Raw genomic sequence first — 55,686 nt, 5'->3', positions numbered from 1 at the left:
GATGTAGTCGAACTTGAAGCCGAGCTCGGCTTCCTGCTGGCGCACCTCCTCGGCGAAGCCGACATAGCCGAGACCGCCGAACTTGTGCACGGAAGCGCCGGCGGGAATGGCGTAAGGCTTGCCGCCCGCCGCCTTCACTTCGTCGATCGCCTGCTCCCAGCTCTTGCGGATGCCGATGTCGAAACCGTCGTCGACCAGGCGCACGTCGGCGCCCATGATGCGCGACAGCATGATGTTGCCGACGCGGTCATAGACGGCATCCTCGTGCGGCACCCAGGCTTCTTGCACCAGGCGGCACTTCATGCCGATCTTGGCCGCAACTGCGGCGATCATACGGGTGTGGTTCGACTGCACGCCGCCGATCGAGACCAGCGTGTCGGCGTTGGAGGCGATCGCGTCGGGGATGATGTATTCGAGCTTGCGCAGCTTGTTACCGCCATAGGCGAGGCCGGAATTGCAGTCCTCGCGCTTGGCATAGATCTCGACTTGGCCGCCGAGATGCTTCGACAGCCGCTCCAGCTTCTCGATGGGCGTCGGGCCGAAGGTCAGCTTGTAGCGCGGAAATTTGTCGAGCTTCATGGGTCATCCCGATTGGCGTTGATCTCGGTGGTTGCCTTAGCATCGCCCAAGCAAAAGGTGCTCTCGAATATTGCGCTCATATTGCGCAACTTCTTGCGCTAATTGCGCCATAGGATAAGAATTCTTCCGAAATATTGGCCTGCTACGGAAGCTTCTTTCATGACCGCCCGGCTTGACCGCACTGACCTTAAGATCTTGAGATTGCTGCAAAATAACGGTCGGCTGAGCAATGCCGAGCTGGCCGAAACCGTCGCCATCAGCCCCGCCACCTGCCATCGCCGCACCCAGCGCCTGTTCGAGGACGGCTTCATCGCTGCCGTCCGCGCCATGATCGCCCCCAAGAAAGTGGCCAAGGGCACGCTGGTGATGGTCGGCGTCGTGCTCGACCGCTCGACGCCGGAGAGCTTTGCCATCTTCGAGCAGGCGATCGCCCGGCTGAAATTCGTGCTCGACTGCCACCTCGTCGCCGGCGACTTCGACTATTTCCTGAAGATCCGCGTCGGCGACATGGAGGATTTCAACCGTATCCACGGCGAGCAGCTTATCGCGCTGCCCGGTGTGCGGCAGACCCGCACCTTCTTCGTGATGAAGGAAGTCGTCGACAACGCGCCGCTGGAGTTTTGAACACGTTCGCGCAAGCGGCCCGTGGTAGATGGACATTTGTTGTTTTGGGAATCACTGGTCATGCCGATCGAGTCGCCTGCCTTCCGCCATTCCAATCCGGTCGTGCCGGCCTATCGGCGCGGCTGGGTCGACGAGGCCGTCGCCGCGATCGAGGCCGACCAGTGCCGCACCGCGGACACGCATCTGATCCGGCTGATCGTGCCGGCGCTGTCAGGCATCGACATCTACCTGAAGGATGAGTCAACCCATCCGACCGGCAGCCTGAAGCATCGCCTGGCGCGCTCCTTGTTTCTCTACGCGCTTTGCAACGGCCACATCCGCAAAGGCACGCCCGTGGTCGAGGCGTCGTCGGGATCGACGGCGGTGTCGGAGGCCTATTTCGCGGAGATGATCGGCGTGCCATTCTATGCCGTGATGCCGCGCACGACCTCGTCGGAGAAGATTGCAGCGATCGAGCATTATGGCGGCAATTGCCATCTGATCGACGACGGCCGCGCGCTCTATGCGGAAGCGGCCGCGCTCGCCGCGCGCCTGAACGGTCACTACATGGACCAGTTCACCTTCGCTGAACGCGCGACGGACTGGCGCGGCAACAACAACATCGCCGAATCGATCTTCACGCAGTTGCAGGGCGAGCGGTGCCCGCTGCCCGACTGGATCGTGATGGGCGCGGGCACCGGCGGCACCTCGGCCACGATCGGGCGGTACCTGCGCTATCGGCAATATCCGACGCGGCTCTGCGTCGCCGATGTCGAGCATTCCGCCTTCTTCGATTGTTTCCGCTCGCAGGACCGTTCGCATGTCTGCGACCGCCCGTCGCTGATCGAGGGTGTCGGCCGGCCACGCTGCGAGCCGTCCTTCGTGCCCGATGTGGTCGACCGCATGATGAAGATCCCGGATGCGGCGACGATCGCGGCGATGAACGTGTTGTCGCGCCGGCTGCGTCGTCCGGTAGGCGGCTCCACCGGCACCAATTTCCTCGCATTATGCCGGCTCGCCTCGGAGATGCGCCAGGCAAACATCGCGGGATCGCTGGTGACGCTGATCTGCGATTCTGGGGAACGCTACCGGCAGACTTATTACGAGCCCGAATGGCTGAAGGGGCGGGGCCTCGATCCGGCGCCTTTCGAAGCCGCGCTGACGTCATTCCTCGCGACCGGCGAGCCGCTCGCGCTCGCCGCCGACGATGTCGCAAATCCCCAGAGCGTACGAAGCCCCGAGACGACATAGTCGAATTTGTCAGAACGCCCGACCGCCGTGCGAGGTCACGGCAACTTCACTTGCGTTGCGTGCGCATGCGGGCAAGCCTCGCCGTCTCAACGAGGAGATCTTCGCCGTGCGCCTTCCCATTCTCGATCCCAAGGATCTGACCGCCGAACAGAAGCCGCTCCATGACGACATGCGAGCCGGCATCACGGACCATTTCAAGGGCTTCGTGAATATGCGCGAGGACGGCGCGCTGCTCGGGCCCTGGAATCCCTGGATCCGCGAGCCGCGTTTCGGCAAGCCGGTGTGGGAGCTGGTGAAGGCGATCGCGTCGAACCCGCTGCTGCCTGGTCCGGTGCGAGAGGTCGCGATTCTCGTCACCGGCTCGCATTTCCGCTCCGGCTACGAGCTCTATGCCCATGTATTGGTCGCCGAGCAGCGCGGCCTGTCCGATGACAAGCTCGCGACCATCGTCGCCGGACAGCGGCCGGCGGATCTCACCAGGCAGGAGGGCGTCGCCTACGACGTCGCCTCAGCGCTGGTCAGTGGCGGCGTGCTGCCGGAATTGACCTGGCGCGCCGCGGTGAAGGAGTTCGGCGAGCACGGCGCCGCCGAGCTGTCCTATCTGGTCGGCGTCTACTGCATGGTCTCGGTCACGCTCAACACGTTCGACGTGCCGGTGCCGGAGTAGATCACTCCGCCGCCTTGTTCAAAGGCGCCGGCGGCACAAAGGCGATGCAGCGATTACGGCCCTCGGCCTTGGCCTGGTAGAGCGCCTGATCGGCCGCGCTCATCAGTGCGTCGATGCCGGACATGCTGACGGCGGCCTCCGCGATGCCGATGCTCACGGTCACGCCGAACTGAATTTTGCCGGCGACGATCTGCGCGCTCATCACGCGCTTGCGGATGCGATCGGCGACGGTCCTCGCGCGCGACAGGCTGGTCTCGGGCAGGAGAACGGCGAACTCCTCGCCGCCGAGGCGGCCGACGATGTCCGATTTGCGCTTGCCGTCGAGGCAGGCGGCGGCAACCGCCCTGATCGCGGCGTCACCGACGGCATGGCCGTAGCGATCGTTGACCGACTTGAAATGGTCGATGTCGAGCATCAGCACCGAGACGGAGCGATAATAGCGCTGGAACCGGCTCCATTCGGCATCGAGGGACTCGAGAAAATGGCGGCGATTGTAGAGACCGGTGAGCGGATCGGTGGTCGCGAGCGTCTCCAGCATTGCGGCTTTTTGCGTCAGGTCGGTGATGTCGACATAGGTCAGCATGCGGCCGCCGTTCGACATCGTGGTGCAATGTGTCCTGATGCGCCGTCCATCCGGCGTCTGCAGGTCGCGCACATGATCGCCGGCCTTGACCTCCGCGACCCGCCTCGCCGGAAATCTCGCCAATTCATTTGCAGGAAGATCCGGCGCGCTCGCGCGGTGGGCCCGCGTCACCAGCGATGCATAGGTCGGTCGGCTCGCTGCCTCCTGCTCGCTCACCTCCCAGAACCGCCGCATCCGTCGGTTCATGAAGCTGGCGTTGAGATCGCGATCCAGCAGCAGCACGCCGTCCTCGACGTTCTCGAGTGCGTCGCGCAGCAATTTGAGCTCGTCGGAGTAGCGCACGATATCGGTGACGGGCGTATAGGTCAGCATGCGCCCGCCGTCGGGCAGCGGCGTGCATTGCATGCGAACGACGTCGCCGCTACTGCGGCGCAGATCGAGCGGCGACGCGTCACCCGCCTGGACGTGACGGACTCGCTCGGCGACATAGGCGTCCAGCTCGGCCTGTGGAATTTCGTAGGCAACCGTATCGCGGCCGTGATGCATCAGCGTCACGAATGACGGATTGCTGTTGGCGACTTCATCCGGCAATTGCCACATCTGCCGGAACGCGCGGTTGATCAGCTTCGCGCGGAGATTTGCATCCAGCAGCACGATGCCGAGCGGAACGAAATCCAGCGCGGCGCGCAGCGCCAGCATCTGGCTGCGCATCAGCGAGTCAGCGCTGCGCTCCTTCGCGTTGTCGATTCCGGGGGTGGCATGCTCATCCGTTCCGAGCGTGACGCCGATCTGGCGATCGGACCGCCAGAGAACGCGACAGGAGCGGACATCCTGGCTTGCGAGCTTGAGCTGGAACTGGTCGGGCACGCCGACGCTGCTTTGGATCTCCAGCGTCGCGCCATCCTCGGACATCCGGCGAACGACGCAATCGATGGTCGATTGCCCGAAATTGAAGATGATCTTGCCGGCCAGGAACGTTCGCTCCGATACCAGACGGGACATTTCCAACCTCCCACGCGAAACCGGTCAAGTCTCCCGCAAGCATCTTGCCGGGAGGTAACGTGGTGAGCGATCTCGCGAAGTGGATTAACAAGCGGTTGATTCGTCGGAAGCCGCGAGGCGGGACGGCTGCAAGGTGAAAAGACCTTCATGATCAACACGAGAGGGCCGCCGCCCGTCGTCCCGTGCTCTTTAAGCCGGATATTTGTTTACCTGACATCCACCATGATCGTGGTCAGTTGCGCACGGCGTAGAGCGGCGTTCGCAACGTCACCTGATATGACGGCTTCGGCATCCAGGCGATCTGCGCCGTGATGCCGAACAGGCGGTTGTCGTTGTCGTCCATGCGATCGAGGTCGAGCCGCAGGATCGGCTGGGTGAACGGCTCCGCCAGCGTCCGGCCAGCGAACTGCGCGCCGCCGAACGACTGCATGCCGAGCCGTCCGGTGAACTTCCAGTTGCTCGGCCATTGGTAATAGCCGCCGGCATAGAGGATCGTGTTGGGCCGGATGCTGGCGAACGGACTGGCGATGGCGGTGGTCGTGTATTGCACGCCGGCAAGCCAGCCCCGCGTCTCGTCTTCGTCCAGCGCGTAGTCGAATTCCAGGATGTTGTTGAACGAATTCGTCATGCCCTGATCGTTCGGCACCGACTGCGTCAGGGTCGATTGCAGCGTGATGGTCGGGATCGTTCCGCCATTTTGCTGGTAGAGGTCGGCCTGCACGCCAATATTCCAGCTCGTGATGTCGAATGTCGACCAGCCGCCGCCGGCGTCGGTCGTCGAGCCCGACACGCCGCCATAGAGCGAGACACGATCGCTGACGTCGACGGTCAGCGGCAGATCCACCGCTATCGATTTTGCCGCCGGCAGGCCGTTCGGCTGCGTTGCGCCCCTGCGCACCGCCAGGGCTTCGAACGCCGCCGACAGCGAAGTGTTGCCGAAACCGAGCCCCAGCGTGCCCGCGGGAATCGTCGCATAGATCGTGCGCAGGTCGAGATAGATGTTGGGGACATCAGGCTTTGCGGGGGCGCCATCCTCCTCATCGGCAGCGAGGGCGGCCGCCGCCGACATCGTCAGACACAGCAGTCCCATCGCGGCGGCACGCATAGCCTGAAGGTGCAATGGGGTGGGAGGGAGCACGTGACAATCCGACGCGTGGCGATTTGATGACGCAGCGGGCGTTAGATGGAACGTGATCGTTCCGATGGTCAAGCGCTATCCGCAAGCGATGGACTGCACGGATGCGCGCGGTTACCCTGCCGTGATCGCACGACACACTCGCCGGCCGGAGTGCGGGCCGGACAATTGAAGGACGACAGTCATGAACACGTCACGCCGCATCCTGCTCACTGGCCTGGCAGGGCTCGCCGTCGCTCCGACCGTCGTGGCGGCTGCGCCGGCGCCAGTGTCCGATGACACGACGGTGGCCGAGGAGCGGTTCGCACGCATGATCGCGGCGGCGCATGCGCCCGACGTCACCTGCGCCCGCCAGGCGGAGCGTTATGCGGACGTGCATTGGCCCGATTATGTGACGGCCGCCCGGGCCGTGCTCGACGCGCGCGCGTGATCCGCGCTATCTCTCCACCGCGCGCCGCACCTGCTCGCCGATCTGCGACAGCACCAGCTGGGCCTGCGGCAGGATCGCGCCCATGGCGTGGAAATTGTGAACCATGCCGTCGTGGCAGACATGCTCGACGGCGACGCCGGCAGTGAGCAGCTTGCGCGCATAGGCATTGCCCTCATCGCGCATCGGGTCGTACTCGGCCGTGTGGATGATCGCGGTCGGCAGGCCGGCCAGCCGTGTTGCGCGCAAGGGAGAGACGCGGGGGTCGGCGGTGGCGATGCCCTCAGGCAGATAGTCGGACAGATCGGCCTCGATCGTGACGCGATCGATCAGATGGCCCTTGGCGAATTCATCCCGCGACGGCGAGGTCTCCTCGAAATCCAGCACCGGGCAGATCAGGCATTGCGCGGCGATGGCGAGGCCGGCGGTCTGCGCGGCCTCCTGGCACACGATCGCAGCGAGCGTCGCACCGGCGGAATCGCCGCCGACGACGAGACGCTCGGCGTCGATGCCGAGCGAGGCGGCTTCGCGCGCAACCCATTCGGTGGCGGCGACGGCGTCCTCGACCGCGGCCGGAAATGGGTGCTCCGGTGCGAGCCGGTAGTCGACCGAGACGAGACGGCAACCGGTGGCATGCGCCAGCGCCGCCGCGATGCGATCATGCGTGGCGATGCTGCCGGCGACGAGGCCGCCGCCATGAAAGAACACGAAACCGGGCGCGCGCTCGCCGGCGCTTGCAGGCGTGTAGAGCCGATAGGGCAGCTCGCCGGCGCGGCCGGGCAGCATGCCGTCGCGCGTCGTCACGTCGGGCGCCTCAGCGCGCACGAATTGCATCAGCTTGGCCAGCGATTGGCGCCGCGCCTCCACGCTCGGCCGGCTTCTCCCCTGCGGCACGGCCGCAGCCATCATGGTCAACAAGCGCTTTGCGAGCGGATCGAGTGGCATGGCACTTCCTTCTCCCCTTGTGGGAGGGTAACTCAGCAGCTCCCCGCAGGGAATCATTTAGAAGTTCCGACCCATAGTGGCGCTATAATGCGGCATCACGCCCATGGGAGGCCTGATATGGCCGAGATCAAGAAGCCGATCGAATATTCGCCGAGCTGGACTTTCTTCGAGGGCAAATGGCACGACGGCAACGTGCCGATCATGGGCCCGCGCACGCATGCGGCCTGGCTCGGCTCGGTGGTGTTCGACGGCGCCCGCGCCTTCGAGGGCGTCGCGCCGGATCTCGACCGTCACGTCGCGCGCGCCAACCAATCCGCGATCAATTTCGGCCTGAAGCCGGTGGTCGATACCGGCACTTGGCTGACGCTGGCGCGTGAGGGCATTGCGCGCTTCGCGGCCAATGCCGAGCTCTACGTCCGTCCGATGTACTGGGCGCAGAACGGCTTGGGCGGCGGCGTGCTGTTCGACCCCGAGACCACGAATTGGTGCCTGTGCATCTACGAGGCGCCGATGCCGAAGCCTGTAGGTAATGCCATCACGCTGTCGCCGTTCCGCAGGCCTACCGCCGAATGCGCGCCGGTCGAAGCCAAGGCGGCCTGTCTCTATCCGAACAATTCGCGCGCGCTGGCGGAAGCTGCCTCGCGCGGCTTCCAGAACGCGCTGATGCTGGACATGCTCGGCAATGTCGCCGAGTTCGGCAATTCCAACGTGTTCATGGCGAGGGACGGCGTGGTCTATACGCCGGTGCCCAACGGCACGTTCCTCAACGGCATCACGCGCCAGCGCGTCATCAGCCTGCTGCGCGGCGACGGCGTCAACGTGGTCGAGAAGATGCTGCGCTATTCCGATTTCCTGGCCGCCGACGAGATCTTCTCAACCGGCAATTTCGCCAAGGTCGCCCCGGTGATCCGCATCGACGAGCGCGAGCTGAAGCCGGGGCCATTCTACGCCAAGGCGCGAAAGCTCTATTGGGACTTTGCGCACGACATGAAGCTCGCCGCTTGAGAGACGTTAACCGCTCCTCCGAAACCGGCTGAACTGAAAGGCCTGCGTCGAGTCCCACGGCGTATGATGCGTCTCGCTGCGAGTCTCGATCAGCGCGAACTCCGGCCCGAGCTCCGCCGCAAGGCTGGCACTGTCATGGCGCTGCACCGGCAGGCCGCTGCATTTCTCGGGACCATCGGGTGCAAACGTCGCAATGATGACGTGGCCGTCAGTTGCAAGCGCCGACCGCAGGCGCTCGACATAAGCGGCCCTGTCGCGAGGATCTGTCAGGAAGTGAAACGCGGCGCGGTCGTGCCAGACGTCATAGGTCTTCGTCGGCTGCCATGACGTGGCGTCGGCAACGATCCAGTCGACCATCGAAGCCGCTCCGCCGATCCGCTTCTTCGCCGCGTCAAGCGCATTGGCAGAAAGATCCAGCACTGCAACGTCGCGATATCCGTCCTGCAGCAACGCATCGACCAGTCTCGATGCTCCGCCGCCGATATCGATGATGGCCGCGTCATGATTGGGATTGGCAGCGCGGATCATCTCAAGCGAGGTCGCCGGGCTGTCCTGGTACCAGCTGACCTCGGCTTCGCCCTTGGTGGCGTAGACATGGTCCCAATGGGTGCTTCGGTCAGACATGGCTCGTCCTCCCGCTCGCTGACGCCGGCGCGAATGGAAAGACTACTCGTCCTTCTTCGACATGCGCTCGAGGCGCTCCTGCATCTCCTTCATCTGCTGGCGCAGATCGTCGATGTTGCTGTCCTTCGGCGCCTCGGCAGTCGCCTCGGACTCCGTCTCGGCAGTGGCCCCCGGGCGCGGCGGGACGAAGGGCTTGAACATCGAGAAGGTCTGCTGGAACAGCTCCATGTTGCGACGGACCTGCTCCTCCAAAGGAGCAAAAGGAGTGCCGGACAGGGTATTGGCGATCTGCTTGCGGAACTTCTCTTGCTCCTGGGTCAGGGTCGCGATCGACTGTTCCAGATATTTCGGCACCACCATCTGCATGCTGTCGCCGTAGAAGCGGATCAGCTGGCGCAGGAAGGTGGTCGGCAGCAGGTTCTGGCCGGCCTTGTTTTCCTGCTCGAAGATGATCTGGGCGAGCACGGAGCGGGTGATGTCGTCGCCGGTCTTGGCGTCATAGACCAGGAAATCCTCGCCATCCTTGACCATCGCGGCGAGGTCTTCCAGCGTCACGTAGGTGCTCGTTCCGGTGTTATAGAGCCGGCGGTTCGCGTATTTCTTGATGGTGGTGGGTTGGTCTGATTTCGCCATGGGCTCTCACTTGCAAGCGCGGAGAACGGGAACCCGACGGGCCATGCCGCAGGGCGGGAAGAGTACGCAACGCAACAAAATAAGCATTTTCAAAGGGGTCACGCTACCGTTTTGTGCGGCACGGTTAATCGCGGAGCAAAATCTTGCTTGCGAAAGCGCCAAGAACGCTATTTTGAATGCGCTGCGGCATGAATTCGGTCGCCGGCCGATTGACATGCCTCAACGACGTTAACAGGATGGCTGACAAGACTGGCGAGCCGTTTTCTCAAAGCCCCGCCTGCCCCCTCTTAAAAAACCTCAAGCCTCAGGAGATGCCCATGTCAGACGATGTCGTCATCGTCAGCGCCGCCCGCACCCCGGTCGGAAGCTTCAACGGAGCCTTCGCGACCCTTCCCGCCCACGATCTCGGCGCCATCGCCATCAAGGCCGCGCTGGAGCGCGGTGGCATCGAGCCCGGCCGGGTCTCGGAAGTCATCATGGGGCAGATTCTGACCGCCGCCCAGGGGCAGAACCCCGCCCGCCAGGCCTCGATCGGCGCCGGCATCCCGGTGGAGAGCCCGGCCTGGGGCGTCAACCAGCTTTGCGGTTCGGGTCTGCGCACGGTCGCACTCGGCTACCAGGCACTCCTCAACGGCGATTCCGAAATCGTGGTCGCAGGCGGCCAGGAATCCATGAGTATGGCCCCGCACGCCCAATATCTGCGTGGCGGCGTCAAGATGGGCCCGGTCGAGTTCGTCGATACCATGATCAAGGACGGCCTGTGGGATGCCTTCAACGGCTACCACATGGGCAACACCGCCGAGAACGTCGCGCGGCAGTGGCAGATCACCCGCGCCCAGCAGGACGAGTTCGCGGTCGCCTCGCAGCAGAAGGCCGAGGCGGCGCAGAAGGCCGGCAAGTTCAACGACGAGATCGTTCCCGTCACCATCAAGACCCGCAAGGGCGACGTCGTGGTCAGCGCCGATGAATATCCGCGTCATGGCGCAACGATCGACGCGATGGCCAAGCTCAAGCCTGCCTTCGAAAAGGAAGGCACGGTCACCGCGGGATCTGCGTCCGGCATCAATGACGGCGCTGCCGCCGTGGTGCTGATGACCGCCAAGCAGGCGGCCAAGGAAGGCAAGAAGCCGCTCGCGCGCATCGTCTCCTGGGCGCAGGCCGGCGTCGATCCGAAGATCATGGGCTCGGGCCCGATCCCGGCCTCGCGCGCCGCGCTGAAGAAGGCCGGCTGGAATGTCGGCGATCTCGATCTGATCGAGGCCAACGAAGCCTTCGCGGCGCAGGCCTGTGCCGTCAACAAGGACCTCGGCTGGGACACCTCCAAGGTCAACGTCAATGGCGGCGCGATCGCGATCGGTCATCCGGTCGGCGCGTCCGGCGCCCGCGTGCTGGTGACGCTGCTGCACGAAATGCAGAAGCGCGATTCGAAGAAGGGCCTCGCCACGCTGTGCATCGGCGGCGGCATGGGCATCGCGATGTGCATCGCGCGCGACTGACGGTGGCTGACGTGTAGCTTACGCGCAGTTTGCGCGTGCGCTGCACACACTGGTTAGTGCGTTGCACGCGACTAAAAAGGCAGCGGTTGCAAATCAAATATTCTTCGCAACCGTGCAGGCCTCGACTAAAGAGAAACGCCCGGCTCAACGCCGGGCGTTTTGTTCTTGATGTCCGTCAAACCAGCCGCATAATCCGCAGTTAAAAAACGACCACGTCAGAAACGTCCGAAGAGTCCAAGGGAAGGAATACGATATGGCACGTGTTGCATTGGTCACGGGTGGTACGCGGGGCATCGGTGCTGCGATCAGCAAGGCACTGAAGGCGGCTGGCTACAAGGTTGCGGCGAGCTATGCCGGCAACGATGCGGCGGCGGAGAAGTTCAAGGCCGAGACCGGCATTGCCGTCTACAAATGGGACGTCAGCAGCTTCGACGCCTGCACCGAAGGCGTGAAGAAGGTCGAGGCCGATCTCGGTCCGGTCGAGGTGCTCGTCAACAATGCCGGTATCACCCGCGACACCGCCTTCCACAAGATGACGCTCGAGCAGTGGAACGCCGTCATCAACACCAATCTCGGCTCACTGTTCAACATGACGCGCCAGGTCATCGAGGGTATGCGTTCGCGCAAGTTCGGCCGCATCATCTCGATCTCGTCGATCAACGGCCAGAAGGGACAGTTCGGTCAGGTCAACTATTCCGCGGCGAAGGCGGGCGATATCGGCTTCACCAAGGCGCTCGCGCTCGAGAATGCCAAGGGCGGCATCACCGTGAATGCGATCTGCCCCGGCTACATCAATACCGAAATGGTGCAGGCGGTGCCGAAGGACGTCCTGGAGAAGAACGTGATCCCGCAGATTCCGGCGAACCGGCTCGGCGAGCCCGAAGAAATCGCGCGCGCGGTCGTGTTCCTCGCCGCCGACGAGTCCGGCTTCATCACCGGCTCGACGCTGACGGTCAACGGCGGCCAGTACATGGTGTGATGCGATCGCATCACGCGGCCTGATATTTCCGACATCGTCGTGCCCGGGCTTGTCCCGGGCATCCACGGCCTTACAACAGCCGTCGCCACGGAAGAACGTGGATGGCCGGGACAAGCCCGGCCATGACGGAAACATTGGGCCGATGACTCCCCGTACCGCCACCCTGATCGGTTTGACTGCAATCCTGATGTGGTCGCTGTTGTCAGTGATGACGGTGGCGACCGGAAAGATCCCGGCGTTCCAGCTCGCCGCGATGACCTTTGCGATCGGCGGTCTGGTCGGCCTGCTCACCTGGATCGGCCGTGGCGACGCCGCGAAAAGCCTGCGTCAGCCGCTGGTCGTCTGGGTCGTCGGCGTCGGCGGGTTGTTCGGCTATCACGCGCTGTATTTTCTCGCGCTGCGCTTCGCGCCGCCGGCCGAAGCCGGTCTTCTGAACTACATGTGGCCGCTCTTGATCGTGCTGTTCTCCTCCTTCCTGCCCGGCGAGCGGCTCGCCCCGCATCATATCATCGGCGCCGTGCTCGGGCTCGTCGGCACCGTGCTGCTGTTCGCCGGCAACACCAGTGGTTTTGCGCCCGGCGCGGTGCCGGGACTGATCGCGGCCTTTATCGCCGCCTTCGTGTGGGCCGCCTATTCGGTACTGTCGCGCCGGTTGAAAGCGGTACCGACCGATGCGGTCGCGGGCTTCTGCCTTGCGACGTCAGTGCTCGCTGCGCTGATGCATGGTTTGCTGGAGACCACCGTGTGGCCGGAAACCACGCTGCAATGGCTTTCCGTCATCGCGCTCGGCATCGGCCCCGTCGGTGCCGCGTTCTATGCCTGGGACATCGGCATGAAGCGCGGGGACATCCGCGTGCTCGGCGCCGCCTCCTACGCGACGCCGCTGCTCTCGACCGGCTTTCTCATCGCCGCCGGTTTTGCCAAAGCCAGCGCCAACATCGCCATCGCCGCGATTCTGATCGCCGGCGGTGGCCTGATCGCGGCGAAGGACATGGTGCTCAGGAAGCGGTGATGCGCTCGATCACGGTCCCGCTGACAATGTTGGTCGGACTCGTCTGCGCGAGCGCTTCGGCGCAAATGGGCGCGACCGCTGAGACCTTTACGGGCATGCATCGGAACGAGAGCATCGGTGGCCGACCCGAGACGGCAACGATAACCGATGGAGAATCCTTCATCCGGCTGACAGAGGAGCAGTATCGGACCGGTCATTATCGGCCGGCCTACGAAACGCTTCCGACCAGTATCGTTCGTCGATTGCCGGTGCGGAAGGACAGCAAGGACTAGGTGTCGAGGGAACGGGAGTGGCGGTCGACGGGGCCGGCTTGACCTACGGCTCCCAGCCCTTCGGTGCGAGCTCGAAGCCGGCGAATTCGAACGCGGGTGCCACGGTGCAGCCGACCAGCGTCCATTCGCCCGTGGTTTCCGCCATCTGCCAGGCCTGTGCCGGCACGATCGCCTGCGGCCGTTCGCCATGGACGAGATCGGCACCGAGCCGCACCTCGTGCTGCGAGCAGCCGTCATGGGCGATGCGCAGCATCAAGGGGCTGCCGGCGTAGTAATGCCAGGTCTCGACCGCATCGACGCGATGCCAGTGCGAACGCTCGCCGCGTGCGAGCAGGAAATAGATCGAGGTCGAGCGCGACCGGCCGTTGGCGTCCGCGGTCTGGTCGCGGAACGTCTCGCGGTAATGTCCGCCTTCAGGGTGCGGGCGGAGCTCGAGGCGCGCGATGATCTCGGCTGCGGTCGGCATCGATCCTCGTCAGGACTTGTGCTTCAAGATTTATTCTTGCGCTCGCGCAACTCGCCGAACACGGCGGCGGGATCGGCGCCCTTCATGTGCAGCCTGGCGGCGACCGACGGCTCGTCGGCGCGCAGGAACACGTTGGCCCGCTTCTCCTCGCCAAGCAGCGTGGGAATGGTCGGCTTGTTCTCGGACCGAAGCTTCGTCACCTCCGCCGCGCGCGCCTGGAGCGCGGTATTGTCGGGTTCGACGGTGAGCGCGAACTTGACGTTGGAGGCCGTGTATTCGTGACCGCAATAGAGCTTGAAGTCGTCGGGCAGGGCGCGCAGCTTCAGGAGCGAATCCCACATCATGGGGTACGTGCCCTCGAACACGCGCCCGCAGCCGATCGAGAACAGCGTGTCGGCGGCGAACACAGTCTTCTCGGTGTCGAACACGTAGGAGACGTGGTCGAGCGTGTGGCCGGGCGTCTCCAGGACGCGCGCCAGCAGATTGCCGATCTTGACCACGTCGGCATTGGCAACGCGCAGATCGACGTTCGCGATCTCGGTCCCCTTGTCGTGCGGCGCGACGACGCGGCAATTATATTTGGCCTTGAGCTCGGCGACGCCGCCGACATGATCGCCGTGATGATGGGTGATCAGGATGTCGGTGAGCTGCCAGCCCTCGCGGTCCAGCGCCTTCAGGATGGGGCCGGCCTCCGGCGCGTCGATCGACGCCGTCGCCTTGGTTTCCACATCGTGGATCAGATAACCGAAATTGTCGTTTAAACAGGTGAAAATACGAATTTCGGCGGCCATGTCATCTCCATCGCGCTCAACCCCGCCAGACAAATATGGCGTTAACGTTGCGCAGGCAATGCAATATTCCGCGCGCAGGCGCGGCCTTGCGCATGTTACATTGCGGTCATGACCATCGACGTCGTCGACCTCCGCGAGTTCTATTCCCGCCGCCTCGGAATTGTGGCGCGACAGATGATCAATCGCGGCATCCGGGAGCGCTGGCCTGGCGCGGTGGGCCAGCGCGTGCTCGGCCTCGGCTATCCCACGCCCTATTTGGGGTTGTTCCGCGAAGATGCCGAGCGCTGTATCGCGTTCATGCCGGCGGCCCAGGGCGTCCTGAAATGGCCGACGGGACGGCCGGCGCTGGCCTCGCTGGTCGACGAATTCTCGCTGCCGCTGCCCGACGCCGCGGTCGACCGGATCCTGCTGGTCCACGCGCTGGAGATGTCGGACGATCCGGCCGCGCTGCTGCGCGAGGTGTGGCGCGTGCTGTCGCCCTCGGGCCGCGTGATCGCGGTGATCCCGAACCGGCGCGGAGTTTGGACCCGCACCGACAGTACGCCGTTCGGTCACGGTCGGCCCTATTCGCGCTCGCAGATCACCGATCTGTTGCGCCAGACCTGGTTCACGCCAACGGCCTGGGGTGAAGCGCTGTTCATGCCGCCCTATGCCGGCGGCTGGGTGCTGAAATCGGCGCAGATGTGGGAGCGCGCCGGTGCGGCGTTGTCGCTGCCTTTCGCCGGCGTGCACATCGTCGAGGCCACCAAGCAGGTCTACCGCGCAATCCCCGCCAAGCGCGAACGGGCGCGGCTCATTCCCTCGCTGGCGAAGCCGGTGCTGGTGCCGTCCTCGACGACGGTGACGCGCAGTTAGCTCCTCTCCCTTCGGGAGAGGTGATCCGTGCCCACCGCTTCAGCCGACGCAATAACAAAACGTCCCGGCGAGGCCGGGACGTTTTCAGATCGGAAGATCAGAGGAAGCTTTATTCGCCGGGAGCCACTTCGTCGCTGGACGCGACCGGAGCAGCTTCACGCTCGGGCCGCGGGCCATGCGGCCGGCGCCGCCGGCGCGGAAAGCGTTCGCCACCGCCGGCACCGCCCTCGAAGCCGGGTTGGCCGCCATTCGCGCCGACATTCACTTGCGGCTGCGGGCCGGTGATGAAGGACGGCAGGCGATCGACGCTGGCGGCATCGGCGATGACGGGCTGCGGCTGGTTCGCGGGCAGCGGCTGCGGCTGATATTGCGGCTGCGGACGATGGTCGCGTTCGCGGTGCTCGCGCGGCTGCTGGTCGCGCTGATAAGGCTGGTTGTCGCGTTGCTGATGATCACGCTGGTGATGATCGCGCTGGCCGTCGCGCTCGCGCATGAAGGGCTGCTGCTGCGGCGGTGGCTGCGGGACGAAGCCCGGCTCCTGGCCGAAATTCGAGAAATTCTCGCCGTCGTCCTCGCCATCGTCGCTATGGCTGCTGATCGGCTCGTCGCCGCGCGGCTGCTGGTTCTGGCGGAACTGCTCCTGGGCCGCCGCGATCAGGCGGAAATAATGCTCGGCATGCTGGTAGTAGTTCTCCGCCGCAACGGGATCGCCGGAGGAGCGCGCGTCGCGCGCGAGCTGGAGATACTTTTCAGCGATATGCGAGGCGGTGCCGCGGATCTTGATGTCGGGTCCGTTGGACTCGTAGACCCGGGTCATCGGGTTCTGGCTGCGCCGGTTGTTGTTGTTATTATTGTTGTTGCGGTTGCGCATCCGCTGCTTGTTCTGACCGTTTCTCATGTCCTGCCTTTAATTCCAGCCCTAAAGGTTGCACGCATTACTGATTGCTAGGAGTGACCTGGTGACAGCGGTTCACATCGCTCACGCGCACCGCGCGCAAGCGGATTGATCCCTGCCGATGTTCGTCGACCATCGCGCTCAACAAAGACGCGTTCCCCACCCGCCAGCATTGATCGCCAGCGAACCCATTCATTTTGCCTGCCGAAACAAGCCCAGCTCTCTCGCGTAAGTCTTCAAGCGCAATATCAGGCTTTCGTTCACTTTGCGGTCGGAGAGCAGCGCAGCTTCACTGGCTATCGCGCTTCACAGGACCTGCGGCTTGGAACCTTTATCAGTAAAGCTCTCGCCCGAGAGCCCGGCTTTCGCCCGTAGGTCTACGGGGCCGGCACCGATGTGTTGATCGGAACGTAGTCGTTCCCAAGGGATATTCCAAGAGCTTTTTACAGGCCAATCCGGCTTTTATGGGGGCATTTTTCGGGCCGAAACGGCCCGCGGAATGCCCGCCAGGTCGGCCTTGGGTGGCCTGTCCACCTTCAACCCCGCAGCCGCCATAAGGGTCTCAATATTTCCCGCCTGGCCCTGGCCAGCCTCGACGATCAGCGCGCCGCCGGGGGCGAGACGCTCGCCCGCCTGCGGAATCAGGGCGCGGTAGGCGTCATAGCCGTCATTGCCACCGTCGAGCGCGAGGTGCGGATCGTGCTCGCGCACCTCGATGCTCAATGTCGGAATTTCGGCCGAAGGGATATAGGGCGGGTTCGACACGATGAGGTCGAACGGGCCGCGCAGCGCCGATGCATAGGAGCAGGCGACGAAGCTGGCACGGCCGGCGAGGCCGAGCGCGCGTGCATTGTGCCGTGCCGTGCCCAGCGCAGTGAGGCTGAGGTCGGTGCCGACGCCGAAGGCATCGGGAATTTCGTGCAGCAGCGCGAGCAGGATGGCACCTGATCCGGTGCCGATATCGGCAATGCGTGGAGGTTGCATCTCTTTGCGCTCGCGAAACATCTCGAGCGCAAGCTCGACCACGGTCTCGGTATCGGGACGCGGCACCAGGGTCGCCTCCGATAAAAGAAACGGCAGGCCCCAGAATTCGCGTGTGCCGAGAATGCGCGCCACCGGCTCGCCCGCGAGCCGGCGCTCCGCATGCTGCGCGAGCTGAATGGCCTCGGCGTCGGTAAGCGGCCTGGCGGCGTGCGCAATCAGGCCCGTGAGATCGAGGCGCAGCACGGCGCCGATGAGGATGCGAGCGTCGAGCTCGGCCTCCTCGATCGCTCCCGATCTCAATTGCGCAGCGAGTACGCGCCGTGCGCTTTCGAGGGATTGTCCGGAGAACGAATTGCTCACGGCGTCACGCCGCCGCGCCTTGCGCGGCGAGCTGTGCGGCCTGGTGCTCAGTGGTCAGCGCGTCGGTCAATTCGCCCAGCGCTTCGCCCGCGATCACCTGCGGCAGCTTGTAGAGCGTCAGGTTGATGCGGTGGTCGGTGACGCGTCCTTGCGGGAAATTGTAGGTGCGGATGCGCTCGGAACGGTCGCCGGAGCCGACCTTCTCCTTGCGCTCGGCCGAGCGAGCGGCGTCGACGCGCTGCCGCTCGGCGTCGTAGATGCGTGAGCGCAGGATGTTCATGGCGGAGGCGCGGTTCTTATGCTGCGAGCGCGAGTCCTGCATCATCACGACGATGCCGGTCGGGATGTGGGTGATGCGGATCGCCGATTCGGTCTTGTTGACGTGCTGGCCGCCGGCGCCCTGCGCGCGCATGGTCTCGATGCGGAGGTCGTCGTTCTTGATGTCGACGTCGACATCCTCGACCTCGGGCAGCACGGCGACGGTCGCGGCAGACGTATGAATGCGCCCCTGCGTCTCGGTGTCGGGCACGCGCTGCACGCGATGCACGCCGGATTCGAACTTCAGCTTGGAGAACGCGCCTCGGCCCTGCACTTCCGCGATGATTTCCTTGTAGCCGCCGACGGTGCCTTCGCTGGCCGAGATCACCTCGACCTTCCAGCCCTGCAGGGCAGCGAAGCGCTCGTACATCCGGAACAGGTCTCCGGCGAACAGCGAGGCTTCGTCGCCGCCGGTGCCGGCGCGGATTTCCAGCACCACGTTGCGATCGTCCATGGCGTCCTTGGGCAGCAGTGCCACGCGGATCTTCTGGACCAGTTCCTCGATCTTCGGCGCCAGCTCGTCGCGCTCGGCCTCCGCCATGCCGCGCATCTCGGCATCGGTTGCGGGATCGGCGATCAGGGCCTCGGTGTCGGCGAGCTCTTTCACGGCGGAGCGATAAGCCTTCACCGCTTCGATCAGCGGGGTGATTTCGGCCAGCTCGCGCGTGACCTGCACGTAACGTTCGGAGGCGAGCTGCCCCAGCGATTCGGCCTCAAGAGAGGCATGATGTGCAAGGAGCACGTCCAGTTTGGCTTCGGGGAGTGACGACATCGGTTCAGTCTCAAATGGCGGAAAGAGGCGAGGCGGCAGAAGGCGGCGACAGGCCCGCTACAACGCCAGGCCTTCGGCCTCGGCAAATTCCGTCAGCTTCTGGCGGATCGAGACGCTGCCCGCCGGCGCGTCCAGGAGCGGACCGAGCATGGCTTCGGCCTTCTTCGCATCGAGGTCGATCACCATCGCCTTGACCGGGCCGAGCGCGGTCGCCGACAGCGACAGCGAGCGGTAGCCCAGCCCGATCAGCGCCAGCGCGCCGATCGGCTTGGAGGCCATCTCGCCGCAGAGCGAGAGCGACTTCTTCGCCTCCTGCGATTTGCGCGCGATGTCGCGCAGCGCGCGCAGGATCGGCGCCGACATGGTGTCGAAGCGCTCGGACACTTTCGCGTTGCCGCGGTCGACCGCGAACAGGAACTGGAACAGATCGTTGGAGCCGACCGAGATGAAGTCGACCTTCCGCAAGAGCTCGTCGAGCTGATAGAGCAGGGCCGGCACCTCGACCATGGTGCCGATGTCGATTCGTTCGGGCAGCGTGTGACCGTGCTGGCGTAAGTATGTGAGCTCGCGCTCGACCAGGGCCTTCGCCGAATCGAATTCGGCGACCTCTGAGATCATCGGGAACATGATGCGCAGCGCGCGGCCGCCGCCAGCGCGTAAGAGCGCGCGGATCTGGCCGCGCAACAGGCCGGGGCGATCGAGCCCGAGCCGGATCGCGCGCCAGCCGAGCGCGGGATTTTCCTCGATCACGGCTTCCATATAGGGCAGCGCCTTGTCGCCGCCGATGTCGAGGGTGCGGAAGGTGACCGGCTTGGGGCCGGCGGCATCCAGCACAGCGCGATAGAGCGCCAGCTGGTCGCTGGTGCGCGGCAGGCTCTGTCCCACCATGAATTGCAGCTCGGTGCGGAACAGGCCGATGCCGGCGCTGCCGGTGTCCTCGATATGCGGCAGGTCGATGGCCAGACCCGCATTGATCATCAGCTCGACCTTCTGGCCGTCCTTGGTGACGCAAGGCCGGTCGCGCAGCGCCAGATATTGCGCCTGGCGGCGGGCGCGGAAGCGCACGCGCTCGGCGAAGGCCGCCTCGACTTCCTGGGAAGGGCGCACATAGATCGAGCCGGAGGTGCCGTCGACGATGATGGCATCGCCGGGATCGGCGATGCCGGGGGCGTTCGGGACTTCGCCGACCGCGGGGATGCCGAGAGCGCGCGCCACGATCGAGACGTGCGAGTTCGCGGTGCCTTCCTCGAGCACGATGCCGCGCAGGCGTTTGCGGTCATAGTCGAGCAGCGCCGCCGGGCCCATCGCGCGCGCGATGACGATCGCGTTGTCGGGCAGCTGCTCGCGCGAGGGCGCGTGGTCCTGGCCGACCAGCTGCCGCATCAGGCGGTAGCCGAGATCCTCGAGATCGTGCAGCCGGTCGCGCAAATAAGGGTCGGTCGAGCGCAGCATGCGCGCGCGGGTGTCGGACTGCACGCGCTCGACCGCGGCTTCCGCGGTGAGGCCGGTGGCGACCGCCTCGTGCAGCTTGTGCGACCAGCCCTGGTCGTTGGCGAACATGCGGTAGGCTTCCAGCACCTCGCGATGCTCGCCGCCTTCGGCGACGTCGCCGCGCTCCAGCATGCGGTCGAGATCGGCGCGCAGCTTGGCGAGCGCGGTGTCGAGCCGCTTGATCTCCTTCGGCAGGTCCTCGGCGATGTAGTCCTTGATGACGACGCGCGGCTCGTGCAGCACGACGTGGCCGAGCGCGATGCCCTCCGACAGGATGGCGCCGACCTTCTGCGCGGAATGGCGCGCGGCCGGCTCCTGGCCCGGCTGGGCCAACGCGGAGAGCTCGCCGGAGGCGATCAGCTCTGCCAGCACCATCGCGGTGGTCTGCAGCGCCTCGAGCTCCTCCTCGACATAATTGCGCTTGGCGCGGTTCTGCACCACCAGCACGCCGAGCGTGTTGCCGGCCCGCAGGATCGGGACGCCGAGGAAGGAGTGGTAGATTTCTTCACCGGTCTCGGGGCGGAACGAGAAGGCCGGGTGGCTCTGCGCGTCGTTCAGATTGAGCGGCGTCGCCTCGCTGGCGACCAGGCCGACCAGACCCTCATGGGCGCTCAGCACGGTGTGGTGCACCGCCTCGCGGTTGAGGCCTTCGGTGGCGTAGAGTTCGAGCGTGTTGTCGATGCGCAGCACATAGACCGAGCACACCTCGGCCACCATGTTGGCGGCGATCAGCACCACGATCTTGTCCAGCCGCTCCTGGGCCGAGACCTGCTCCGCCATGGTTTCGCGGAGCCGTCTCAACAAGACGCGGGGACCTCCCGACGCGCTCCGCATGAACCGTCAATCTCCTCCGTCTGCCGGGCCCGGCGGTATCGGCCGGCGGCTGGCCTAAAATTCCAGAAAAACAACCAAATTGTTTGTCCGGCGCAGGCACAAACCCAAAATCCACGTGAGATTGAGCGCTTGCACCGAATCAGCGCCGCCAGAACTGGGACACAGTCCGCGGCAGCCCACCCTGTTCGCCGTATAGCGAATTGGGGCTTGTTTTGCCAAGCAAAACGCCTGCCAAACGCGAAGGTGTGTACACCTTCGCGTTTGCTGCGACCGCTAAGAGAAAATTAGCCTAAGCGCGGTCCGGAAAAGCGCGAGGCGGTTCTCCGGTCAGACCACGCTCAAAGGACAATCTGAAGCGCGACCGTGGTCGCGCTTCAGGCCTGATCGAGGCCGTAGAGCGTGTGCAGCGTGCGCACCGCAAGCTCGGTATAGGCGGTGTCGATCAAAACCGAGAATTTGATCTCGGAGGTTGTAATGGCCCGGATGTTGATATTCCGCCCCGCGAGGGCGGAGAACGCCTGGGCGGCGACACCGGCATGGCTGCGCATGCCGCTGCCGATCACCGAGATCTTGGCGACGTCGGTGGCGGTATCGAGCCTGGCATAACCGATCTTGCCCTTGGCGGCGGTAATGGTGTCCTTGGCGCGGGTATAATCGGCCGCCGGCACCGTGAAGGTGAGGTCGGTGGTCTTGCCGTCCTCGGAGACGTTCTGCACGATCATATCGACGTTGATGTTGGCATCCGCCAGCGGGCCGAAGATCGAGGCGGCCACGCCCGGCTTGTCCTCGATCTGGCGCACCGAGATCTGGGCCTCGTCCTTGGAGAAGGCGATACCGGTGACGACGTGGCTTTCCATGATCTCCTCCTCGCTGCAGATCAGCGTGCCGGGCGGCTGGTTGGCATGCGGGTCGATATCCTCGGGCTTGTCGAAGCTCGAGCGGACGAAGATCGGCATGTTGTGGACCATGCCGAGTTCCACTGAGCGGACCTGGAGCACCTTGGCGCCCTGGGAGGCCAGTTCCAGCATGTCTTCGAACGCGATCTTGTCGAGCCTCTTGGCCTTCGGCACGATTCGCGGGTCGGTGGTGTAGACGCCGTCGACGTCGGTATAGATGTCGCAGCGATCGGCCTTGACGGCTGCGGCAACGGCCACGGCCGAAGTGTCGGAGCCGCCGCGGCCCAGCGTGGTGATGCGGTTGGTCTTGGGCTCGATGCCCTGGAAGCCGGCGATGACCGCGACCTCCTTGCGTTCCTGGAAGCGCTTGATGATCTCGCTGCCGTCGATGTCCTCGATCCGGGCCGAGGCATGGGCGTCGCTGGTCTTGATCGGGATCTGCCAGCCCTGCCAGGAACGGGCCTGGATGCCCATGCCCTGCAGCGTGATGGCCAGCAGGCCGGAGGTCACCTGCTCGCCGGAGGCGACGACGGCGTCGTATTCGCGCGCGTCGTGCATCGGCGAGGCCTCGGTGCACCAGGCCACCAACTCGTTGGTCTTGCCGGACATCGCCGAGACGACCACGGCCACTTCGTGGCCGGCGTCGACCTCACGCTTCACATGGCGTGCGACGTTGCGGATACGTTCGATGTTGGCGACGGATGTGCCGCCGAATTTCATCACGAGGCGGCTCATGACGACGCGTGCATTCCTTCAAAGGGATCAGTATGGTGACCCGCACCGGACAGGTGCCTGCGGACACCGACCGCGCGTATACATAGCGGCGGCGCCGGGGGCAAGCGGGTTCCTGCGGGGCCGGGTGCGGGCAATGGGTTAACCGAGGTCATGGCGCGTTATATCGACGAGATTCTGCAGCCCGGCGAGAAGGTGCTGTATTCGACCAATGCGCACTGGATATTCTATTTCCCGGCCATCCTGGCCTGGATCGTGGCCCTCGCACTCTTCGTCGCGTCCCGGCAAGCGGTCGTCGAAGGGCTCGTCCTTCTCTGTCTCGTCGCCGCCGGCCTCGTCGCGCTGGCTGCGCTGTACTGGACCTTGAAAGGCTGGTTCCACCGCTTCACCACCGAGACCGACGTCACCAACCTCCGGGTCGTGCACAAGACCGGGTTCATCAAGCGCCGAACCTTCGAGATGGCGCTGGACAAGGTCGAGAGTGTCGACGTCAACCAGACCATCCTTGGACGTATTCTCAACTACGGCGATGTGACCATCAACGGGGTCGGCGAAGGCCGCGAAACCATCCGGACCATCGCCTCGCCGCTCGCCTTCCGTAGTTCGATCACCACGCGGTAGGACCGCGCCTGACCATGAGCATGCAGCAAGATACTTCCCTCTCCGCCAGCCCGCAGCCGGGCTCGACCGTCGATGCCGCCGAGATCGCAAAGTTCTCGAAACTTTCGGCGGAGTGGTGGGACCCCAATGGCAAGATGGCGCCGCTGCACCGGATCAACCCGCTGCGGCTCGGCTATATCCGCGACGCCGCCTGCCGCAAGTTCGAGCGCAACGTACGCAGCCTCAACTGCCTCGGCGGCTTGCGCGTGCTCGACATCGGCTGCGGCGCGGGCCTGTTGTGCGAGCCGCTGTCGCGCCTCGGCGCGCAGGTCATCGGCGTCGATCCTTCCCAGAGCAACATCGCCGCGGCGAAGCTGCATGCCGACAAGGGCCATCTGGCGATCGACTACCGCTGCACCACGGTGGAGGAGATCGACCCGCGCGAGCGCTTCGACATCGTGCTGGCGATGGAAGTGGTCGAGCACGTCGTCGATGTCGGAATCTTCCTGAAGCGCTGCGCGGCGATGCTGAAGCCGAACGGCCTCATGGTGGTCTCGACGCTGAACCGCAACTGGAAGAGCTTCGCGCTCGCCATCGTCGGCGCCGAATACGTCCTGCGCTGGCTGCCGCGCGGCACCCACGAATGGAACAAGTTCGTCACGCCCGACGAACTGACCAAATACCTGCTCGACAACCGCCTCGTCATCACCGAGCAGACCGGTGTGGTCTATTCGCCCTTCGCCGACAAATGGAGCCTCTCGTCGGACATGGACGTGAACTACATGGTGGTGGCCGAAGCGATGGTGTGAGGGCGTATGAGTGAGATGCGATCTCTAACTCCCCGCGCGGTGTCGTCCCTGCGAACGCAGGGACCCATAATCACAGGCCCATCGAGTTAGCCAAGACGGGCGCCCCGAGCATGTACTACGTCTACATCCTCGCCAGCCGCCATCACGGAACGCTCTATATCGGCGTGACCAATTCCCTTCAAAAGCGGATGGAGCAGCACCGCGCCGGCAAGGGCTCCGAGTTCGTCAAGCGATACGGCGTGCATCGCCTGGTCTACACCGAAGCCTACGAGAGGGCCGAGGACGCGATCGCCCGCGAAAAGCAGCTGAAACGCTGGAAGCGCGATTGGAAGATCGAACTGATCGAGCGGGACAATCCGGACTGGCGAGACCTCAGCGATTTGCTGGTTTGATACGCAGGCCCGCGCCAAGCCCTCGCTGTCGTCCCTGCGAACGCAGGGACCCATACCGCGTGATCTCTCGGTGGGGTTCGCTGTGAGATGCGCGGGTCGGCGGCCTTCGCACAACTGCTCCCTGGGGTTATGGGTCCCTGCGTTCGCAGGGACGACAGTGGAGTTTGTAGGGCGGGCATCGCTCCCATGACATCCCCGCGGTTGACCCCGCCGATCTCAGCTTGCAGGTTGGCCGCAGTCATTTCCCGTTAGTGCCCCCATGCTCACCATCGCCAGCCTCTGGATTCCCTTCACCGTCGTTGCCGCGCTCGGGCAGGTCGCGCGCAATGCGATGCAGCGCTCGCTGACGAAGCCGCTGGGGACCTGGGGCGCGACCAATATCCGCTTCCTGTTCGGCTTCCCGTTTTCACTGGTGTTCCTCGGGGTGGTGCTGATCGCGACCGGCGATCATCTCGGCATGCCGCCGACCGCGTTCTGGCCATGGCTGCTGCTCGGCGCGCTGAGCCAGATCGTCGCGACAGGCCTGATGCTGCTCGCCATGAACGATCGCTCCTTCGTGGTGACGACGGCGTACCTCAAGACCGAGGCGATCCAGACCGCGATCTTCGGCTTCGTCTTCCTCGGCGATCACCTCACCTGGCTGAAGGTGCTGGCGATCGTGATCGCGACGATCGGCGTCGTCATCACCGCGCTGCGGCCCGGTGGCGAGAAGAGTTTTGCCGAATTGAGGCCGACCATCACCGGCCTCGTTGCGGCGGCGGCCTTTGCGCTCTCCGCGGTCGGCTTCCGCGGCGCCATCATCAACGTTCCCGGCGTCTCGTTCGTGACCTCGGCCTCGTTCACGCTGGTGCTCGGCCTGTTCGTGCAGACGCTGGTGCTGACGATCTATCTGCTCTGGCGCGCGCCGAAGATATTGCAGGCGATCCTGGGCTTGTGGAAGCCGTCGATGCTGGCGGGCTTCATGGGCGCCTTCGCCTCGCAGTTCTGGTTCCTGGCCTTCGCGCTGACGGCCGCCGCCAATGTCCGCACGCTCGCTCTGATCGAGGTGCTGTTCGCGCAGGCCGTGGCCTATTACTCGTTCAAGCAGCCGATCGCGCCGCGCGAGATTCTTGGGATCGCGTTGATCGTGATCGGCGTAGCGGTGCTGGTCGGAGCTTAGTTCCGGTCTTCCGGCAGCGTCGGCAGCGGCGAGACCTCGATGCCTTCGTCGATCAGCGACTTCGCCTCTTCCGGCGAGGCCTCGCCGTAGATCGGGCGATGTTCCTTGTCGCCGTAATGCATCGCGCGGGCTTCGTTCGCAAAACGCTCGCCGACATTGTCGGCGTTCTTGACGATGTGATCGCGCAGTTCCTTCAGCTTGCTGCGCAGCTCTTTCTCCTGCGCCATCAGCAGCGAGGTCGGCCCTGACGGCGCGGCCTCGGGGGTCGCCGCAACCGCCGCCTCCGGCGGCGGGGTCGCGCGTCCGCGGCCTTTCTTGCCGACGATGCGCGGCGCCATGATCGCCTTCTCGACCTTGGCCGAGCCGCAGATCGGGCAGGTCACGAGCTTGCGCTTGACCTGCGAATCGTACGCCGACGAGCTCTGGAACCAGCTTTCGAAGTCGTGGTCCCGGTCGCAGCGAAGTGCGTAGCGGATCATGCCGATCCCCGCACGAGGTGCAGATGGTCCGGCCCCGCCTTGGGGTCGGAGACGCCGAAGCGGCGGCCGTGCTGCAGCGAGGGGATGGCGCGGCGCGCGGTCTCGACCTTGGCCGGGTCGATCCTGGCCATGATGATGCCGGGCTCGACGTCGCCCTCGGCGAGGATCTCGCCCCAGGGATCGATGATCAGCGAATGGCCGTAGGTCTCGCGCTTGTTCTCGTGGGTGCCGGCCTGGGCCGCGGCGAAGATGAAGCAGCCGGTCTCGATCGCGCGCGCACGCAGCAACACGTGCCAATGCGCTTCGCCGGTCTTGCGGGTGAAGGCCGAGGGCACGGTGATGAAGTAGGCGCCGCTCTCGGCGAGAGCACGGTACAGCGCGGGGAAGCGCACGTCGTAGCAGATCGTCAGGCCCACCCGGCCCCAGGGCAGGTCGGAGATCACGGCGGTCTCGCCCGGCTGGTAATTGGCGGATTCGCGATAGCTCTCTCCGTCCGGCAGCTCGATGTCGAACATGTGGATCTTGTCGTAGCTCGCGAGCACATTGCCCTCGGGCCCGATCAGGAAGGAGCGGTTGACCGCCTTCTCGGGCGAGAAGCGCAGCGCCAGCGAGCCGACATGGAGATGAATCTTCAATTCGGCCGCGAGCGCGCGGTAGGCCTTCAGCGAAGCATCGTCTTCCTCGCTCTGCAGATGCTCGAACAGCGCCTTGCGGTTCAGCTGCATCATGTTGCTGACTTCGGGCGTCTGCACGTAGTCCGCGCCGTTGGCGGCAGCCTGCCGGATCAGCTTGGTGGCCTGTTCGAGGCTCGGCCCGGGCAAGAGGCCCGTGCGCATCTGCACCATCGCGGCCGTGAACGTGTGTTTCTCGCTCATGAGGTTGCCTTCACACTTTCGAGCATGCCGTCGAGCTTGCCTTCGCGATCGAGCGCATAGAGGTCGTCGCAGCCGCCGACATGCGTTCCGCCGATCCAGATCTGCGGGAAGGTCGAGCCCTCGCCGGCGCGATCGTACATCTCGGCCCGCCAGGACGGGTTCTTGGCGACGTCGAATTCCGTGAAGATCGCCTTCTTGCGGGTCAGCAGCGACTTGGCAGCGGAACAATAGCCACAGCCCGGCCTGGTGTAGATCTCGACAGCAGCGGTCATCTCGTCTGGCGCTCTCATGTCATGAATTCATTGAATTATATGGGACTTTACCTGACCTCCACAACCCGGGCGAACACCAGCACGTCGACCTGGGCGGCCTTGGCGCGCAGCAGGGCCCGCGCACAGGCATCCAGGGTCGCGCCCGAGGTCAGGACATCGTCGATCAGGACAATCCGGCGGCCCTGGACCTCGGTCTGCCGATCGGGAGATACCTGGAATGCGCCCTGCACATTGGTGGCGCGCTGGGCCCGCGAGAGGCCGATCTGCTGCTCGGTAGCCCGTACGCGACGCAGCACCTCGGCCCGCGTCTTGATCCCACTCTGTCGCTCGATGATCTGCGCCAGCGCCCCGGACTGGTTGTAGCGGCGCCGCCAGGCCCGCCGCCAATGCAGCGGCACCGGCACCAGCATGTCGGCCCCGGCCAGCAGCTCGCCGCCTGCCCGCGCCATCCAGCGGCCCATGGCGGGCGCCAGATCGGTGCGGTCCTGGTATTTCAGCGCATGCACCAGCGTGCGCGCGACGTCGTCATAGCGCACTGCCGCGCGGGCCCGCTGGTAGGCCGGCGGGCTCGCGATCGCCTCCATCGACAGCATGTCGGGGCCGGGATCGTAGACGAAGGGAATGCCGAGCCGTGGACAATAGGGCCGCTCGATGAACGACAGCCGCGCCCAGCACGACGCGCAAACGCCCTCGCCATCGACCGGTTCGCGGCAGGACACGCACAGTGTCGGCAACGCAATGTCGAGCGCCAGCCGCGCCGCGCGGCTCAACACGGTGCGGCCAGCCGTCCACGCGCCACGCAGTGGCGCGGCGATCGAGCGGGTTGGGGCGGCATCGGCTTCCATGCGGGGAGGCTAGCGTTCCGCGCTTCCGGGCTCAAGCCACGCTCTCGTGCCCCGGACGCGGCGCAGCGTCTCTTCGACGATGCGCTGCAGAGCCGGGGCACGAGAGAGGAGATTGCATTGGCCAGCGTGATCGGCGTAACCAGCGCCATGTCTCAGATCCCGCAAACCCCTCCCGCATTGTTCGATCGCGCCTTGCTGCACGCGCGGCAGCGGCGTGCGCAGGCACAGGGGGCCGCGACCTTTCTGCTCGACCGGGTCGCCGAGGACATGTCCGATCGGCTGGCGGCGGTGAAGCGGGAGTTTCAGGCGCCCGCCGATCTCTGGACGCCAGGCGAGGGTCTCGTAGTCCTGCGCACGCGCCTTCCCTCTACCGCGCACATTGCGCTCGATGTGGCGGGGGCGGAGAAACTGCCGCTCGCGCCGGAAAGCCTCGACCTCGTCGTCTCCGCGCTGGCGCTGCAATTCGTCAACGACCTGCCGGGCGTGTTCGCGCAGGTCCGCCGTGCGCTGAAACCGGATGGGCTGCTGCTTGCCGCGATGATCGGTGGCGACAGCCTCGCCGAGCTGAGGCAAGCCTTCGCCGCGGCGGAGGCCGAATGCGAGGGCGGCGTGTCGCCGCGCGTCGCGCCGTTCGCGGATTTGCGCGACATCGGCGCGCTGTTGCAGCGGGCGGGCTTTGCGCTGCCGGTGACCGATGTCGATCGCGTCGTGGTGCGTTACGCCAATGCGTTCGCCTTGATGCAGGATCTGCGCCGCATGGGCGCGGCCAATGTGCTGATCGAACGCCGCCGCGCACCGAGCCGGCGCGCGACGCTGCTGCGCATGGCCGAAATCTATGCCGAGCGCTTTGCCGATGCCGACGGCCGCATCCGTGCGACGTTCGACATCATCTGGCTCTCCGGCTGGGCTCCGCATGCGAGCCAGCAGCAGCCGCTGAAGCCGGGCTCGGCCAAAGCGAGCCTGGCGGAAGCGGTGAAGAAGGCGGGGAAGGAGTGACGTGTCCCGGACGCGCTGCAGCGTGAAACGCTGCTGCGCAGAGCCGGGACCCAGCTCCGCGGCCCCTGGGCCCCGGCTCAGCAGCGCACCGCAAGGGCGCTGCGCTGCGTCCGGGGCACAGCCCCTCACATCAGCAAATCAATCAGATGCGGGATCAGCGGAATGTCCGCGGGCGGCATCGGATAGTCGCGCAGCTTGTTGGCGCGGACCCAGGCCAGGGCCTGGCCTTCGCGTGACGTCACCTGTCCTTCCCAGCGCCGGCAGATGTAGAGCGGCATCAAGAGGTGGAAGCTCTCATAGCCGTAGCTGGCGAAAGTCAGCGGCGCGAGGCACGGCTCGGCGACGGTGATGCCGAGCTCCTCGTTGAGCTCGCGGATCAGGCTCTGCTCCGGCCGCTCGCCGGGCTCACACTTGCCGCCAGGAAATTCCCAGAGGCCGGCCAGCGTCTTGCCCTCGGGGCGCTGAGCGATCAGGACACGCTTGTCGGCATCGACCAGCGCGCAGGCCACTACCAGTGTCAGTTTGAGATCGGCCATGCGTGAATGTGTCGCTCGCTGAAGATCATCGGTAACGGATCGTTAAACCGGTGACGCCCCCGATTCTTACGGTTCCCATAAGTCATATTTAATCAACGGTTCCTAGAGTGGAAACATATTTAGATCATTCCGGGCCCGGTTCATGCGCACTGCGCTTTCCACCACCATCCGCCGGTTCGTAAGCGACCGGCGCGGCAACATCGCGGTGATTTTCGCACTCGCCTGCGTCCCCCTGATCACGGTGGTCGGCTGCGCCGTCGATTACGCCCGCGCCACGCAGATACGCGCCAAGCTTCAGGCCGCGGCCGACTCGGCCAGCGTCGGCGCGGTCGCCAAGGCATCGCCGGCCTTCGCGGCCGCGGGGACGATGACCTCGGACGGTGCGATCCCCGTGGGCGTCACCGACGCCAAGAACATCTTCAAGGCCAACGTCGCCAATCTGACCGGCTATACGCTCAACAGTGTCACGCCGACCGTGGTCAAGACCGGCTCGACGGTCACCTCGACCGTTGCGTTCAGCGGCACCATCAACACGATGTTCCTCGGCGTGATCGGCAAGGCCGCGCTGAACATGAGCGGGACCTCGACCGCGACGGCGACCATGCCGCTCTACATCGACTTTTACCTGCTGCTGGACAATTCGCCGTCGATGGGCGTCGCTGCGACGCCGGCGGACGTCACCAAGATGGTCAATAACACGTCCGACAAATGCGCCTTCGCCTGTCACGACTACAACGACTCGAACAACTACTATAATCTCGCCAAGACGCTCGGCGTGACGACGCGGATCGACGTGCTGCGCAGCGCGACCCAGTCGCTGATGGACACGGCGAGCGCGACCGAGACCTATTCGAACCAGTTCCGCATGGCGATCTATGATTTCGGGGCTTCGTCGAAGACCATCGGCCTGCGTGCCCTGTTCTCGCTGTCGGCCAGCCTGTCGAGTGCCAAGACGGCGGCGGGCGGCATCGACCTGATGGGCGTCTACGGCAACAACGATTCCTACACCGCCGACAAGGACACCCAGTTCAGCACGGTCTTCCCCGCGATCAACAGCGCGATCAGCGCGCCGGGCGCCGGCACCTCGGCGGCGCCGATGAAATATCTGTTCTTCGTCTCCGACGGCGTCGCCGACGAATACAACACCGGCTGCTCCAAGCCGCTGGTGAGCGGCGGACGCTGCCAGTCGCCGATCGACGTCTCGCTCTGCACCACCATCAAGAACCGCGGCATCAAGATCGCGGTGCTCTACACCACCTATCTGCAGCTGCCGACCAATTCCTGGTACATGAGCTACATCGATCCCTTCAACAAGGGACCGTTCGGCCCCTCGCCGAACAGCGAGATCGCGCAGAACATGCAGAGCTGCGCCTCGCCAGGACTGTATTTCGAGGTGAGCCCGACGCAGGGCATCTCGGACGCGATGAACGCGCTGTTCAAGAAAGCGGTCGCGGACGCCCGGATTTCGGGGTGACTGTTCACCTCTCCCCGCAAGCGGGGCGAGGGAGAAAATTCAGGACCTGTAGTCCCCGTTGATTGCGACATACTCCTTGGTGAGGTCGCAGGTCATGACGCGGTCGCGGCCCTTGCCGAGACCGAGCGAGACCTTGATCGCGATCTCCGGTGCCTTCATCGCTTCCGACACCTGGGCCTCGTCATAGTCAGGATCGCGCGCGCCGCTCTTGGCGACGCGGATGCCGTTGAACGAGATCGAGAGCTTGTCGCGATCGGCCGGCTCGCCGGCTTTGCCGACCGCCATCACCACGCGGCCCCAATTGGCGTCCTCGCCGGCGATCGCGGTCTTGACCAGCGGCGAGTTCGCGATGGACATCGCGATCTTGCGCGCCGAGGCCTTGGTCTTGGCCCCCTCGACCGTGATCTCGACCAGTTTTCGCGCCCCTTCACCGTCGCGGGCGACTTGCTCGGAAAGATTGGCCAGGATCTGGTTGAACGCCTTCACGAACGCCTTCAGCCTGGGATCGCTGGCGCGGCTGATTTTGGGCGCGCCATGCGCGGCGGCGGCACCCGTCGCGAACGCCAGCAGCGTGTCGGAGGTCGAGGTGTCGCCGTCGATCGTCACCGCGTTGAAGGTGTCTTCGACGCCGGCCTTGAGCAGCGCCTGCAGCGCGGCGGGCGCGATCGGCGCGTCGGTGAAGATGAAGGACAGCATCGTCGCCATGTCGGGGGCGATCATGCCGGCGCCCTTGGCCATGCCGTTGATGGTGACCTTGGCCTTGCCGAGCTTGACGGTCGCGGTCGCGACCTTCGGGAAGGTGTCGGTGGTCATGATCGCCTTGGCCGCGGCAAGGTAATCGCCGGCTTCCGCGGTCTCGGCGAGGCGGCCGAGCACGCCGTCGAACTTGGTCGCGTCCAGCGGCTCGCCGATCACGCCGGTCGAGGCCAGGAAGATCTCGCTTTCGCTGCAGCCGACCGCCTTGGCCGCGATCTTCGCGGTGAGCGCGGTGGAGGCGCGGCCGGTCTTGCCGGTGAAGGCATTGGCGTTGCCGGAATTGACGACGAGGGCGCGCGCCAATCCTTTTTTAGAAGATCCGCCGCCCTTCAGCTTGGCGCGGCACCATTCCACCGGCGCGGAGGGGCATTTCGATTTGGTGAAGACGCCGGCCACCGCGGTGCCCTTGTCCATCACGGCCAGCAGCACGTCGGTGCGGTTCTTGTAGCGGATGCCGGCCTCGGCCGTCGCGAGACGGACGCCCGCGATCACGGGCATGTCGGGAACGTTCTTCGGGGCGAGCGGGGAGACGGTTGAGGACATCACGGGGCGCCTTGGTGGGATCTGGATATGCAGATGCCCGGCACGGGGGCCGGGCATCACGAAGGCTTAGATACTCTTGGCGTCAGCGAAGTGACAGTAGATTCTTACTTCTTCGCAGGCGGCGCCATCTTGCTGTCGGAAGGCTTTGCGTCAGAAGGCTTGGCCGGGTCCGCCGGCTTCGCATCGGACTTGGCATCCGCTGCCGGCTGGTCGAGCCGCTCGACCTTGGCCTCGGCGCGCAGCTTGGCCACATACTCGGCCTGGGCCTTGCGGGTGACGTAGCTCTCGATCTGGGTCTTGACCTGCTCGAAATCAGGCGCCTTGCGGTTGCGCTTTTCCTCGACCTTGATGACGTGCCAGCCGAATTGCGACTTCACGGGGTCGGAGATCTTGCCGGGCTCCAGGGCGAAGGCGACCGCCGAGAATTCCGGCACCATCTGCTCCTTGGTGAAGAAGCCGAGGTCGCCGCCATCGGCCGAGCCCGGATCCTTGGACTTCTTCTTGGCCAGCTCGGCGAAATCGGCGCCCTTGTCGAGCTCGGCCTTCACCGCCTTGGCCTCGTCCTCGGTCTCGACCAGGATGTGGCGCGCGCGCACCTCCTGCTCGCCGGTGATCTGTTTGGAGGCCTCCTCGTAGACCTTCTTCATGGCGTCGGGGGTGGTGGCGGCCTTGCCCTCGCCGGCGAGCAGGCTGTCCATCAGAAGCCGGTTGCGGGCGAATGCCAGGCGCTTCTTGAACTCCTCGCTGTCGGCAACCTTCTTGTCCTCGGCAGCCTTGCTGACGATTTTCATGTCGATCAGGAACGACAGGACGTTCTCGTCCTTGGTCGCCGGGTCCATCTGGGCGAGGCTCGGCCCGAGCTCCTCCTCGGCCATGGCGACGTCGCTCTTCTTGATTTCCGCGCCATTGACCTTCGCCAGCACCGGATCGTCGGCGGCCCGGAGCGGGCCCGCGAGCGCCAGGGACAGCCCCAAAGCAAGGCTGCCAGCCAGGGCGGACGCACGGCGGAAACGCTGGCCGGTGGTTACCGGGAACGAGGTGGTCATGGAAAATCCTTTTGTTGAAGCAGGGGGCTGCTCGAGCGGGGCGGACACTCGCCCAATTCAGGGGGGCTTTGCAACGCGAAAAGTCTGTCAAAATGATGAATTAGCCGCAATGCGGCCGCCGTTGACAAGGCCCTGACCGGGCCATATCTCTGCCCGGTCGCGACCATGGCGATGGCGTTTATTTTGCTGCGTTTTTGGCCGTTGAACCCAGACTTGCCCAATTCCCACCCATATGGCGGACGACCCCCGCAGTCCGGGCCATCGGCGCCACCAGGCGTCACGGTGAGTTGATAGGCAGGCGGGGGACAACTTCTTAGGCCAACGCGGTTGAATCGCGAACACAGGAACCAGGCATGATCGGCGCGCTCGCCCGCAAGTTTTTCGGCTCCGCCAACGACCGGCGGGTGAAGGGATATCAGTCCCGCGTCAACGCGATCAACGCGCTGGAGCCCGAGGTCTCGAAACTCTCCGACGAGGCGCTCAAGGCCCGCACCGCCGAGTTCAAGCAGCAGCTTGCCGAGGGCAAGACGCTCGACGACCTCCTGGTCCCCGCCTTTGCCACGGTGCGTGAGGCCGCCAAGCGCACCCTCGGCCAGCGCCATTTCGACGTCCAGCTGATCGGCGGCATGGTGCTGCACGAGGGCGACATCGCCGAGATGAAGACCGGCGAAGGCAAGACGCTGGTCGCGACCCTCGCGGTCTATCTCAACGCGCTTGCGGGCAAGGGCGTCCACGTCGTCACCGTGAACGACTACCTCGCCCGCCGCGACTCCGGCTGGATGGGCCAGATCTACGGCTTCCTCGGCCTGACCACCGGCGTGATCGTGCACGGCCTCGACGATGCCGAGCGCAAGGCCGCCTATGCCTGCGACATCACCTACGGCACCAACAACGAATACGGCTTCGACTATCTGCGCGACAACATGAAGTACCGGCTCGAGGACATGGTACAGCGGCCGCACTTCTACGCCATCGTCGACGAAGTCGACTCCATCCTGATCGACGAAGCGCGCACGCCGCTGATCATCTCCGGCCCGCTCGACGACCGTTCCGACTTCTACAACACCATCGACAGCTTCCTGCCCAAGCTCGACAAGTCCGATTACGACGTCGACGAGAAGCAGCGCACGGTGACGCTCACCGAAGCCGGCATGGAGAAGATCGAGGGGCTGCTGCGCGATGCCGGCCAGCTCAAGGGCGAGTCGCTCTACGACGTCGAGAACGTCTCCGTCGTGCACCACATCAACCAGGCCCTGCGTGCCCACACGCTGTTCACCCGCGACAAGGACTACATCGTCCGCGACGACGAGGTCGTGATCATCGACGAGTTCACCGGCCGCATGATGGCCGGTCGGCGCTATTCCGAAGGCTTGCACCAGGCGCTGGAAGCAAAGGAGCACGTGACGGTTCAGCCCGAGAACCAGACGCTGGCCTCGATCACCTTCCAGAACTACTTCCGCATGTACGAAAAACTCGCCGGCATGACCGGCACGGCGCTGACGGAAGCCGACGAGTTGTTCGACATCTACAAGCTCGAAGTGGTTGAAATCCCGACCAACCTGCCGGTCGCCCGTCTCGACGAGGACGACGAGGTCTACCGCACCCAGAACGAGAAGTACGCCGCGATCCTGGCAGAGATCGAGCGCGCCAATGCGCGGCTCCAGCCCGTGCTGGTCGGCACCGCCTCGATCGAGAAGTCGGAAGTGATCGCTGAATACCTCAAGAAGCACGGCTACCGGCAGATCGATTTCGGAAACGAAAATTCGATGCAGAAGCTGTATGCGGCGGCCCGCGCCGGCAAGCCGGCCAAGCTGTTCGCCGTGCTGAACGCGCGCTTCCACGAGCAGGAAGCCTATATCGTCGCGGAAGCCGGCGTGCCCGGCGCGATCACGATCGCGACCAACATGGCCGGCCGCGGCACCGACATCAAGCTCGGCGGCTCGCTCGAGATGCGCATCCAGCAGGAGACCGCGGGCATCGAGGACGAGGCCGAGAAGGCCAAGAAGATCGAGCAGATCAAGGCCGACATCGCCCATTTCCGCGACATCGTGCTGAAGGCCGAGGAGACGGTCGAGATCGAGCCGGCGAAGGGATCCAAGCCCGCCAAGACCGTGAAGAAACCGGGCGGCCTCTACATCATCGGCTCCGAGCGGCATGAATCCCGCCGCATCGACAACCAGCTGCGCGGCCGTTCCGGCCGTCAGGGCGACCCCGGCCGCTCCAAGTTCTTCCTGTCGCTGGAAGACGATCTGATGCGCATCTTCGGCTCGGACCGTCTCGACAGCATGCTGCAGCGTCTCGGCCTGCAGGAGGGCGAGGCCATCATCCATCCCTGGATCAACAAGGCGCTCGAGAAGGCGCAGCAGAAGGTCGAGGCGCGCAACTTCGACATCCGCAAGAACCTCCTCAAGTTCGACAACGTCCAGAACGACCAGCGCAAGGTGATCTTCGACCAGCGCGTCGAGCTCATGAAGGACGAGAGCGTCGCCGAGACTGTCAACGACATGCGCCACGCCTTCATCGACGACCTCGTCGCCAAGCACGTGCCCGAGCACGCCTATGCCGAGCAATGGGACGTCGCGGGCCTGAAGGACGAGCTGAAGCGCGTGCTCGATCTCGACCTGCCGGTCGACGAATGGGCCAAGGAAGAGGGCATCGCCGACGAGGAGCTGCTCAACCGCATCGAGACCAAGGCGGACGAGCACATGGCGGCCAAGGTCGGGCAATGGGGTCCCGACGTCATGCGTTACGTCGAGAAGACTATCCTCTTGCAGACGCTCGACCATCTCTGGCGCGAGCATCTGATCATGCTCGACCATCTGCGCCAGGTCATCGGCCTGCGCGGTTACGGCCAGCGCGATCCCTTGCAGGAGTACAAGACCGAGGCCTTCAATCTCTTCCAGGAGATGAGCGCGCATTTGCGCGAGGCCGTCACGGCGCAGCTGATGCGTGTCGAGATCGTGCCGCCGGAGCAGGAAGCTCCCGTGCTGCCGCCGATGGAAGCGCACAAGTTCGACCCCAACACCGGCGAGGACGAAATGGCGCTTGCCAGCGTCACGCTGGGCGCCCAGGCCACCGACGCCGCGCTGCGCGACCCGAAGAACCCCGCCAGTTGGGGCAAGGTCGGCCGCAACGAGGATTGCCCGTGTGGAAGCGGCAAGAAGTACAAGCACTGCCACGGGCGGTATGCGTAGTCCCGGGCCGGCGGAGGATTTTCCGCCGGCGGCCTTGGCCCATTCGATCACTGCCGCCCGCGCCGTCCATATCGGGCGGAACCCGATCTGACATATGGTGTTATCGTCTCATGATCTTGTGAGCGCGGCTCGGCTCGCAAGGTAGGACAATGTCGTCCGCCGCTGCCTGACAATTGACGGCCGGAATGCAGGTCGGGATGGCTTAACGTGGGGAGGCGGCCACGCCGGGCGATATTGCTCGATGGCTGCGCTGGTGCCGGGGTTAAGACCGTTCATGAATTCAGCAGACGATCTCCCGCCGTCCAGAGCCGAAATACTCGATGCACACGACCTCGATGGCGTTGCCGACGAAGCGGGCTTCGACGAACTGACGTCCTTCACCGCGGCTCTGTGCGAAGCGCCGATCTGTCTCGTCAGTGTGGTGGGCGAAACCATGCAGCGCTTCGTCGCCAAGCATGGCCTCGACGTCACTGAAACGCCGCTCGAATCCTCATTCTGTGCGCACGCTATGCTGGGCTCGGACCTGATGGTGGTGCCGGATGCGACCCGGGATCCGAGGTTCGCCGAAAATCCGCTGGTGACGGGAGACCCGTTCATCCGATTTTACGCCGGTGCGCCGCTTGTGACGGAGGACGGCTTTCCGCTCGGTTCGCTCTGCGTCATCGATCGTGTCCCCAGGCCGGGTTTGACGCCGCTGCAGCAGCAGGGCCTGCGCGTCATGGCCTCCCAGGTCGTGAGTGCGATGGGACACCGCAAGAAGACGAAGGTCCAACTGGCCAGCGAGGCGGTCGCGAAACAGGCACTCTCGGAGACCGAGCAGAAGTTTCGCATTCTGGCTGACACTATGCCTCAGATGGTGTGGTCGACGCTGCCGGACGGCCACCACGACTACTACAATGCCAGATGGTACGAGTTTACGGGCGTGCCGGAGGGGTCGACTGATGGCGAGGGCTGGAACGGAATGTTTCATCCCGACGATCAGGACAAGGCCTGGGAGCGATGGCGGCATTCGCTGAGAACCGGCGAGCCTTACGAGATCGAGTATCGGCTGAGGGATGCCGAGGGCAACTTCCGCTGGACTCTCGGCCGCGCCTTGCCGATTCGCGATGCGGAAGGCAACATCATCCGCTGGTTCGGAACCTGCACCGACATCCACGAGCAGAAGCTCCTGATGGAGCAGCGCGAGATGATCAGCCAGGAGTTGAGTCACCGCATCAAGAACATCTTCTCCGTGATCAACGGGCTGATCGGCCTGTCGACACGCACCCACCCTGAGCTCAAGGGTCTGGCGGACGAGTTGCGTTCGCGCATCATGTCGCTGGGCAAGGCGCACGATTTCGTGCGTCCGCACAGCGCGCGGTCTCGGCCGACCTCGATGCAAGCGACGCTCACAGGGCTTCTGGAGCAGCTTTTGTCGGCCTATCAATCGGAAGCGCAGCGGATTCGGATCAGGGGCGGCGATTTCCGGATCGACGATCGCTCTGCCACGCCCTTGGCGCTGTCGTTCCACGAACTGGCGACCAACGCTGCAAAGTACGGCGCGCTCTCGACGCTGGATGGGCACGTCGCCGTCGACATCAGCGAGGCGGGCGACGATGTCGTCATTGCGTGGACGGAAAGTGGCGGTCCGCAAGTCAAGTCGGCGCCCACTGCGGAAGGCTTCGGTTCAAGGCTGATCGCTTTGAGCATGACCAACCAGTTGGGCGGGAAGCTTTCTTACGACTGGAAGCCGGAAGGGCTCCGGGCCGTCGCTATGATTCCAAAAACTTCGATGAGCCGCCCGGCGCCGCAAAGAACGTGATCTCCGGGGAGAGCGGAGCTGCCTCTCCGGCGGCGTGGTGGACCGCGGTCAGGATCGCATCATCGCTGAAGGGCTTGCGGATGAAGCCGATAGCGGTCTCGGCCCGGGGCGCGATCTGCGCGGGATTTGCCGTGACGTAGACGATCTTGGTGCCGTAATTACGCGAGAGGTCGAGTGCGATCTGCGGCCCGGTCGATCCGTCGCGCAGATTGATGTCCACCAGCGCGATCTGAGCCTTTGGGCCCGCTTCCAGGGCCTCCTTGCGATCGGCCGCGATCGCAGCGATGCGGTAGCCCGCGTCTTCCAGGATGCGGGCAATGTCGCTGGCGACAAAGATCTCGTCTTCGACAATCAACACTGAGCGTGTCATTCGCGACCCTTCGGGTGACCTCAAAGATGCGGCATCGGCGCAGTGGACGTATTCCTCCACGCCCAAGGAGCGGGGATCAACCAGCAGTTCCTATCTTGGTTCCGGCATGCATTGGGCCTGATTTGCAATCTGCGACCGCCGGCTGAATCAATTCGAGCTGTCGATCAAACTCTCCAGCAGCCGCTTGAGCTCGCTCGTCGACTTGTCGCCGTAGCTCTCCAGGATGTGCTCCTCCTGGTCCACCGCGAGCGAGTTGAGCTTCTTGCTCAGAACCTTGCCGCGGTCGGAGATGAACATCAGCACCTTGCGGCGGTCGTTCGGGTCCTGCACGCGGTAGACCAGCGTGTCCGAGACCATGCGGTCGATCATCTTGGTCAGCGTCGGATGGTTGAGCAGCACGGCGTCCGCGAGTTCGCCCATCGAATGGCCGTTGCCATCCGACAGCACTTTCAGGATGCGCCATTGCTCGACGGGAACTCCTTCCTTGCTCAACCGCAGTTCGAGCTGCCGGTTGATCTCCCGGTTGGCTTGCGCCAGCAGATAGGCCAGGTGTTCGGTGATCGGGGTGTTTGCTTTGGTCGGTTTTGCCACGGCTAAGACTTCGTCTTGACCCAAATGAGTGAATGTCTTGCAATCAATGCTGCATCTATATGCACTTCAATCGTTGAATATTCAATATTTTCAAAATAGGATCATTGCCCAACAAAAGGGCGGACGCCGCGGTCGCCCGTAGAATGTGCTTTCAGGTCTGGCCCCGGACAGGAGTTGGCGTGCGCGCGACGGTAAACTTCCCGGCTCACGGCGGTCCGGCGTTGCCGCCGTCCATGCTGTTCAGGAATCTGTCGTCATCGGGCGCTGGCGGTGCGTTGGCGCCGGGCGACCACGCCCTGTTCAGGCGGCGCGGCGCCAACAAGCTGCGTGTCGGCGGCTTCATCTGCTGCACCGGCTCGCCCGGCGTCTGGGGGCCCTGCGCCACCAACAGTGCGCAGCTCGCCGTCGCCGAGATCAACAAGCGCGGCGGCATCCTCGGCCGCGAGATCGAACTGTCCATCTACGACGCCGGCGGCCCGTTGGATGACGTCCTGGACCGCGCCGAGCAGGCGATCGCGTTCGACGAGGTCGACCTGATCGTGGGCCTGCATACCAGCGCGGTTCGCGTGGCCTTGCGCGACGTCATCACGCGTCACCGCATCCCCTATATCTATACGCCGGTCTACGAAGGCGGCGAGCGCACGCCGGGCGTGATGGCGATCGGCGAGACGCCGCGCTGGCAGAGCCGCCCCGCCATCCACTGGCTCGCCGACGTCAAGAAGGCGAAGCGCTGGTACCTGATCGGCAGCGATTACGTCTGGCCCTGGCAGTCGCACCGGGCGGTGAAGAACTACATCAGGGAAACCGGCGGCCGCGTCGTCGGCGAGGAGTTCGTTCCGCTTGGCGAGGACAACCACGAGCCGCATCTGGCGCGCATCCGCGCCGCCAAGCCCGACGTCGTGTTGATCTCGCTGATCGGCACCGACAGCATCACCTTCAACCGCGCCTTCGGCGAATGGGGTCTCGGCAGCACGACGCTGCGGCTCGCGGGCGCGATGGACGACACCGTGCTGCTCGGCATCGGCGCCGACAACAGCGAGAACATGTTCTGCGCCTCGGGCTATTTCACCGGCACCGGTACGCGCGCCAACGACGACTTCCAGAGCCGCTATCACGCGATGTTCGGGCCGAATGCGCCGCCGATCGGGTCGGTCGGACAGTCGAGCTACGAGGGCCTGCGCTTCCTCGAGGCTGTCGCGAACAAGGCCGGCTCGTTGTCGATGGGCCCGATGCTCGTGGCCGGCCGCAACATCGTCTACAGCGGCGCCCGCGGCCCGGTCACCGTCCGCGACGGGCGCGCGCGGATGCCGATGCATCTTGCCGAAGCCGACGGTCTCGACTTCAAGCTGATCAAGCCGATCTGAGGCGCGCGGCGATCCGCGCAGGCCTCATTGCAAAATAATCCTTGAAAAGGAAAATATTTCCGTTTTGAATGTTCGGCGCGGCCGCGGATGCGTGCCTCGCGCCGGGGCGGCCACGCCCAACGTTACAGAGAAACTTTCAGGAGAGCGCCGTGACAGTCGTCCTTCCCACGCCAGCCCAGCTTCGCAGTGTCGCCGAGCAATGCGGCCTTTCGCTCACCGACGAAGACGTCGCTTCGTTCCGCGGCCTGATGCAGGGCTCGATCGAGGCCTACAATCTCGTCGGCGCGATGCCGGACGAGGTGCCAGAGGTCAAATACCCGCGCACGCCGGGCTATCGGCCGTCGGCCGAGGAGAACCCGCGCAATGCCTGGTATCGCAAGTCGATCGTGAAAGGCGCGGCCAGCGGCAAGCTCAAGGGGAAGACGGTTGCGCTGAAAGACAACATCATGCTCGCCGGCGTTCCCATGATGAACGGGTCGGCGACGCTCGAGGGCTACATCCCAGATTTCGATGCCACGGTCGTCACGCGCATCCTCGACGCCGGTGGGGAAATCCTCGGCAAGACCCATTGTGAATCCTTCTGCATGTCCGGCGGCAGCCACACCGGCGCTGTGGGTGCGGTGCATAATCCCTACAAGATGGGCTATTCGGCCGGCGGCTCGTCTTCCGGTAGCGGCGTCGTCGTCGCGCTTGGCGAAGCCGACATGGCGATGGGCGGCGACCAGGGCGGCTCGATCCGCATGCCGTCCTCGTTCTGCGGCACCTACGGCATGAAGCCGACATGGGGCCTCGTGCCTTATACCGGGATCATGCCGATCGAGATCTTCGTCGATCACACCGGCCCGATGACGGCCAGTGTCGCCGACAACGCGCTCATGCTCGAAGTGATCGCCGGCGACGACGGCTACGATCCCCGCATCAAGGCGCCCAAGGTCGAGGAGTACACCAAGGCACTTGGCCAGGGCGTCAAGGGCATGAAGATCGGGATCTTGAAGGAGGGCTTCGAGCAGGCGACCGCGGAGGCCGCCGTCAACGAAAGCGTGCGCGAGGCCGCGAAGCGCTTCAAGGATCTGGGGGCGACGGTCGAGACTGTCTCGATCCCGATGCACCTCGCCGGCCCCGCGATCTGGACCCCGATCGGCACCGAGGGCATGACCCAGACCATGATGTATGGCGACGGCTATGGCCTGAGCCGGTCCGACCTCTATTCGACCTCGCTGATGGATTTCCATCGCGGCTGGCGGCGCCAGGCGGATTCGCTGTCCGAGACCACGAAGCTGTTCCTGCTGCTCGGCACCTACATCAACAACAATTTCGGCCCGCGCTACTACGGCAAGGCGCTCAACATCTCGCGCCGCCTGACCGCAGCCTATGACAAGGCCTTTGGGGATTACGACCTGCTGCTGCTGCCGACCACGCCGATGAAGGCGACCAAGCTGCCGGAGCCGACAGCCAGCCGCGAGGACTACGTCGCCCGCGCGCTGGAGATGATCTCCAACACCGCGCCGTTCGACATCACCCATCATCCCGCGATGTCGCTTCCCTGCGGCATGGTCGACGGCCTGCCGGTCGGCCTGATGCTGGTCGGCCGCATGTTCGAGGAATCCACCATCTACCGCGCCGCCCACGCCTTCGAGCAGATCGGCGACTGGAAAAAGATGTGAGCGAAGATTTGGTCGAGCCGAGCGAGGCAGCAACGCATGGCTAACGCGTTCGTCGCAGCGTTCGAGATCCTGAGCTTCGGCGCGATCATCGTCCTGATCGTGCTGGGGCTCGGGATCATCGCCAGCATGATGGGCATCTTCAACTTCGCGCAGGGCGAGTTCGTCCTGCTCGGGGCCTACATCACCTATCTCGCTTACGCCAAGGGCCTGCCGATCTGGACCGGCATGGTCGCGGCGCCCTTCGTGGTCGGCGCGCTCGGCTTCGTGCTGGAGGCGCTGATCATCCGGAGATTTTACGCCGCGCCGATCGTCGCCATGCTCGGCACCTATGCGCTCGGCCTGATCATCCGCGAATCGGTGCGCGGCCTGATCGGCGGCTTCTATCTCACCGTGCCCGAGCCGATCGGCGGCTCGATCGACATCGGCGCCATGCACATCTCGGCGTGGCGCTTCACCATCATCGTGATCACGCTTCTGGTGATGGCGGGCTGTTATCTCCTGCTGTCGCGCACCAGCTTCGGCCTGCGCATGCGCGCCACGCTGGAGAACCCGTCGCTGGCGCGCGCCTCGGGCATTTCCACGCCGCTGATGTACGGCGCCACTTTCGCATTCGGCTCCGCGCTCGCCGGTCTCGCCGGCGCGCTGATCGTGCCGGTGTTCAGCCTCTATGCGGACCTCGGCCTGCGTTTCCTGATCCAGGGTTTTGTCGCGGTCATGGTCGGCGGCGTCGGCTCCTTCATCGGGCCGGTCGCGGGCGCCGGCGTCATCGGCACGCTCAGCGCCGCGCTGCCATGGATCATGGCGCCCGTGGTCGCCGACGTTCTCGTCTTCGTTCTCGCCATTGCTTTCATCAAATTCCGGCCGCAGGGCCTCATCGCTGGAAAAGGGGTTTAGTCCATGTTCGATCGTACGCTGCTTTCACGCCGCCGTTTCCTGTCCAATTTCGCCTTTGCGTCCGGCGCGGTCGCAACCGGGGTTGGCTCCTGGGTGATCCCGGCGCCGTGGGCCAATGCCGCCGAGGCGCCGATCAAGGTCGGCATCGCCACCGATCTCACCGGCCCGATCGCCTACGCCGGCAACGCCGACGCCAACGTCGCCAAGATGGTGATCAAGGAGATCAACGCCGCCGGCGGCCTGCTCGGCCGTCCGCTCGAGCTCTACATCGAGGACACCGCCTCGAACGAATCGGTCGCGGTCGGCAACGTGCGAAAACTGATCCAGCGCGACAAGGTCGACATGGTGCTCGGCGGCATCACCTCGTCGATGCGGAATGCGATCAAGGATCCCATCGTGGCGCGCGGCAAGACGCTCTACATCTATCCGCAGCTCTATGAGGGCAAGGAGTGCACGCCCTATCTGTTCTGCACCGGGCCGACGCCGGCGCAGCAATGCGACGAATTCATCCCCTGGCTGATCAAGAACGGCGGCAAGAAGTTCGCGCTGCCGAGCGCGAACTACGTCTGGCCGCACACGCTCAACGTCTATGCCCGCAAGGTGATCGAGGCGAACGGCGGCGAGGTCGTGTTCGAGGAGTATTACCCGCTCGACCAGGTCGATTTCTCCGCGACCGTCAACCGCATCATCTCCAACAAGGTCGACGTCGTCTTCAACACCGTCATCCCGCCGGGCGTCGGCCCGTTCTTCAAGCAGCTCTATGAAGCCGGCTTCCTCAAGAGCGGTGGGCGCCTCGCCTGCGTCTACTACGACGAGAACACGCTCAACATCAATCAGGCCGCCGAGATCGAGGGCCTCGCCAGCTGCCTCGACTATTTCAAGGTGCTGACCAAGGAGAATCCGTTCGATGCCAAGATCCAGGCGGCTTACGAGAAGGACTTCCCCGGCAACTTCCTGTTCGCCGCCGGCAGCGCTGCGACCGGCACCTATCGCGGCCTCAAGCTGTGGGAAGCCGCGGTGAAGGAAGCCGGCAAGGTCGATCGCGACTCGGTGGCCGCCGCGCTCGACCATGCCAAGATCGCCGAAGGTCCTGGCGGCCCGGCCGAGATGGTCCCCGGCAAGCGGCACTGCAAGATGAAGATGTACACCGCGGTCGCCAAGGCCGGGAACTACGAGATCGTCGCGCGCAGCAACGGGCTCGTCGATCCCAAAGAATGCTGAGAAGGAATGTTAAAGCGGAATGCCGAAGTCGATGGGCGCAGTGAAACAGGCGATCCCCGCCGCAATCGGCGGGGAGGCGGACGTCGCCATGGATAGCAGCGGGACGGCGAAGCAAACGTCGCCGCGCGAGATCCTGCCCATTGTCGAGGGCGTCGTGCTCGTGGCGGCGCTGCTCGCGCCGCTGCTGCTGCAGGACTATCTCACGGTGTTCGCGACGCGCGTGATCATTCTCGCGCTGTTCGCGCTGTCGTTCGACCTGGTCTGGGGCTATGCCGGCATCATGAGCTTCGGCCAGGCCCTGTTCTTCGGCTCGGCCGGCTATGGCGTCGCGCTGCTCGCGCGCGACCTCGACATCACCAACATCTTCCTGGTGCTGCCGGCGGGCACCATCATCGGCCTCACCTTCGCGCTGCTGCTGGGCGGCTTCCTGCTGCTCGGCCGGCATCCCTCCAGCGTGATCTTCGTCTCGCTCGGCACGCTGACCGGCTCCTACGCCGCTGACCGCCTGGCGCGCGGCTGGTATTATCTCGGCGGCCAGAACGGCATCCCCTCGATCGCGCCGATGTCGCTCGGTTCTTACGAATTCACCGAAGGCCCCGCCTTCTACTATCTCGTGCTCGGCATCCTCGTCGTGGTTTATCTGCTCTGCCGCTTCCTGGTGCGTTCGCAATTCGGCCTCGCGCTCGCCGGCCTGCGCGAGAACGAGCAGCGCATCGCCTTCTTCGGCTACAAGGCGCAGCATCTGAAGGCGATCATCTTCACCATCGGTGGCGCCGTCGCCGGGCTTGCCGGCAGCCTCTATGCCTTTCACGAAGGTTTCGTCTGGCCCAACATGGTCGGCGTCGTGGTCTCGACGCAAGTCGTGCTCTACGTGCTGTTCGGCGGCTCCGGCACGCTGATCGGCGCCGTCATTGGTGCCGTCATCGTCGAGGGCGTCAGCTTCTGGCTCTCGGACAATTACCGCGACATCTGGCCGATCATTCTGGGCCTGCTGTTGTTGCTCGTGATCCTGTTCCGGCCGCTCGGCCTGATCAGTTTTGTCCTTGGCGAGCGCGAGCGGGTTGGCAGCTTCGGCGCGAGACCCAAGGAAAACGTCAAGGAAAACGTCAAGGAGAAGCGCAATGCTCCTTGAAGCCGCCGGCATCAAGAAGGTCTTCGGCAAGCTCACCGCGCTCGACGGCGCGGCGCTTACCGTCGGCGAGAACGAGTTCCACGGCCTGATCGGCCCGAACGGCTCCGGCAAGAGCACCTTGATGAAGTGCATCGCCGGCGCCGAGGTGCCGACCACAGGCAAGGTCTCCTTCGTCAACACCGACATCACCGCATTCACGCCGACCGAGCGGGCGCGCGCCGGCATGAGCCTGAAATTCCAGATCACGTCCGTGCTGCCGTCACTGACGCTGTACGACAACATCCTGCTCGCGTTGCAGGCGCAGTCCTCGCTGTTCGACCTCGTGTTTTCGCGCACGCGCGGGCTCCTGCACGACCAGGTCATGGCCATGCTGAGGCAATTTCGCCTGGCTGACCGCGCCTTCGATGCGGCCGCCGCGCTGTCTCACGGCCAGCAGCAATGGCTGGAGATCGCGATGGCGCTGGCGGGCAAGCCGAAATTGCTGCTGCTCGACGAGCCGACCGGGGGCATGAGCCTGGAGGAACGCCGTGTCACCGGCGAATTGCTGCAGCCGATCAAGCAGCATTGCTCGCTCGTCATCGTCGAGCACGATCTCGATTTCATCCGCGACATCTGCGATCGCCTCACCGTGCTCGACCAGGGCAAGGTGCTGGCATCAGGCACGGTGTTGGAGATCCAGGCCAACAAGGCCGTCCAGGAGATTTATCTTCGCCGTGCCTGAATTTTTGGACATCAAGCATCTCGACGCCGGCTATGGCCGCAGCCAGGTTCTGTTCGACGTCACGCTCGGCATTCCCTGGCGCGGCGGTGTCGCCGTGCTCGGGCGCAACGGCGCCGGCAAGACCACGCTGATGAAGACCATCGTCGGCGAGCTGCCGGCGTGGAAGGGCGAGGTCGCCTTCGACGGCCGCGACATCAGTCGCCGCGCCACCCAGGAGCGGGTGCGCGCCGGCATCGGTTACGTGCCGCAGGAGCATTCGGTGTTCGCGCGCCTGTCGGTGCGCGACAATCTCGCCGTCGGCTCGCTCGCGAGCAGCAAGGCCGACGCCGTCGACCACGTGCTGACCATCTTCCCCAAGCTTGGCCAGCGCCTCGATCAGCCCGCCGGCACGCTCTCCGGCGGCGAGCGCAAGATGCTCGCGATCGGCCGCGCTTTGCTCGGCGATCCCAAACTGCTGTTGCTGGACGAGCCGACCGAAGGCGTCTGGATCGGCGTGATCGAGGAGATCACCGAGCGCCTGATCGAGCTCGCCAAGTCCATCGCCGTCATCATCGTCGAGCAGCACCTCGACCTCGCGCTGCGTGTCGCCGACTATGCCTATGTGCTGGATCGCGGAAGGGTGGCGCTGCAAGGGGAGGCGGGCGAGGTGAGGGACAACCCGGAACTGGTGCGGTATCTGGCGCCGTAGCAAATGCTGCCCACGCCGTCTGTCTTGCGCGGCCCACTGGGTGTTCCGTCGTCCTGAGGCGCAGGGGGCGGCGACGTGCAGCATCGCGCCGGGAGCCTGCTCGCTATGCGGGAAGCCGCAACCGATAGTGCGCGGTCAGAAGCAGCATGAAGAATGCTCGTTCGGCTTGGTACTTTGCGGCAGACCGGCTTGATTCCCGCCCCTGCGCCACGACCGCTCCTTGGCCGTTGCAGATGCTCCAGGCCCATCTTTTTCGCCTGCGCGGCACCAACGTCATTTCGAATGTCGGAAACTCCGGTCTGACCATTCTCGCCGTTTCTCGCCATGCATCCAGCCTGCCAAGCTGAACCCGGCGGTTCGACCCCTGTCTTCACCCATTTGGGTGAAAGAGTGCTTGGCAAAAAGTCTGATCCAGGCCGTCGAGGCCCAAGGGTGATGGGGGATTTGGCTGGGGATGGATGAGCGTTCTAGCCGCCGCGCAAGGCCTTGCCAGCGAGCAAGCTGACGAGCTCCTGTTGACGGGAAAGGCCGGTCTTTGAAAGCACGGCTTTGAGCTGCGTGCGCACCGTCTCTCGCGCCACGCCGATTTTTGCTGCGAGTTCGTCGATTGATCCGGCCTGTGCGACTCCACGTGCAACTTGGGCCTCTGCCGGCGTCAGGTCGAACAGTCCTTGCAGAACTTCCGCACTCGGGACCGCGCCGCGATCGACGGGCGTTATGATGAGCATGAAGGTGGCCAGCGTGAAGATATCGCGTGCCGATCCGCGCACCGGGACGACATGCAGGACCATCGGTACGCGATCCATCGCCGCCGCAATGGCGAGGGACTTGACGGCCGGGCTGTTGCCAGCGAACGGAGTCCGGAGCGCCGCCAAGAACAATCCGTCGGCCGTGACATCGGTCAGGGTCAATCGCTCTGCGCGGTCTTGGAACAGCGACGGCATCAGCGCTTCGAATAGGCCGTTCGCTGCAAGTAACCTGCCTCGTTCGCGCAATATGGCTCCGGGCAGTCCGATGGCCTGCAGTGCGTCGGCTTGCGCGCGCGCCCGCTCGAAGCCAAGCCGGTTTGCAGTCAGGGAAGCCCGCGCCAGATGAGGCCTCAGGCCGTCAAGAAACGAGACCACGTCGCGCGGCACCGGTCCGTTGTCTTGGTGTCGCGGCATGACGATCGCGATCGAGTCGCCGCTCGGTATTGAGATGATGGTGCCGGCTCTGTAGCCGATTCCGTGCCTGCGGTAGAAGTTGCAGTACACGTCGTTGGTCGCGATCTCCTGCTCCGATAGAAGGTCTCCATCATTGAGGAAACCGGCGTAGTTGAGAGCGGCGGCACGCGGCAGCAACGGATCGCGCGCACTCCATCCCTCTTCCAAGAAGCGAGGCATGGTCTCGTCGTGATTGACCGAATTGATCCCGCTGATATAGCCGTCGCGGACCGCGAAAAGCAGTCCGCCATTCCCGCCGATCGCGTTACCGATCTCTCCGAGGAGCTCGGGCCACAATGACGGTATGAGACCGGCCTCGTAGATGCGGTCAATCAGATGATCGAGATGCCCAAATCCACTCATGCGGAGCGCGAAGAGTTCATGGCGGAACTATAGCTGGGCGACGGGGCGACGCAATCCGCACATCGAGAGGCGCCCCGGATCCTTATTGGGAACCAACGGCTTCAATCCTTACCATGCACAAAGTTGGCGGATCGCAGGCGGCTATTGCAGCGGCGAGCCCATGCGCGGGGCAGCGCAATCACCTCGTTCGTTGTGCTTGGCTTACTCCGGAAGAGCAGCGCATTACGCGCCCCGCCTACTTCACCGCCCCAAACCTGCTCTCGAACGAGTTCGATGACACCACCGGCGCGGCGCCCATGATCTGCGTCGCTTCACCCGCGCCGTCGCTCACCGACGGCTTCAGCGCTGGCCGCGTCTGGGCGAGGCGCGTGTCGGGCTTTGCCGGCTCGGCCGGCTTGGCGGCGGCAACGGCCGGTTTCGGGGCGTCCTTCGCAATGTCCTTGGACTTGTCGTGTCCCGGCACGAAGCGTGTGACTGCGGCCTTGAGCCTCGACGCCGCGGTCGTGGGTGTCGTGGTCGTGGCGGCCGGAGCGACAGAGGCAGTCGCTTGCGGCGGCGGCGTGGTGGCCGTGCTGTCGGATGAGCCCATGCCCATCTTGCGGCCGAGATTCGAGAAGAAGCCGGATTTCTCGGCAGGCTGAGCCGTGGCGACGCGGGTGCTCGCGGGCACGGCGACGACAGGCTCTTCCTGCGGCGCGGGCGCGGACGCCACCGCATCGAGATTCGGCTTGGGCGGATTGACGTGGCCGGGGATCGTGCCCGGCGCCTTGGCCATCGCCAGCATCTGCAGCGTGGTGCCTTCGGCGCCCTCGGACAGGCCGGTCGAGCCTTCCGGGATCTTCGCGGCGAAGATCTTGTTCATGCCGCCGTCGATGCCGGTGTTCATGCGCGCCACCGGCGTGCCTTTGGCGACCAGCTTGGCGTATTCCGCCTCGTCCTTGGCCTGCTTGCCGCGCACGGCGGCGACGACGTCTTCGGGGATCACATAGGCCGGGCACTTCGCGGAGGCGTCGAACACGGGATCGCGCTTCGCATCGGGCGCGCGGGTCGCATCGAACACGTATTTCTTCTCGCAGAAATCGACCTTCGGCTCCTGCCGCGTCACCTCGAAATGATCGTAGCCTTCCTTGATCATCTTCCAGAACGGCATGTTCGGATTGTTGCGGTGCTTGGCCATGTTCACCGGCGTCATCCGGAACGGATAGGCCTGCAGCTGGAACGCCTTCTGGCCGCCGAAGAACGACTCGCGCCCGAGCGAATAGATCTCCGCGATCTGCTCGTCGGTCATGGCGTAGCAGCCGCGCGACGAACAGTCGCCGTGCACCATCAGCTGCGAGCCGGTGCGGCCCAGCGCCTTGTCGAATGCGTTCGGATAGCCGGTGTTGAACGAGAGGTAGTAGGCCGATTGCGGATTCATCTGGCTCGGATTGATCGAGTAGAATCCTTCCGGCGCCTGGCGGTCGCCTTCGCGCACCTTCGGTCCGAGGTCTCCCGACCAGCGGCAGATCGGATAGGTCTTGAGCAGCGCGAACTGGCCGCTCCGGGTCTGCTTCCAGACCTCGAGCTCGGCCTCCTGCTTGAACAGGCGCACCAGGATCGGCGATTGCAGATCCATGTCCTTCTCGACCATCGCGGCGAGAAGCTTTGGCGGCACCGGCTGGTTGGCCTTGGCGTTGGTCGCGAGCGAGACCTGGTCGGTGTCGCAGCCGGACAGCAGAACGCCGGCCGTCATCAGCGCAACCGAAGCCAAAAGCGCGCGAGCAAGCGAACGAGAAATCAAGATGGACCCCACAACGTGCCGGGCAGAGCGCGCGAACCCCAATTCTTGTGGAGCATGATCCGACCGGAGAACCGGACCCGTCATGACGGGCTTTTTCAGCTCACGCCCCAGCGCTTATGCCCTGAAGCCATTGATTAAAATTCTAACCTCTGGGTCATGTGGTCGCAACCCGAGCGGGGATCACGAGGCCGTTGGCCCATTGGCATGGTCAACGAAGACTGAATGGACGCCACTTGAGACGGAACTTGGGCTTTTCGGCCTACCGGGGACTCAGATCGCTGATTTGGGCAAAAAAAGGGTTAATGCGGGGTTACCGGGGCTCTTACCCCTCCCGCTAGCGGGGAGGCCGGGAGGGGCTCGCACGGCATTGGGAGTGTCGCGAGGGGAGAGAGCCCTCTCCCCAACCCTCCCCCGCAGGCGGGGGAGGGAGCGCACCGCCATTGCGGCGCCTAAATCGATCCGAATCAGCCCAGTTTCCGGCCGATATCGAGGAATTTCTGCCGGCGCTGCCTGCGGATGGCGTCCCCATCCAGGCCGCGCATCTCGTCGAAGGCCTTGGCGATGGCGTCCCCGGTGGTCGCGATCATGGCGGCGGGGTCGCGGTGGGCGCCGCCGACCGGCTCCTTGAGGATGGCGTCGATCACCCCGAAGCGGAGCATGTCCTGGGCGGTGATCTTCATGTTGTTGGCGGCTTCCTGCGCCTTGGTGCCGTCGCGCCAGAGGATCGAGGACGCCGCTTCCGGTGAGATCACGCTGTAGATCGCGTGCTCCAGCATCAAGACCTTGTTGGCGGTGGTGATGGCGATGGCGCCGCCCGACATGCCCTCGCCGGTGATGATGGCGACGTTCGGCACGGTCAGCGCCAGGCACGCGTCCGTCGAGCGCGCGATGGCTTCGGCCTGGCCGCGCTCCTCCGCGCCGATGCCGGGATAGGCGCCGGCGGAATCGGCCAGCGACAGCACGGGCAGGCCGAACCGCTCGGCCATCTCCATCAGCCGCACGCATTTGCGATAACCTTCCGGCCGCGCCATGCCGAAATTGTGCTTGATGCGGCTCTCGGTGGAATCACCCTTCTCCTGGCCCATCACGCAGATCGGCTCGCCGCGGAAGCGGCCGAAACCGGCCACCAGCGCCTCGTCCTCGCCAAACTTGCGGTCGCCGGCGAGCGGGGTGAATTCGGTGATCAGGCCCTTGATGAAGTCGTTGAAATGCGGCCGCTGCGGATGCCGCGCCACCAGCGTCTTCTGCCACGGCGTCAGGTTCGTATAGAGGTCGGCCAGCGCCTGCGCCGCCTTGTCCTCGATGCGCCCGATCTCGTCGGAGATGTCGGTGCCGGAGGCAGCTAACGTCCTGAGCTCGTCGAGCTTGGAGTCGAGCTCGGCGACGGGCTTTTCGAAGTCGAGATAGCTGCGCATCTGGTCTTGCATCAACTCAATATAGGGAGGACGGGGCTAACGAGCGAAGCGGATTTCGATTGGCGGAGAGAAGTATAGCTTCTTCAATGGGTTGGCTTGTGTACCCTCGGAGCCGGCCAAATTAGTCGTGAGGCCACGGCTCTTTCTGCGGAGATGTGGCCGAAGTCAAGGCGGTTCATGGGTCGTTCCGGCCCAGCTCTCGCGTCCGGGGCACGAGACCTTCCTACTTCTCCGCCAGCGGGTGCAGGTCGCGCACCAGGCTTTTCAGGCGCTCCTCGACCACATGGGTGTAGATCTGGGTCGTGGAGATATCGGTATGGCCGAGCAGGGTCTGCACGATGCGCAGATCGGCACCATTGTGCAGGAGGTGGCTGGCAAAGGCATGGCGCAGCACGTGCGGGGAGACCAGCCGGGCCTGCAGCCCCGAGGCGACCGCGAGCTCCTTCAAGTCGCGGGCAAAATGCTGCCGCGTCAGATGTCCGCTCTCGCCGAACGAGGGGAAGAGCCATTTCGAGGCGGCGAGGCTGTCTTTCTTCTTCTCGGTTTTCGCAGCTTCCGTCGCCGCGAGATAATCCGCCATCGCCTGCCGCGAGGCCTCGTTGAGCGGCACCAGGCGTTCCTTGTTGCCCTTGCCGCGCACCACGATCATGCGGGCGTCGCGCTTGGCCGCCGAGCGCGGCAGCGCCACCAGCTCGGAGACGCGCAGGCCCGTGGCGTAGAGCACCTCGAGCAGGCAATACAGCCGCAAGGCGCGCAGCCGTTTCGACGGCGAGGCATCTTCCGCCTCGCTCAATTCCTTGGCGCGGCGAAGCATGCGGTCGACATCCGATATCGACAGCACCTTCGGCAGGCCGCGGCCGCGCTTGGGGCCGGACAGGATCGCGGCGGGGTCCTCAGCGCGGATGCGCTCGTTGAGGAGGAAGCGATAGAGATGCCGCATCGCCGACAGCCGCCGCGCGACGCTGGTGGATTTGAAGCCGCGTGTGTCGAGATCGGCGAGATAGTCGCGCAGCGTTTGCGTCTCGGCGTCCACGAAAGTGTGGCCGACCCGGCCCAGGAATTCCGAGAAATCGGTGAGGTCGCGGCGATAGGCGTCGAGCGTATTGGGTCCGGCGCCTTGTTCCGCCGCGAGCATGTCGAGGAACAGGCCGGTGAGCTTGCTATCGGAGGGCTTGTTGCGCATGCCCTGGAGGCTAGCTCCTATTTCTTGAGAAACTTATCCGGCGGGATCGTCACCGTCATTTCCCGCGGCTTCGGATTGACGAAGTTCGCCAGCGCGAAGACCACGCCATAGACGATGCCGGCGATCACGGCGACGGCCGTCAGGAAGCGGAACAGGCTGGGCATCGTGCTGGGGTCTCTATCGGGGTCGTGTCTAGGGTCTCGGAGGGCAAATTAACCAATGAAATCATCCAACATGTTCGCCGTTTCGTGGCAAGAGTCCACTGGCGAGGGCCCCGTCGGGGTCGTATAGGTGGCCCAAGCCTTGTGGCCAAAGCGTGCCGCCTTTGGCGGCAGATCGATCCATTCGAGCGAGACATGTCCGACGCCGCGTTGCCGATACCAGCTTCGCTAGAGGCCGACATCCTGTCGGCGCTCGGGACGCGCTCGATCGTGCTCGTCGGTATGATGGGAGTGGGCAAATCCACCATCGGCCGCCGCCTGGCGCTCAGGCTCAAGCTGCCCTTCGTCGATGCCGACACCGAGATCGAGACGTCGGCCCAGATGTCCATCCCGGAGATCTTCGAGCGCCACGGCGAGCCGTATTTCCGTGACGGCGAGGCGCGGGTGATCGCGCGGCTGCTCGACGGCGGGCCGGTGGTGCTGGCGACCGGCGGCGGCGCCTTCATGCGCGAGGAGACGCGCGCGCGCATCGCGGCCAAAGCCGTGTCGATCTGGCTTCGGGCGGATCATGACGTCATCATGCGCCGCGTGCGCCGCCGTGCCGATCGCCCGCTGCTGCAGACTGCCGATCCCGAAGGAACCGTCACGCGCCTGCTCACCGAGCGCGAGCCGTTCTACGGCCATGCCGATCTCACCATCGCCTCGCGCGACGTGCCGCACGACAAGATCGTCGAGGAATGCATCGAGGCGCTGCGCGCCCATCTCTGCGGCGAACAGGCCGCTTCACCATCCGCCGACGTTGCGAGTGCCATCCGATGACTGCGCCGTTGAAACACTCCGATCCCGTCAATGTCGAGGTCGCGCTGGCGGATCGCGCCTATGACATCGTCATCGGCCGCGGCGTGCTTTCCTCGCTCGGCGAGCGCGTGGCGCGTTTGCGGCCCGGCGTGCGCACCGCGATCGTGACGGATCGCACCGTGGCAAAGCACTGGCTCGAGCCGGCCGAGGCCTCGCTCGCGGCAAGCGGCATCCCGACCTCGCGCATCGTGGTCGAGGAAGGCGAGATCTCCAAGACCTATGCCGGTCTGGAGAAGGTCAGCGAGGCGCTGATCGCCGCGAAGATCGAGCGCAACGATCTCGTCATCGCGCTCGGCGGCGGCGTGGTCGGCGATCTCGCCGGCTTTGCCGCGGCGATCCTGCGCCGCGGCGTCGATTTCGTGCAGGTGCCGACCTCGCTGCTGGCGCAGGTCGATTCGAGCGTCGGCGGCAAGACCGGCATCAACTCGCCGCAGGGCAAGAATTTGCTCGGGGCCTTCCATCAGCCGGTGCTGGTCATTGCCGACACCGCCGTGCTCGACACGCTGTCACCGCGCCAGTTCCGCGCCGGTTACGCCGAGGTCGCCAAATACGGCGTGCTCGGGGACGAAGCCTTCTTCACCTGGCTGGAAAAGAACCATGCCGACATCTTCAAGGGAAGCGCGGCGCGCGAGCACGCGATCGCCACCTCTTGCCGGGCCAAGGCTGGTGTCGTCTCCCGCGACGAGCGCGAGACCGGCGAGCGCGCGCTGCTCAATCTCGGCCACACCTTCGGTCACGCGCTGGAAGCTGCGACCGGCTTCTCCGACCGCCTGTTCCACGGCGAGGGCGTCGCGATCGGCATGACGCTGGCGGCGCAGTTTTCGGCGAAGCTCGGCATGATCGGCGAGGCCGATGCGCTGCGCGTCGAACGCCATCTGATCGAGGTCGGCCTGCCGACCCGCTTGCAGGACATCGCAGGCTTCGCGCAGGAAGGTCTTGCCGATGCCGACGCGCTGATGACCCTGATGGCGCAGGACAAGAAGGTCAAGCGCGGCAAGCTCACCTTCATCCTGCTGGAAGCCGTCGGGCGCGCGGTGATCGCCAAGGACGTCGAGCCGGCCCCGGTGCGCGATTTCCTCAAAGACAAGCTCGCCCTCGAGGCGTGATACGCAAGTTCTGTTGAGTGGTGCATGGACTGGCTCGGATTCACCATCGTCGTCCTCTGCCTCCTGGTCTCGGCGTTCTTCGCCGCCAGCGAGACCGCGCTGACCGGCGCCTCGCGCGCCAGCATGCTGCGCCTCTCCAAGCAGGGCAATGGCGACGCCGACGTCGTCTCCGATCTGCTCGACATGCGCGAGCGCCTGATCGGAGCGCTGCTGCTCGGCAACAACATCGCCAATATCGGCTCCTCGGCGATCGCGACCGCCATCTTCACAGCCTGGTTCGGCGATGTCGGCGTGCTCTATGCGACTGGCGTGATGACCGCGCTGGTCGTGATCTTCGCCGAGGTGCTGCCCAAGACCATCGCGATCAACGCGCCCGATCGGGTCGCGCTCGCGGTCGCGCGTCCGATGCGGCTGACCATGTACGTGCTGGGGCCGCTGCTGCGCATCGTCGAAGTCATCGTGCGCCTGCTCATGCGCCTGTTCGGCCTCGCCGGCGAGCATCAGGCGATCCTGTCGCCGACCGAGCGCCTGCGCGGCGCGGTTGACCTGCTGCATCACGAAGGCAAGTTCGAGAAGCAGGACCGCGACA

General features: G+C 64.8%; 55 protein-coding genes (1 of these 55 running past the window's edge). 28 read left to right on the top strand and 27 right to left on the bottom strand.

Going from position 1 to position 55,686, the window contains the following annotated elements; all coding sequences use genetic code 11:
• On the bottom strand, positions 1-579 hold the 5' portion of the coding sequence (locus SE92_RS21640; protein ID WP_063198209.1) for a 1-aminocyclopropane-1-carboxylate deaminase. 438 nt of this gene lie to the left of the window's left edge; only the first 579 of its 1,017 coding nucleotides appear in the window; it begins with the start codon at positions 577-579; its stop codon lies beyond the left edge, outside the window.
• Positions 580-738: 159 nt separating this feature from the next.
• Between SE92_RS21640 and SE92_RS21635 the strand changes: the two genes are divergently transcribed.
• The 3 genes from SE92_RS21635 (at position 739) to SE92_RS21625 (ending at position 3,100) form a co-directional block, all read left to right on the top strand.
• Complete coding sequence (locus SE92_RS21635; protein ID WP_063198207.1) at positions 739-1,203, top strand: Lrp/AsnC family transcriptional regulator; 465 nt, start codon at positions 739-741, stop codon at positions 1,201-1,203.
• A 60-nt stretch (positions 1,204-1,263) separates the two neighbouring features.
• Positions 1,264-2,433 (top strand): PLP-dependent cysteine synthase family protein, encoded by a 1,170-nt coding sequence (locus SE92_RS21630; RefSeq protein ID WP_157095603.1) that lies wholly within the window; start codon positions 1,264-1,266, stop codon positions 2,431-2,433.
• Positions 2,434-2,539: 106 nt separating this feature from the next.
• Positions 2,540-3,100: a carboxymuconolactone decarboxylase family protein gene (locus tag SE92_RS21625; RefSeq protein WP_063203685.1), complete on the top strand. Its 561-nt coding sequence runs from the start codon at positions 2,540-2,542 to the stop codon at positions 3,098-3,100.
• A 1-nt stretch (position 3,101) separates the two neighbouring features.
• Here SE92_RS21625 and SE92_RS21620 read toward each other — a convergent pair whose 3' ends face one another.
• Both SE92_RS21620 and SE92_RS21615 read right to left on the bottom strand, forming a co-directional pair.
• On the bottom strand, positions 3,102-4,685 hold the full coding sequence (locus SE92_RS21620; protein WP_063198205.1) for a sensor domain-containing diguanylate cyclase: 1,584 nt from the start codon (positions 4,683-4,685) through the stop codon (positions 3,102-3,104).
• A gap of 232 nt (positions 4,686-4,917) precedes the next feature.
• Positions 4,918-5,790: a hypothetical protein gene (locus tag SE92_RS21615; RefSeq protein WP_063198204.1), complete on the bottom strand. Its 873-nt coding sequence runs from the start codon at positions 5,788-5,790 to the stop codon at positions 4,918-4,920.
• 214 nt (positions 5,791-6,004) lie between these two features.
• Here SE92_RS21615 and SE92_RS21610 point away from each other — a divergent pair, with 214 nt between their 5' ends.
• Positions 6,005-6,250 (top strand): hypothetical protein, encoded by a 246-nt coding sequence (locus tag SE92_RS21610; protein ID WP_063198202.1) that lies wholly within the window; start codon positions 6,005-6,007, stop codon positions 6,248-6,250.
• Between the two features lie 6 nt (positions 6,251-6,256).
• Here the strand turns inward: SE92_RS21610 and SE92_RS21605 are convergent, their stop codons facing one another.
• A complete protein-coding gene (locus SE92_RS21605) occupies positions 6,257-7,192 on the bottom strand; it encodes an alpha/beta hydrolase (protein ID WP_063198200.1) in 936 nt (311 codons plus the stop codon).
• A gap of 117 nt (positions 7,193-7,309) precedes the next feature.
• Here SE92_RS21605 and SE92_RS21600 point away from each other — a divergent pair, with 117 nt between their 5' ends.
• Positions 7,310-8,197, top strand: a complete 888-nt coding sequence (locus tag SE92_RS21600; protein ID WP_063198198.1) for a branched-chain amino acid aminotransferase — start codon at positions 7,310-7,312, stop codon at positions 8,195-8,197.
• A gap of 6 nt (positions 8,198-8,203) precedes the next feature.
• Here the strand turns inward: SE92_RS21600 and SE92_RS21595 are convergent, their stop codons facing one another.
• Positions 8,204-8,821: a class I SAM-dependent methyltransferase gene (locus tag SE92_RS21595; protein WP_063198196.1), complete on the bottom strand. Its 618-nt coding sequence runs from the start codon at positions 8,819-8,821 to the stop codon at positions 8,204-8,206.
• Positions 8,822-8,863: 42 nt separating this feature from the next.
• Positions 8,864-9,454 (bottom strand): polyhydroxyalkanoate synthesis repressor PhaR, encoded by a 591-nt coding sequence (phaR, locus tag SE92_RS21590; protein WP_063198195.1) that lies wholly within the window; start codon positions 9,452-9,454, stop codon positions 8,864-8,866.
• A gap of 317 nt (positions 9,455-9,771) precedes the next feature.
• On the opposite strand from phaR, the gene SE92_RS21585 reads away from it, so the two are divergent.
• The 4 genes from SE92_RS21585 to SE92_RS21570 all read left to right on the top strand — a co-directional run bounded on the left by SE92_RS21585 (position 9,772) and on the right by SE92_RS21570 (position 13,213).
• Positions 9,772-10,950 (top strand): acetyl-CoA C-acetyltransferase, encoded by a 1,179-nt coding sequence (locus SE92_RS21585; protein ID WP_063198193.1) that lies wholly within the window; start codon positions 9,772-9,774, stop codon positions 10,948-10,950.
• Between the two features lie 253 nt (positions 10,951-11,203).
• Positions 11,204-11,929, top strand: coding sequence for an acetoacetyl-CoA reductase (gene phbB / locus SE92_RS21580; protein ID WP_063198192.1), 726 nt, complete (start codon positions 11,204-11,206; stop codon positions 11,927-11,929).
• Between the two features lie 142 nt (positions 11,930-12,071).
• Entirely contained in the window at positions 12,072-12,941 is an 870-nt protein-coding gene (yddG, locus tag SE92_RS21575) for an aromatic amino acid exporter YddG (RefSeq protein ID WP_063198190.1), read from the top strand.
• On the top strand, positions 12,941-13,213 hold the full coding sequence (locus SE92_RS21570; RefSeq protein ID WP_063198188.1) for a hypothetical protein: 273 nt from the start codon (positions 12,941-12,943) through the stop codon (positions 13,211-13,213). Before yddG ends, SE92_RS21570 begins: the two co-directional genes overlap by 1 nt.
• A gap of 43 nt (positions 13,214-13,256) precedes the next feature.
• Here SE92_RS21570 and SE92_RS21565 read toward each other — a convergent pair whose 3' ends face one another.
• Both SE92_RS21565 and gloB read right to left on the bottom strand, forming a co-directional pair.
• On the bottom strand, positions 13,257-13,679 hold the full coding sequence (locus SE92_RS21565) for a cupin domain-containing protein (RefSeq protein WP_063198186.1): 423 nt from the start codon (positions 13,677-13,679) through the stop codon (positions 13,257-13,259).
• 23 nt (positions 13,680-13,702) lie between these two features.
• Positions 13,703-14,470, bottom strand: coding sequence for a hydroxyacylglutathione hydrolase (gene gloB / locus SE92_RS21560; RefSeq protein ID WP_063198185.1), 768 nt, complete (start codon positions 14,468-14,470; stop codon positions 13,703-13,705).
• Between the two features lie 108 nt (positions 14,471-14,578).
• Here gloB and SE92_RS21555 point away from each other — a divergent pair, with 108 nt between their 5' ends.
• On the top strand, positions 14,579-15,325 hold the full coding sequence (locus SE92_RS21555; protein WP_063198183.1) for a methyltransferase domain-containing protein: 747 nt from the start codon (positions 14,579-14,581) through the stop codon (positions 15,323-15,325).
• A 109-nt stretch (positions 15,326-15,434) separates the two neighbouring features.
• On the opposite strand, the gene SE92_RS21550 is transcribed toward SE92_RS21555, so the two are convergent.
• From SE92_RS21550 to SE92_RS21530, 5 genes are all read right to left on the bottom strand, one after another.
• The gene (locus SE92_RS21550; protein WP_063198181.1) at positions 15,435-16,223 is read right to left on the bottom strand and encodes a DUF4167 domain-containing protein; all 789 of its coding nucleotides are present in this window, start codon (positions 16,221-16,223) and stop codon (positions 15,435-15,437) included.
• Positions 16,224-16,682: 459 nt separating this feature from the next.
• The gene (gene prmC, locus SE92_RS21545; protein WP_063198180.1) at positions 16,683-17,564 is read right to left on the bottom strand and encodes a peptide chain release factor N(5)-glutamine methyltransferase; all 882 of its coding nucleotides are present in this window, start codon (positions 17,562-17,564) and stop codon (positions 16,683-16,685) included.
• 4 nt (positions 17,565-17,568) lie between these two features.
• Entirely contained in the window at positions 17,569-18,654 is a 1,086-nt protein-coding gene (gene prfA, locus SE92_RS21540) for a peptide chain release factor 1 (protein ID WP_063198178.1), read from the bottom strand.
• Between the two features lie 57 nt (positions 18,655-18,711).
• Complete coding sequence (gene ptsP, locus SE92_RS21535; protein ID WP_063198177.1) at positions 18,712-20,979, bottom strand: phosphoenolpyruvate--protein phosphotransferase; 2,268 nt, start codon at positions 20,977-20,979, stop codon at positions 18,712-18,714.
• Between the two features lie 374 nt (positions 20,980-21,353).
• Entirely contained in the window at positions 21,354-22,610 is a 1,257-nt protein-coding gene (locus SE92_RS21530; RefSeq protein WP_063198175.1) for an aspartate kinase, read from the bottom strand.
• A gap of 150 nt (positions 22,611-22,760) precedes the next feature.
• On the opposite strand from SE92_RS21530, the gene SE92_RS21525 reads away from it, so the two are divergent.
• From SE92_RS21525 to SE92_RS21510, 4 genes are all read left to right on the top strand, one after another.
• Positions 22,761-23,228 (top strand): PH domain-containing protein, encoded by a 468-nt coding sequence (locus SE92_RS21525; protein ID WP_063198173.1) that lies wholly within the window; start codon positions 22,761-22,763, stop codon positions 23,226-23,228.
• A 14-nt stretch (positions 23,229-23,242) separates the two neighbouring features.
• The gene (gene ubiG, locus SE92_RS21520; RefSeq protein WP_063198171.1) at positions 23,243-24,016 is read left to right on the top strand and encodes a bifunctional 2-polyprenyl-6-hydroxyphenol methylase/3-demethylubiquinol 3-O-methyltransferase UbiG; all 774 of its coding nucleotides are present in this window, start codon (positions 23,243-23,245) and stop codon (positions 24,014-24,016) included.
• A 110-nt stretch (positions 24,017-24,126) separates the two neighbouring features.
• Positions 24,127-24,408, top strand: coding sequence for a GIY-YIG nuclease family protein (locus SE92_RS21515; protein WP_063198169.1), 282 nt, complete (start codon positions 24,127-24,129; stop codon positions 24,406-24,408).
• Positions 24,409-24,667: 259 nt separating this feature from the next.
• On the top strand, positions 24,668-25,567 hold the full coding sequence (locus tag SE92_RS21510) for an EamA family transporter (protein WP_063198168.1): 900 nt from the start codon (positions 24,668-24,670) through the stop codon (positions 25,565-25,567).
• Here SE92_RS21510 and SE92_RS21505 read toward each other — a convergent pair.
• Genes SE92_RS21505 through SE92_RS21490 form a run of 4 tightly spaced genes read right to left on the bottom strand, consistent with a single transcriptional unit; the run spans position 25,564 to position 28,038 of the window.
• The gene (locus SE92_RS21505) at positions 25,564-26,046 is read right to left on the bottom strand and encodes a DUF1178 family protein (protein ID WP_063198166.1); all 483 of its coding nucleotides are present in this window, start codon (positions 26,044-26,046) and stop codon (positions 25,564-25,566) included. The two genes, SE92_RS21510 and SE92_RS21505, sit on opposite strands and share 4 nt — an antisense overlap.
• Positions 26,043-26,921 carry a carbon-nitrogen hydrolase family protein gene (locus SE92_RS21500; protein ID WP_063198164.1) on the bottom strand — a complete coding sequence of 293 codons (879 nt, stop codon included), beginning with the start codon at positions 26,919-26,921 and terminating at the stop codon, positions 26,043-26,045. The genes SE92_RS21505 and SE92_RS21500 overlap by 4 nt, the downstream gene beginning before the upstream one ends.
• A complete protein-coding gene (grxC, locus tag SE92_RS21495; protein WP_063198162.1) occupies positions 26,918-27,193 on the bottom strand; it encodes a glutaredoxin 3 in 276 nt (91 codons plus the stop codon). The genes SE92_RS21500 and grxC overlap by 4 nt, the downstream gene beginning before the upstream one ends.
• A 47-nt stretch (positions 27,194-27,240) precedes the next feature.
• A complete protein-coding gene (locus SE92_RS21490; protein ID WP_063198161.1) occupies positions 27,241-28,038 on the bottom strand; it encodes a ComF family protein in 798 nt (265 codons plus the stop codon).
• A gap of 147 nt (positions 28,039-28,185) precedes the next feature.
• On the opposite strand from SE92_RS21490, the gene SE92_RS21485 reads away from it, so the two are divergent.
• Positions 28,186-29,034: a methyltransferase domain-containing protein gene (locus SE92_RS21485; RefSeq protein ID WP_063203684.1), complete on the top strand. Its 849-nt coding sequence runs from the start codon at positions 28,186-28,188 to the stop codon at positions 29,032-29,034.
• Between the two features lie 125 nt (positions 29,035-29,159).
• Here the strand turns inward: SE92_RS21485 and SE92_RS21480 are convergent, their stop codons facing one another.
• Positions 29,160-29,570, bottom strand: coding sequence for a (deoxy)nucleoside triphosphate pyrophosphohydrolase (locus SE92_RS21480; RefSeq protein WP_063198159.1), 411 nt, complete (start codon positions 29,568-29,570; stop codon positions 29,160-29,162).
• A gap of 142 nt (positions 29,571-29,712) precedes the next feature.
• Here SE92_RS21480 and SE92_RS21475 point away from each other — a divergent pair, with 142 nt between their 5' ends.
• Positions 29,713-31,044: a TadE/TadG family type IV pilus assembly protein gene (locus SE92_RS21475; protein WP_063198157.1), complete on the top strand. Its 1,332-nt coding sequence runs from the start codon at positions 29,713-29,715 to the stop codon at positions 31,042-31,044.
• Positions 31,045-31,083: 39 nt separating this feature from the next.
• On the opposite strand, the gene argJ is transcribed toward SE92_RS21475, so the two are convergent.
• Together argJ and SE92_RS21465 are read right to left on the bottom strand one after the other, a co-directional pair.
• Complete coding sequence (argJ, locus tag SE92_RS21470) at positions 31,084-32,343, bottom strand: bifunctional glutamate N-acetyltransferase/amino-acid acetyltransferase ArgJ (RefSeq protein WP_063198155.1); 1,260 nt, start codon at positions 32,341-32,343, stop codon at positions 31,084-31,086.
• Positions 32,344-32,447: 104 nt separating this feature from the next.
• Entirely contained in the window at positions 32,448-33,389 is a 942-nt protein-coding gene (locus SE92_RS21465; RefSeq protein WP_063198153.1) for a peptidylprolyl isomerase, read from the bottom strand.
• A gap of 353 nt (positions 33,390-33,742) precedes the next feature.
• Between SE92_RS21465 and secA the strand changes: the two genes are divergently transcribed.
• Positions 33,743-36,583 (top strand): preprotein translocase subunit SecA, encoded by a 2,841-nt coding sequence (gene secA, locus SE92_RS21460; RefSeq protein WP_063198152.1) that lies wholly within the window; start codon positions 33,743-33,745, stop codon positions 36,581-36,583.
• A 241-nt stretch (positions 36,584-36,824) separates the two neighbouring features.
• Complete coding sequence (locus SE92_RS21455) at positions 36,825-38,384, top strand: sensor histidine kinase (protein ID WP_198172738.1); 1,560 nt, start codon at positions 36,825-36,827, stop codon at positions 38,382-38,384.
• Here the strand turns inward: SE92_RS21455 and SE92_RS21450 are convergent.
• The gene (locus SE92_RS21450; RefSeq protein WP_245324818.1) at positions 38,335-38,814 is read right to left on the bottom strand and encodes a response regulator; all 480 of its coding nucleotides are present in this window, start codon (positions 38,812-38,814) and stop codon (positions 38,335-38,337) included. The two genes, SE92_RS21455 and SE92_RS21450, sit on opposite strands and share 50 nt — an antisense overlap.
• Positions 38,815-38,901: 87 nt before the next feature.
• Entirely contained in the window at positions 38,902-39,345 is a 444-nt protein-coding gene (locus tag SE92_RS21445) for a MarR family winged helix-turn-helix transcriptional regulator (protein ID WP_063198146.1), read from the bottom strand.
• A 179-nt stretch (positions 39,346-39,524) separates the two neighbouring features.
• Here SE92_RS21445 and SE92_RS21440 point away from each other — a divergent pair, with 179 nt between their 5' ends.
• The 7 genes from SE92_RS21440 (at position 39,525) to SE92_RS21410 (ending at position 47,029) form a co-directional block, all read left to right on the top strand.
• Entirely contained in the window at positions 39,525-40,709 is a 1,185-nt protein-coding gene (locus SE92_RS21440) for a substrate-binding domain-containing protein (protein ID WP_063198144.1), read from the top strand.
• 149 nt (positions 40,710-40,858) lie between these two features.
• Entirely contained in the window at positions 40,859-42,373 is a 1,515-nt protein-coding gene (locus tag SE92_RS21435) for an amidase (RefSeq protein ID WP_063198142.1), read from the top strand.
• A 36-nt stretch (positions 42,374-42,409) separates the two neighbouring features.
• Positions 42,410-43,267, top strand: a complete 858-nt coding sequence (locus SE92_RS21430) for a branched-chain amino acid ABC transporter permease (protein WP_063198140.1) — start codon at positions 42,410-42,412, stop codon at positions 43,265-43,267.
• A gap of 3 nt (positions 43,268-43,270) precedes the next feature.
• Positions 43,271-44,488: a substrate-binding protein gene (locus tag SE92_RS21425; RefSeq protein WP_063198138.1), complete on the top strand. Its 1,218-nt coding sequence runs from the start codon at positions 43,271-43,273 to the stop codon at positions 44,486-44,488.
• Between the two features lie 19 nt (positions 44,489-44,507).
• On the top strand, positions 44,508-45,620 hold the full coding sequence (locus tag SE92_RS21420; protein ID WP_063198137.1) for a branched-chain amino acid ABC transporter permease: 1,113 nt from the start codon (positions 44,508-44,510) through the stop codon (positions 45,618-45,620).
• Positions 45,610-46,341, top strand: a complete 732-nt coding sequence (locus SE92_RS21415; protein ID WP_063198135.1) for an ABC transporter ATP-binding protein — start codon at positions 45,610-45,612, stop codon at positions 46,339-46,341. The genes SE92_RS21420 and SE92_RS21415 overlap by 11 nt, the downstream gene beginning before the upstream one ends.
• Complete coding sequence (locus tag SE92_RS21410; protein WP_063198133.1) at positions 46,334-47,029, top strand: branched-chain amino acid ABC transporter ATP-binding protein; 696 nt, start codon at positions 46,334-46,336, stop codon at positions 47,027-47,029. The genes SE92_RS21415 and SE92_RS21410 overlap by 8 nt, the downstream gene beginning before the upstream one ends.
• A 467-nt stretch (positions 47,030-47,496) precedes the next feature.
• Here SE92_RS21410 and SE92_RS21405 read toward each other — a convergent pair whose 3' ends face one another.
• The 5 genes from SE92_RS21405 to SE92_RS21385 all read right to left on the bottom strand — a co-directional run bounded on the left by SE92_RS21405 (position 47,497) and on the right by SE92_RS21385 (position 53,136).
• A complete protein-coding gene (locus tag SE92_RS21405; protein WP_063198131.1) occupies positions 47,497-48,594 on the bottom strand; it encodes a helix-turn-helix transcriptional regulator in 1,098 nt (365 codons plus the stop codon).
• A 235-nt stretch (positions 48,595-48,829) separates the two neighbouring features.
• Positions 48,830-50,326: a L,D-transpeptidase family protein gene (locus SE92_RS21400; protein ID WP_198172734.1), complete on the bottom strand. Its 1,497-nt coding sequence runs from the start codon at positions 50,324-50,326 to the stop codon at positions 48,830-48,832.
• Positions 50,327-50,838: 512 nt separating this feature from the next.
• The gene (locus tag SE92_RS21395; RefSeq protein ID WP_063198128.1) at positions 50,839-51,801 is read right to left on the bottom strand and encodes an acetyl-CoA carboxylase carboxyltransferase subunit alpha; all 963 of its coding nucleotides are present in this window, start codon (positions 51,799-51,801) and stop codon (positions 50,839-50,841) included.
• Positions 51,802-52,012: 211 nt separating this feature from the next.
• Positions 52,013-52,972, bottom strand: coding sequence for a site-specific tyrosine recombinase XerD (gene xerD, locus SE92_RS21390; protein ID WP_063198126.1), 960 nt, complete (start codon positions 52,970-52,972; stop codon positions 52,013-52,015).
• A gap of 17 nt (positions 52,973-52,989) precedes the next feature.
• Positions 52,990-53,136 carry a hypothetical protein gene (locus SE92_RS21385; RefSeq protein ID WP_063198124.1) on the bottom strand — a complete coding sequence of 49 codons (147 nt, stop codon included), beginning with the start codon at positions 53,134-53,136 and terminating at the stop codon, positions 52,990-52,992.
• A 192-nt stretch (positions 53,137-53,328) separates the two neighbouring features.
• Here SE92_RS21385 and SE92_RS21380 point away from each other — a divergent pair, with 192 nt between their 5' ends.
• The 3 genes from SE92_RS21380 to SE92_RS21370 all read left to right on the top strand — a co-directional run.
• A complete protein-coding gene (locus SE92_RS21380; RefSeq protein WP_063198123.1) occupies positions 53,329-53,952 on the top strand; it encodes a shikimate kinase in 624 nt (207 codons plus the stop codon).
• Positions 53,949-55,097 carry a 3-dehydroquinate synthase gene (gene aroB / locus SE92_RS21375; RefSeq protein WP_063198121.1) on the top strand — a complete coding sequence of 383 codons (1,149 nt, stop codon included), beginning with the start codon at positions 53,949-53,951 and terminating at the stop codon, positions 55,095-55,097. Before SE92_RS21380 ends, aroB begins: the two co-directional genes overlap by 4 nt.
• A gap of 24 nt (positions 55,098-55,121) precedes the next feature.
• Positions 55,122-55,686, top strand: a 565-nt coding sequence (locus SE92_RS21370; RefSeq protein WP_157095925.1) for a CNNM domain-containing protein, incomplete at its 3' end; no start/stop codon positions are given.

The organism is Bradyrhizobium sp. AT1, from assembly GCF_001590795.1.
Lineage (GTDB): Bacteria > Pseudomonadota > Alphaproteobacteria > Rhizobiales > Xanthobacteraceae > Bradyrhizobium.
This window is presented reverse-complemented; position numbering and strand designations above follow the sequence as displayed.

Bases quoted from the DNA above. Each gene is read 5' to 3' on its own strand.
- SE92_RS21630 (WP_157095603.1), top strand. From the start codon at position 1,264: ATGCCGATCGAGTCGCCTGCCTTCCGCCATTCCAATCCGGTCGTGCCG.
- gloB (WP_063198185.1), bottom strand. From the start codon at position 14,470: ATGGCCGCCGAAATTCGTATTTTCACCTGTTTAAACGACAATTTCGGT.
- SE92_RS21500 (WP_063198164.1), bottom strand. From the start codon at position 26,921: ATGAGCGAGAAACACACGTTCACGGCCGCGATGGTGCAGATGCGCACG.
- SE92_RS21615 (WP_063198204.1), bottom strand. From the start codon at position 5,790: ATGCGTGCCGCCGCGATGGGACTGCTGTGTCTGACGATGTCGGCGGCG.
- SE92_RS21530 (WP_063198175.1), bottom strand. From the start codon at position 22,610: ATGAGCCGCCTCGTGATGAAATTCGGCGGCACATCCGTCGCCAACATC.
- SE92_RS21420 (WP_063198137.1), top strand. From the start codon at position 44,508: ATGCCGAAGTCGATGGGCGCAGTGAAACAGGCGATCCCCGCCGCAATC.
- SE92_RS21620 (WP_063198205.1), bottom strand. From the start codon at position 4,685: ATGTCCCGTCTGGTATCGGAGCGAACGTTCCTGGCCGGCAAGATCATC.
- SE92_RS21485 (WP_063203684.1), top strand. From the start codon at position 28,186: ATGTCTCAGATCCCGCAAACCCCTCCCGCATTGTTCGATCGCGCCTTG.
- SE92_RS21510 (WP_063198168.1), top strand. From the start codon at position 24,668: ATGCTCACCATCGCCAGCCTCTGGATTCCCTTCACCGTCGTTGCCGCG.
- phbB (WP_063198192.1), top strand. From the start codon at position 11,204: ATGGCACGTGTTGCATTGGTCACGGGTGGTACGCGGGGCATCGGTGCT.
- SE92_RS21635 (WP_063198207.1), top strand. From the start codon at position 739: ATGACCGCCCGGCTTGACCGCACTGACCTTAAGATCTTGAGATTGCTG.
- SE92_RS21400 (WP_198172734.1), bottom strand. From the start codon at position 50,326: ATGACGGCCGGCGTTCTGCTGTCCGGCTGCGACACCGACCAGGTCTCG.
- SE92_RS21595 (WP_063198196.1), bottom strand. From the start codon at position 8,821: ATGTCTGACCGAAGCACCCATTGGGACCATGTCTACGCCACCAAGGGC.
- SE92_RS21550 (WP_063198181.1), bottom strand. From the start codon at position 16,223: ATGAGAAACGGTCAGAACAAGCAGCGGATGCGCAACCGCAACAACAAT.
- SE92_RS21430 (WP_063198140.1), top strand. From the start codon at position 42,410: ATGGCTAACGCGTTCGTCGCAGCGTTCGAGATCCTGAGCTTCGGCGCG.
- secA (WP_063198152.1), top strand. From the start codon at position 33,743: ATGATCGGCGCGCTCGCCCGCAAGTTTTTCGGCTCCGCCAACGACCGG.
- SE92_RS21475 (WP_063198157.1), top strand. From the start codon at position 29,713: ATGCGCACTGCGCTTTCCACCACCATCCGCCGGTTCGTAAGCGACCGG.
- SE92_RS21415 (WP_063198135.1), top strand. From the start codon at position 45,610: ATGCTCCTTGAAGCCGCCGGCATCAAGAAGGTCTTCGGCAAGCTCACC.
- SE92_RS21385 (WP_063198124.1), bottom strand. From the start codon at position 53,136: ATGCCCAGCCTGTTCCGCTTCCTGACGGCCGTCGCCGTGATCGCCGGC.
- SE92_RS21395 (WP_063198128.1), bottom strand. From the start codon at position 51,801: ATGCAAGACCAGATGCGCAGCTATCTCGACTTCGAAAAGCCCGTCGCC.
- SE92_RS21565 (WP_063198186.1), bottom strand. From the start codon at position 13,679: ATGCCGACCGCAGCCGAGATCATCGCGCGCCTCGAGCTCCGCCCGCAC.
- SE92_RS21600 (WP_063198198.1), top strand. From the start codon at position 7,310: ATGGCCGAGATCAAGAAGCCGATCGAATATTCGCCGAGCTGGACTTTC.
- yddG (WP_063198190.1), top strand. From the start codon at position 12,072: ATGACTCCCCGTACCGCCACCCTGATCGGTTTGACTGCAATCCTGATG.
- SE92_RS21555 (WP_063198183.1), top strand. From the start codon at position 14,579: ATGACCATCGACGTCGTCGACCTCCGCGAGTTCTATTCCCGCCGCCTC.
- SE92_RS21525 (WP_063198173.1), top strand. From the start codon at position 22,761: ATGGCGCGTTATATCGACGAGATTCTGCAGCCCGGCGAGAAGGTGCTG.
- xerD (WP_063198126.1), bottom strand. From the start codon at position 52,972: ATGCGCAACAAGCCCTCCGATAGCAAGCTCACCGGCCTGTTCCTCGAC.
- SE92_RS21455 (WP_198172738.1), top strand. From the start codon at position 36,825: ATGGCTGCGCTGGTGCCGGGGTTAAGACCGTTCATGAATTCAGCAGAC.
- grxC (WP_063198162.1), bottom strand. From the start codon at position 27,193: ATGACCGCTGCTGTCGAGATCTACACCAGGCCGGGCTGTGGCTATTGT.
- SE92_RS21490 (WP_063198161.1), bottom strand. From the start codon at position 28,038: ATGGAAGCCGATGCCGCCCCAACCCGCTCGATCGCCGCGCCACTGCGT.
- SE92_RS21515 (WP_063198169.1), top strand. From the start codon at position 24,127: ATGTACTACGTCTACATCCTCGCCAGCCGCCATCACGGAACGCTCTAT.
- SE92_RS21465 (WP_063198153.1), bottom strand. From the start codon at position 33,389: ATGACCACCTCGTTCCCGGTAACCACCGGCCAGCGTTTCCGCCGTGCG.
- prfA (WP_063198178.1), bottom strand. From the start codon at position 18,654: ATGTCGTCACTCCCCGAAGCCAAACTGGACGTGCTCCTTGCACATCAT.
- SE92_RS21480 (WP_063198159.1), bottom strand. From the start codon at position 29,570: ATGGCCGATCTCAAACTGACACTGGTAGTGGCCTGCGCGCTGGTCGAT.
- SE92_RS21505 (WP_063198166.1), bottom strand. From the start codon at position 26,046: ATGATCCGCTACGCACTTCGCTGCGACCGGGACCACGACTTCGAAAGC.
- ptsP (WP_063198177.1), bottom strand. From the start codon at position 20,979: ATGCGGAGCGCGTCGGGAGGTCCCCGCGTCTTGTTGAGACGGCTCCGC.
- SE92_RS21425 (WP_063198138.1), top strand. From the start codon at position 43,271: ATGTTCGATCGTACGCTGCTTTCACGCCGCCGTTTCCTGTCCAATTTC.
- SE92_RS21405 (WP_063198131.1), bottom strand. From the start codon at position 48,594: ATGAGTGGATTTGGGCATCTCGATCATCTGATTGACCGCATCTACGAG.
- ubiG (WP_063198171.1), top strand. From the start codon at position 23,243: ATGAGCATGCAGCAAGATACTTCCCTCTCCGCCAGCCCGCAGCCGGGC.
- SE92_RS21610 (WP_063198202.1), top strand. From the start codon at position 6,005: ATGAACACGTCACGCCGCATCCTGCTCACTGGCCTGGCAGGGCTCGCC.
- SE92_RS21570 (WP_063198188.1), top strand. From the start codon at position 12,941: ATGCGCTCGATCACGGTCCCGCTGACAATGTTGGTCGGACTCGTCTGC.
- SE92_RS21380 (WP_063198123.1), top strand. From the start codon at position 53,329: ATGTCCGACGCCGCGTTGCCGATACCAGCTTCGCTAGAGGCCGACATC.
- aroB (WP_063198121.1), top strand. From the start codon at position 53,949: ATGACTGCGCCGTTGAAACACTCCGATCCCGTCAATGTCGAGGTCGCG.
- argJ (WP_063198155.1), bottom strand. From the start codon at position 32,343: ATGTCCTCAACCGTCTCCCCGCTCGCCCCGAAGAACGTTCCCGACATG.
- SE92_RS21585 (WP_063198193.1), top strand. From the start codon at position 9,772: ATGTCAGACGATGTCGTCATCGTCAGCGCCGCCCGCACCCCGGTCGGA.
- phaR (WP_063198195.1), bottom strand. From the start codon at position 9,454: ATGGCGAAATCAGACCAACCCACCACCATCAAGAAATACGCGAACCGC.
- SE92_RS21605 (WP_063198200.1), bottom strand. From the start codon at position 7,192: ATGCCACTCGATCCGCTCGCAAAGCGCTTGTTGACCATGATGGCTGCG.